Source organism: Thaumasiovibrio clandestinus (genome assembly GCF_047250365.1).
Lineage (GTDB): Bacteria > Pseudomonadota > Gammaproteobacteria > Enterobacterales > Vibrionaceae > Thaumasiovibrio.
This window is the reverse complement of record NZ_JBLBVL010000005.1, coordinates 173,014-230,684: the sequence shown is the minus strand read 5'-3', so window position 1 is coordinate 230,684 and position 57,671 is coordinate 173,014. Positions and strand designations below refer to the sequence as shown.

Here is a 57,671-nt window from a genome sequence, read left to right as displayed (position 1 = left end):
GTGGCGCTATCGGTAAAGTGAGCATCCAGTAAAACAGGGATCTGATGAATAAAACCCGCAGCGCCAACCATGGCATCACGCCGCTGATCCATTGGCGTTGCCCCCGCATGATTCGCCTGACCAAAGAACGACAAACGCACTCGCTTTAACGCGCTAATGGCGGTCACAATACCTAAAGAGAGGCCAAGCTTATCCAGCTTTGCCGCTTGTTCAATATGTAATTCAATAAACGCAGCAGTGTTATCACTGCTATATTGCTGCGTTAAAATGGCGTCTGGCTGCAGGCCATTATGCAAGCACGCGGTGACATAGTCGGTGCCTTCAGTGTTCTTAATCTGTTTAAGATCATCGAGACTAAATTGTCCTGTTACCGTCTTACTGCCAATAAAAGGACTTTTAAAATCACACCCCTCTTCTGCTTCTAAGGCAATCACTTCAATTGGAAACGCGGTTTTAATCTGACGACGATTAAGCGAATCAATCATTTTTAAGCTACAGGCGATACCTGCTAATCCGTCATATTTTCCGGCCTCTCGCACTGAGTCATAGTGAGAACCAAGCACGACCGTTTTCGCCTCACTCTGCTCCCCTTGCCTCCGTCCTCTAACATTGCCAACCTCGTCAACATATGCGGTTAAACCCAGCGCTGTCATTGTGTTAAGCACATACTGCCGCGCTTGCAACGCTTCATCTGTACAAGGAAACCGCGTTACCCCCTCAATGCTGGTTGAAAAGCGGGCCATTTCGTCAATAAACGTGGAAATAGAAAACGAATAATCATCCATGATTAGCTCTTTTACATAACAAGTGTGTAAGGAAAGTTAAATAGAATACACCAGTTATCTGCCTATTGTTAAGATGTTAATATTATCAAAAAGAAAATTATTTGATTGCAATTAATAAGTTATTACAATCTCATCAACAGTAAAAAGCTGCCAATCAAACACAAAAAAAGGGTTGGCATAGAAGCCAACCCTTCTCTGTATTGCTGCGGTCTGAGGCGTAAGTCTCTTCATACGTATGCGAGTATGACAAGCGATCAAGCCTACTTTTCCTGTAGGCTTCAAAACGAAACACCGTCTAAGTAATAGCGTTAGCCTCGTTTATGCTCAAGTTGAATGGGGGCTGGCTTGCTGATGATGCTCGCTGAGCTGCTGGTATAACTTATCTTTTAACGTTACTCGCTTCAGTTTTAAATCATGCATGCTCTCATCATCTATCGGGCTGCCCGATATCTCGAGTTGGCGAATACGGTAATCTAACTCGTGGTATTGCTGAAGCTCTGCTTTAAATTCGGGGTCATCATGGTTGAGCTGGACAATATCCAATTTAAGCTCAGGAAAGTCTAAGATAAAGGCGTGATTTTCATTTAGCATTGGCATTCCCTCTATAAATCGACTCCCTCAGTATAGGGGGAATCAATAAATAGAAGTGTGGTTTAATACACAAAGCCGCACCAAAAGTTTATTTGAAGAGGCAAAGGTGGCATCCGATGTTGTTCTAAGAATTATGAACGAATACGCTGACTAATTTTCTTTTCGCTGACAAGAAAAATAGAAAAACAGCTCAAAATCAAAGCAACAAACCACAAAGAGAGTGGGCTTCCACTCTCTCTTTTTCGACCTCTGCCTTTACTTTTAAAGCAACCCTTCATCCATAGCTTGCTCTAGCACCGCTTCACTGGCAGAGATCAATGCCACTTCCCATAGCGAAGTTAATAATGCTGCCTCTGTACCAATAGAGACACGCGTTAAACGATCTAGCTCGCGCAATGAATCAATGGTTAGCGGCTGCTGAAATAGCTGCTGAGCTCGTTCGAGTAACTCCATCCCCTTCCCCCTAACCTCACTAGATCTGCATATCGTACATTAAGCAGTCAAATCATGCAGAATATTAAAACAGCTTAGACCAATATCTTATACAAGCACCACTCCACTAGCCTTGTGCTGATGGCACGAGTAACACGCAATAATCCATACTTTACATTGTAGAGCGACAACTCAGCCTCATCGCATTAAACACCTTTAGCGCTATAGCTACGATTATTAAACATTTCCAAACACAATCGATAACAACCTGCTGGCCGGATCAGCACATGGGTACAATTTAATCAGTTTTTAATCATTAAAAGTAGATCCCTACTCCTACTTTATGCTAGTGTTTACACCTGTGAACAATACTTAACACTGAGCAAGGTGCTAATTTTAAGATAAAGTATTGACACTTAACAACAATAATGCAAAGCAACAGAGGAGAAGAGATTTTGTTAGATGTGATTACAGAAGTATTAGGGTGGACCTCAGTTGCGTTCTACATCTCAATTACTATTTTCAATAGCATGAAGGTAACTCGCTATGCCGCCTTTGGCTCTGCGGGTAACGATATTCTTTGGTCTATTCTTATGGGCTGGTGGCCAAAACTGATTTTGAACCTGTCAGTTGCGGCAATTAATAGCTTCCGCTACGTGAAAGACTTTACTCGTGCGCCTAAGGCAATCATAAATGTCATGGCTGCAATTATGGCGTCATCGATTCTATATATCGTCTACGTGGCAGTCAGCGGCTTTATCGCAGATCCAACACTCCCTGTTGCATTCCAATTTATGGATCTAGGACTGATTGTTGCCGCGCTTTCAATGAAATCGCTACGTAAATACCGTGTATTGATGCTGATTTCTGGTTTTGTGGGCATGGTAGCGTACTTTGGTACTATTCAGATGATGATTATCAAAGCGATGGTTATCGGCATCATGGCGTTCAAACTGTTATCTCGCAGCCAAGACGAAGTTGAGCCACAAACCGTTTAAGTTAAAATATCGACACGCGCTAATGCCGTGCTGATAACGAAATACCCCCCAGTGTCTAACTGGGGGGTATTTTTTTATCCCTGCTTTCATCCCGGCAATTTAACCCGCATTAAATTATTGTTCTACAATCGCTTTGCGGGTAAAGCCATGTTGTTGCGCAAGGCGCTGACGTGCCATCGACACATCACACCCTGTCAAAAGCATCACAATTGCAGTTTTACAGTGCCCATCTGCTTGCTGCAGTGCCTGTGCTGCTTCTGCATAACTGCATTCGGTCGCTGCCATAACAATACGCTTTTGGCGCTCAACCAATTTTGCATTGGTGGCTTCGACATCAACCATTAGATTGCCATACACTTTACCACTGCGGATCATCGCGCCCGTCGATAGCATATTCAGCACTAACTTTTGTGCCGTGCCAGCCTTCATCCGGGACGAGCCGGTTATGACTTCCGGTCCAACAATCGGGCTTATCGCAATATCTGCCGCGTCAGCCATTTCACTACCAGGGTTACAACTAAGACTCACCACCGTTGCTTTCACTGCGGAGGCATACGCCATTGCCCCCAGCACATACGGTGTTCTACCACTAGCGGCAATGCCTACCACCACATCCCGATCGCTTAACAACAACGACTGTAGGTCCAAACGCCCTTGTTGTGTATCGTCCTCTGCATTCTCAACCGCTTGCAATATTGCACGGTGTCCACCTGCGATTAACCCAACCACTTGTGCGGGATCTGTGCCAAAGGTGGGTGGGCACTCACTGGCATCCAGTATGCCTAGCCGACCAGAGGTTCCGGCCCCAACGTAAATCAATCGCCCACCTTGAGAAAACGCAGTAGCAATCGCCTCTACCGCCTGAGCAATGTTGTGCAATTCATTTTCAACAGCAAGGGCCACACCTTTATCTTCACGGTTAATCACGCGTAGCATATCGAGCGTCGATAACGTGTCGATATCCATACTGCTTTCATTACGGCTCTCGGTTATCGATTGAGATAAGTCTTGCATGCTGCTGTCCCTTTCTATGTTTATTGATGCCAGTAAATAATACGCGGTTAACCAAGCGAGATGAAAGGCCTTTCTTGAACCAGGTTACACAGAGGTGCATCTTATTTGTAATGCGCCGTTTAAATTGCACTCTTAGACGGCAATGATAAGATATCACTCTGTAGCACGACATAACCTGGGTACTAGTTCATGTCCAAAAAACCTGATCGGTGTACTGCCATGTGGCAGATCATCCACCAAGTAAAAAGTGAATTGCCACTGTATGAATCAGATACCTTTGTTTGCGGACCAGACAATAACTGTATTGGTTGTCCCAAAAAACTGTTGGAGATAGTCGATACTGAAGTAACTTATTGGGAGTCGGCCATGAAGCGCGGCATTGTCCCTCAGTTCGATGAAATATCGCGTTTTGCCAAACTGTGTAAGAATATACGCCGCGGCTTGGTACGTAATAATCTCATCGCCGCTTAGCCATTTCACGGATTAACGGCCCAAGAATGAAGAAGAAATACATGGTACTTTCTTATGCCTTACCGCGATTCAGGTAGCGGTTTGATACGGCTTTAATTACCTCAATCACACGCATGGTTTCTGGATTATGCTTTGCATGCAATGAGTGGTATAAGCATAACCTCTGCAGATAAGTATGATGCAACTCAACTGGAAACAACTCAACTAAATCACCCGCATTCAATTGTGGTTCAACGCTGCAGCGAGGCAAAATAGCCCACCCACTATCCTGTAGTAAACTAGTTAACACCGACATATCACTAATATATCTGCAAAGTGGCGATACTTTAAAAGCAGCAATTCCTTGTCCACCTTCATTCTCGATCAACAGTTGCATATGAGTTTCTAAATCGTTATAGCTAAGCTCTTTATATTCAGATAATGTGTGATTCTTCCCTGCAAATGCGCCTAACGTTAAATAACCTAAGCTCAAGTGCTTGATCTCCGCAGCTTCTACCGTTGTTACTTTTAGCTCTCCGGCCATAATTGCCAGCTCAGCACCGCGGTTTCTTATTTTGAGATAAGCCTTTTCTCGCTCTGAAGACAACCAATTTACAGATAGCAAAGGCATAGACATTGAAATACCAACGTCAATCTCTTTTATCATTTCTTTTGGTAATAGCGGATCATATAGAATTGTTAATTGCTTTAAATTAAAGTCGACCTCTGACAAAAGCCAAGCAAAATCGCCAGACTGCTTACTGATATGCAAGGCCCGAGGGTAAAGGCGAGTTGCATTTGGTGTTGGCTCGAGTTTCTTACCATTAATTTGAAACAATTTGTAACCTGCAAGATCCTCTAATGCCAAAATATGCTCGCGAATCGTGCTACGCCCTTTTTGTAATTTTCGCGCAGATTCGCTATACGATCTCGTTTCATAAACACTGCGAAAGCAATGTATCTGGTCAAGTGTAATCATGATAAACCATTTGTAGTGCCGTCTCGAACATTATCGACTTGGGGGTAGTGTTTGTCTACGTATAATAATGCGCAGGCCTAATAGTGAGAATACCTAACTTTTAGTGCGCAGACCTTACCGCATTTTTCTATGTAAAATGCTTTGTTGTTAACGAAATGTACTTTCGTTGTTGTAATGTTCAGGATAAATAATGAAAAGAAAATTACTTACCGCCTCCGCTATTGCTAGCATACTCGTCTCAGGGGTAGTCAGCGCTCAAAACTATGAACCAGAAGCAGTATCAAAAGTTCTTGAAGGCTACTCAAATGCAGAGTCGCGTTATTATATGGAGAACTTCAACGTTGGCATGCTGACACGAGGCGCGGCTGGTGGCTTGTGGTACAATATGCACGCTTCGCAAAAAGTTCCGACAGCAGTTCTTCTCCGTAGACAACCCGTAATTACACTTGAAGAAAAAAAGGTACCAGCGATCGGCGAGATCGTCGTTGAAACCGATCTTGGAGAAATGAGCCTGGATAATTATCTAGTGCATGAGAAGTCTTATGCACAAGGCATGGTTATTGTTCATCAAGGTAATGTTGTTTATGAAGAGTATCCAGGCATGCAACCTCTGGATTCACACTTTTGGGCGTCAAATGCCAAAATACTCGCGTCGATGGCTATCGACCTACTCATCGATGATGGTTTGATTGATGAAAATAAAACTATGGGCTTTTATGTTCCTGAGTTCAGAGGGACTGCTTGGGAAGAGATTAAAGTCGTTGATGTAATGGATATGACTGCAGGTCTCAACGCGTTTGACGACGCTGCCAACTTCTTTAACCCTGAATCTGTTACTGCTCGAATGTTCTCTGCCATGCTTGCAGGTTCAAAAGACGAAACCCTTTTAGATATTATTAACGATGCAGAGAAGCTTGAAGAGCCAGGCGAAGGCTTTAGATATTCATCTGCTGCAACAATATCTTTGGTTTATCTTGCTGAAGCCGTAACAGAAAAGCCTTGGCCTGCATTCTTTGATCAACAAGTTTATTCAAAGATGCATGTAGAAGGTCCATTGCAAGTACATCTGTCGCAAGAAGGCACTGCACTGCTCAGTGGCCCAGCAAGTTCAAACCTGCGCGACATGGCGCGTATCGGTATGTTATACACACCTAGCTGGGATTTAGTCTCTACAGAGCAGATCATTTCTGATGAAGCACTAGAGCGCTATCAAACAGTGACTCGATCTCCTGAGTGGTTCCAGACCGATTCTGCATATCGTTTTATCAATCGTCTGGATAGTGCTGAAGGTGTTGTAGGTGCTGGTCGCCAGTTTGATTTACTCTGGGATGATGGTGATTTCTTTAAATCAGGCATGAATAGCCAAGGCCTTTATATCTCACCAGATCGTGACCTTGTTATCGCTTACTTCGCTACTGAAGGTACACAGCGAATTCAGCAATATTTACGCCCTATCGTTACATCTGGTCTATTTGACAAAGAGTAATTCAGCACATCTTTGCTATCTGACGTCACCGACCTCAGCATTACTAAGATTAGAATAGCCTGCTGATGCTTCTGTAAAATAAAAGCCAGCCGTTGTTCTTCACTTTAGGGGGCTAACGCCCCCTTTCTTGACGTTTAATCCCGTCACTTTCGGCATTATCAAATTGCTGCCGAGTCACCAACCCCCAGTGGGGATCGAGGTAGACATCCTCAGTGTAGTGTCCACTCGTATAGCTTCCTATTACCTCACGCCAAAAACGCACAGCATGACTCGCCCCTTCCACTTGCTTTATCTGCCAATGGCCACGAAATTTATTAAACATCTCCACAATAAAGCGCTGGCCCAACCTGGCCTGCCTAAAAAATGGCACGATATAGAAATCGCACACTTCGTATTGGGCTGGCTTATTAATGGCTATAGCAGTATGTCCCGCTGGTGTGCCGTCAACATAAAGTAAATAGCCACAAACATTGCCACCTAGCTGAGTATCAAGGGGAAAAATACCATTCTGATTTGGTTTCTTGTTCATTATCTTGGAGAATTCACCTTCATAAGCTTGAGCAAGATTAAGATAAATATGCAGATTTTCGTTATTTACTTTAACAATATGCATCGCGCTAACACCTTTTACCGCTTGCAGGCGCAATGCATGCCATTACTCAATGCCAGTATTCTCACTGCATTATCGAGAAATGCGCACCATGGCACCCATCGCCTTAAGACTTATATTGAGCTAACTGTATATAAGCTTTGTGCGACGGGCTTTCTCATTTATGAGTAAAAGACAGAACTTCCCGAAAGAGGCGCTAGGAGGAGGAATCGATAGGTATGAAAAGGTATAATAATCCAGCAAATATCACAGACGCTAAAATGTCTGCCGGATAGTGCATTCCTAAATAGACACGGCTACCAGCAACGCCGGCTGCCCAACTCATCAACAACACAAGCGGAACAATCGCTTTAGCCCGCCAGAAAAAACCACTCCAAAACACCACACAAACAGCAGCGAAAATAGTGTGCCCAGATGGAAAAGAATAATTCATTTCACCTTGCCAGTGTTGCGTTCGCCAATGGCTCACTGTTTTAGCGGCAGCAGTTACTATCTGCTGTTTTTCGTTGGCATTTGCGGCATAAAATGCCGAGGTTGATGGCGTCAACTGTAATGAAACAAGTGAGACGACATAGGGTCGCGGTACGGCAGTAAACTGCTTCAAGCCCGTTTTTAGCATGAAACTCAGTAATAAAATGAGGGCGAACCGCCACCACAATGATACCGAACGCTGCAGAGATAAGCGCATCAACAGAGGAGATAAACAAAGCAAACTTACCATCATAAGAAAGAGTGGCTCACCGGCTGATGCGGACAATGCCCCCAGCGCTATCCCAACCACAGAAGATACTGGCGCTAGCAGATCGGGAGTTGGAGAGACAAAAAACAAGATCAATAAAACGATGGCAAGCAGCAGCAGGCTAACAAAATGCGCAGCTTTAGATGAGGAAAAGAACACTGTACGCTACTCAAATAGGCTAATCGGGAGAGTATAACCTACCTACAGCTTAAAAATAAATTAGTCTTGCACCCTACTGCATAGGGCCCATTTGAATAGAGTAACGTACATACCACTAGTACAACTTAGCTTAACGATGTACCGCAAAGTAAAACGTAACAATGCAACTAATTAGCCCTAGGTATACTAAGAGCTTATTCCACGTAACGCCGGATAAATCAGCTTGTTCATAATAAGCGAATGTAATCTCCTCATAATAGTTTAAGCAAGATGTTTGTTCGCTGGCTGAGAACTGCTGTAATTCATCACGTAACTCTTCGCGCTGTACATAAAGCAACTCTTTAACGCTTCCTCCTAATGCTTCAAACTCCTCTCTTTCTAAGCGGTGCTTTTCTGCAATATTATCGATAATCGCCTTATTCCTGTCTGTGCATATCATGGCTAACCACCTTATTATTATTTTAGTTTTATACGTCGTGACTCGCGTCTCGAGTATAACGAATTCCGCACGAGCATTAACGGTATCCGTATTAATCAGTTTACGTAAAAACCGCCGCTACCCAAATAGTTGTCCCAGCGTATGCGACTAACATCAAACTCTCTGTACAGTTTATGAGCACTGCATGATCTAAATATGACTCTCGACAATATTTCTCGGGTCAAATGCAAGCTGCTACACTGTCAAGATGAAGGAGGAGGAAATGGACAAAAAAAAACTAATGCAGCCTATCAACAGGCTTTTCCTTCTTATCTTACTCGTTAGTCCTTTCTTGTTATTCGCAGAAAGTGCATCACCTCCGATAGACTCGACGTATCACTCTCCAGAGATAGAAACCATTCAGCAATGGCAAGAATCCATTAGCAATAACATTGACCAGCTTGAACAGCGTCAACAAACACCAGACGTTGTTGCACTGCTAGAGCGTTACCTTGATGGAAAAACCCAACTACAGAGCATTATTACGACTAATCGGCGAATACAGCAGTTAACGAGCGATATAGAACAATTTACTCAACAAAGAGAAGCAATAGTCCAAGCTATCAATCGCTTTTCAACACAAGCTCTGCCCCCAATAAACAACCTCGACATTGATGAATTAAAGGCTGCCATTGAACAACAAAAAGCATTAATTGAACAACAAACGATTGAACGACAAACGCTGCGAAAAACACTACAAGAAATCGATTTGCTCGTTAATGACTATCCAGAGTTGCATGCCGCCACTACCGATAATGTAAAGAAACAGGAGCGACAGCTTGAGCGCAGTAACAACAAAGACACGTTAGATAATATGCTTACGCAACTGGCGATCAGCGATGCACGCGCACAACTTCAATTGCTTGAAATTCAATACCGCTCAGCGTCAAATCGCTTTGTACTCAGCGAACTCAAGCTTGAGCTCATTGGCTTAAGCTTAGACACTCGACAAGCATACTTAAATAACCTTAATCGCACCTTGCGCGAAAGAGAAAGACCACTACAAAGTGTCACAGAAAGAGAGGAAAGTAACGCAACAGGTATTTTAAACCTCGATCATCCCGAGTTACTACAGGAGCTATTATCGCGCCAACAGAGAATCCAAAATGAACTGGTTCAACTCGAAACAGACATTGCTCAAACCCAAGTAAAACAGAGTCAGACAAAAAAAATACAGCAAACCATCACTACCACCAGCAACGAACTCGACCAAATTGCCGAGTGGTTAAAGCTAAGCCCTGCATTTACAGACAGTTTTCGTCGTCGTATTGAACAGTTGCCTCCAGAAGCACCGATTCAGAATCTCGAAGAGAGTATTGCCAGAAATCAACTCAACAAGTATAGCTACCAACAAAGAAGTAAAGCCTTACTAGAACAATCTACCCTGCCGTCAAGTTCCGACATTCCTCTGGATCAGCAGGCTCCGTTCGCGGAGGCATTGGAAAGCAACAGCGTATATACTCAGCAAGTCATCGACCTTTATGATGATCTTATTTTTGAGCAGGCTACACTACTTCTACTCTATGAAGAGACAAACAACGCGTTAAACTCTTTAAAAAAACGGGCTGAAAAGCTGCTTTTTTTGGCGCCCAATGTAAACCCTGCCAGCTTAGAACAAGTCACGCAAACTTGGCTAAGAATTCAATGGTTTCTCTCACCCTCGCATTGGGTCTCGGGCGCAAAACTTGTCGCCGATCTGAGTCTCACCGTCATAATTGGTTTACCTTTAATCATAGCCCTGACTCTGTTTATATATGGTGTTGCAAAACGAAGTTGGAAGCGCTACCTCAAGGAGACAGCCAAGAAAATTGGTAAAGTGACCCAAGACAGCATTCGGTATAGTTTTATTAATGCTGTCATCTGTTTCTTTCTTGCCTTACCCATCCCTTTTATTATCAGCCTTGTTAGCTATGCCCTTGAATCAGCATGGCAATACCCATTTTGGCACCACATTGGGCAAGCTCTGTCGATCACCCCAATACTGTTGGTCTACTTAACCATTCGCGAGTTATCCAGACCTAACGGCTTGCTAATCGCACACTTTGGCTGGCAAGAGAGCACCGTTGCCCTTCCGTTAAAGCTGTTTACCCAGTTAATGTGGATGTATATTCCACTCACTATCATGCAAATGTTTGCCTTGCATTATAGTGATACCGATATCAACGCAACACTCGGCAGGCTTGCCTTCGTTTTTAGCAACATTGCCATTAGCGTGTTCTTATGGCGAATGGGCCAAGCCAAACTTCCTCTCACTTATGCGGATCTACCGGAAGGAAAAGTGCACTTTCAACACCATCTATTCTGGGGCGTCCTTACCCTAACTCCGCAGATTCTCTCTTTCTTCGCTTTAAAAGGGTACCTCGCCGCATCACAAGCCATTATGCAGCACCTCGCTATCTCAGCGGTGATCGGTGTGCTCACCTTATTAATTTACTTCCTGATTAAACGTCTAATGCTAATACAGAAACGTCGGCTTGCATTTGAGCGCGCTAAAGCACGTCGTATTGAGCAGTTAATGCAGCGACAAGCAGAAGCCAGTGAACAAGACGATGGCCATAGCCACAATGAATCTCATCCAGAAATAGAAGATGAAGAGATAGATTTAGATCAGATTAGCGATCAGTCATTGCGCCTGTTGCGTTCACTGTTACTTATCATTTATCTCATCGCGCTAGGCGTTTTTTGGTCTGATCTCTATCAAGCATCAACCCTATTGCAAGAAGTCATCGTCTGGGACGCGTCAAGCAATATTGATGGCTTAGAAAAGATCTCCGCCATTACACTTCGCAGCCTGGTATTGTCACTGCTTGCCTTTGTTCTCACCCTGTTACTATCGCGCGACCTTCCTGCGGCAATGGAGCTGTTAGTCCTGCAGCACCTCTCCCTTTCTCCAGGCAGCGGTTATGCTATCACCACCTTAACGCGCTACGTTGTCATCGTGGTCGGTATTCTTGTCGGCTCAGCATACCTTGGCTTTGATTGGTCGAAAATGCAGTGGCTCGTTGCGGCTCTTGGGGTCGGGCTAGGCTTTGGTTTACAAGAAATATTCGCCAATTTTATTTCCGGTCTCATTCTGCTATTTGAGCGGCCAATCCGCATTGGTGATACCGTTACTATTCGCAATCTCACTGGCACCATTGCCAAAATTAATACCCGTGCCACTACTATCGTCGACTGGGATAGAAAAGAGGTAATTGTGCCAAATAAAGCGTTTGTCACTGAGCAATTTGTTAACTGGTCATTATCCGATGCAATCACTCGAGTTAAAATCGCCATTGATGTCAATTACCTTGCCGATAGCGATCTCGTCACCGAGTTATTAGCCAAAGCGGCCAACGAGTGCGAACTGGTACTCGAAGCACCGTCGCCCGAAGTCTTTTTTCTTGGTTTAAGCGCTAACATACAGCAGTTTGAAGTGCGTGCTTACGCAGCAGAAACCGATCACAGACTCAGGCTCACCCATGATCTGCACAAGAAGATCAGGGAAAAATTTATTCAACACGGCATCCTTTTAGCCCCTCCCCAACTGCAAGTGCAGATAGAAAACCCGGTTAGCGATGTTAATCCAACTATCAAAGGGCGTTAATCATTTCTGACATTACCCTAACATCGCAACCTATTGAGCATGTTTACAATAGCGCCATCTCATTACAATAAAAGAGAAAGGATGAACATGAAAAAGACACTACTAACTATGCTGCTATCTGTATTAGTCATGGCTGGCTGTAAGCCTCAAACTGAAGAAGCGGTTCCAGCACAGTTACCAGAAGTGAGTGAAGAGCAAGCAGAGCTACCCGTTCAATTACCCGAAGAAGTAGAGGGTGTCGATGGCATTCAAGGCGCGGAAGGCGAGGCTCTTCAAAAAACAACCAAGCCAGTTCAAATTCCAGAAGGCGATCTTCACACTGCGCAAAATGCATTGGATTGGAATGGGACTTATACCGGCACATTACCTTGCGATGAGTGTGAAGGGATTACGACACAACTGACATTGAACTTCGATGGTGAATACACCCTAGTTGAACAGTTCATTGGTTCCGACAAAGAAGACAACACGGTATCAGGGCAAATTGCTTGGAATGCTGCAGGTAACACCATCACGCTTGACGACAAACATTATTTTGTCGCCGAAGGACGCCTGTTCCAGCTAGATGACAATGGTGAGCAAATTGCGAGTGATCAAGCCATGCACTACGAGCTAATCAAAGAATAAGCGCTTTGAGGGAGGAGCTGATATAGCATCAGCTCCTCCCTCATTCATTGCATGACTACTTTTTACACAAACGGCATAAATTTTAAAAAACACCGTTGACAGGTAGACTTAGGCTCGCTAATATTCGCCTCGCTTTCAGCGATTCCCCCTTAGTTCAGTTGGTAGAACGGCGGACTGTTAATCCGTATGTCGCTGGTTCAAGTCCAGCAGGGGGAGCCAAATTTTTCTATTGTCTTTAAGACGATAGAACACAATTCCCCCTTAGTTCAGTTGGTAGAACGGCGGACTGTTAATCCGTATGTCGCTGGTTCAAGTCCAGCAGGGGGAGCCAAATTGTCAAAAAAGCCTCGTCAATAGACGAGGCTTTTTTGTTTGTCGCCTCTACGGTTAATTTGCAGTTAGCCTAATACCCTTCTTTAGCCGTCCGTACAGCATAACATTTAAGCAATGAAGCCTTAACCAATTATCAACCATTGCTGACAACCCGCACAAGTAAACAAAGCCCTACAGGATTAAGGTTGTTATAGGCTGTCATTAATCAGATAATAGGGGGATCTCTCTATGCTCGACGGCATCGTCATGACTGAATATATTTTACTCTTGGTTGGCACTGTGTTGGTGAACAACTTTGTACTGGTCAAGTTTCTTGGCCTTTGCCCATTTATGGGTGTCTCTAAAAAACTAGAAACCGCCATTGGCATGGGCTTAGCAACCACCTTTGTTCTTACTTTGGCATCCGTTACTGCTTATCTGGTAGAAGCGTATATCTTGGCACCACTAGGTATTCAATACCTTCGTACCATGAGCTTCATTTTGGTTATTGCAGTCGTGGTCCAGTTTACAGAGATGGTCGTAAACAAAACAAGCCCAACGCTTTATCGATTATTAGGTATTTTCTTACCTCTTATCACCACTAACTGTGCGGTGCTAGGGGTCGCGTTGCTCAACATCAACGAGAACCATAACTTTGTCCAATCGGTCATCTATGGCTTTGGAGCTGCGCTTGGTTTCTCGCTCGTTCTCGTGCTGTTTGCATCGATGCGTGAACGCATTGCGGCTGCAGATGTTCCTCATGTTTTTAAAGGGGCTTCTGTTGCCATGATAACCGCTGGATTGATGTCTCTAGCATTCATGGGCTTTACCGGACTTGTAAAACTATAATGACGACTATCCTATTTGCAGTGTTAGCTCTGGCTGTTTTAGCCGCCATTTTTGGCGCCATACTTGGCTATGCTTCTATTCGTTTTAAGGTTGACGCTGATCCTATTGTTGACAAAATCGACGCTATTTTACCGCAGACCCAATGCGGCCAATGCGGCTACCCAGGTTGCCGCCCCTATGCTGAAGCCATTGCTAACGGTGATACCATCAACAAGTGTCCGCCGGGAGGACAAGCCGTTGTCGAAAAGCTTGCTGACTTAATGGGCGTAGAAATCCCAGATTCCGATCAAGATAGCAAGAATGAGATAAAGCGGATCGCCTTTATCCACGAAGAGCAGTGCATTGGTTGCACCAAATGTATTCAAGCTTGTCCCGTTGATGCCATTGTCGGCGGTACAAAAGCCATCCATACCGTTATTAAAGAAGAGTGTACCGGCTGCGATCTTTGTGTTGATCCCTGCCCGACAGACTGCATTGAGATGCTTCCTGTCGTAGACACACCAGATACTTGGAAATGGCAGCAACACGCAATTCCAGTCACAACCCTAACAACGAAAAACGCGGAGCAGTAACGCAGATGCTTGATACTATTCAACAAATAAAAAATGGCAAACTGTGGGACTTCCCTGGCGGGGTACACCCGCAAGACAATAAGCAACAATCAAATCAAACACCTATTGCCCAAGCTCCGTTAGCGGATGAGTATGTCATCCCATTAAAACAACATATCGGTGCCACTGGTGACATTTGTGTTTCTGTGGGCGAACAGGTAAAAAAAGGCCAAGCATTAACCGTTGCCGATGTTGCGATGTGTGTGCCTATCCACGCACCGACGTCTGGTCAGGTTATCGCGATAGAAACACGTACTATTGCCCACCCATCAGGGCTCGACGATCTCTGCATCATTATTAAACCCGATGGCGAAGACACGTGGACCGAGCGGCACCCCGTTGCCAACTTCCGTTGCGCTGAACCCAATGATTTATTAGAAAAAATACGCCTCAGCGGAATATCTGGGATGGGGGGGGCAGGATTCCCAACCAACCGTAAATTGCAGAGCGCGATGGGACATACTGAGCTATTGATTATCAATGCTGCTGAATGTGAACCCTATATCACTGCAGATGATCGATTGATGCAAGATCATGCTGATGAGGTCATTGATGGCGCCAAAATACTGGCACACATCTTAAAGCCCGCACTGACCATCATTGCAATTGAAGATAATAAACCTGAAGCTATTCGTGCCCTTCATGAAATAACCAATGAAAATGATCAGATCATTATCCGAGTTATCCCGACCAAATATCCCTCTGGTGGGGAAAAACAGCTGATCAAATTGCTCACTGGCAGAGAAGTACCAACCAAAGGGTTACCATCAGATATTGGCATTATGATGCAAAATGTCGGTACCACTTATGCTATCAAACGCGCCATTGTCGATGGTGAACCGTTAATCGAGCGCGTGGTAACGATGACTGGTGATGCCCTCTCTAAACGCGCGAACACGTGGGTGCGTATTGGCACCCCTGTTTCTACATTGCTCGCCGCATATGGGCACCAACCCAAACGTAAAGATCGCGTTATTCTTGGTGGGCCGATGATGGGATTCACACTTCCTCATACCGCTGTGCCCGTAACCAAAACGGTGAACTGCATTTTAGCGCCAACGACGAAGGAGATCCCGGTATCTAACCGTGAAATGGCCTGTATTCGTTGCAGCAGCTGTGCTGATGCGTGCCCTGCGTCTTTGTTACCACAACAGCTGCAATGGTATGCGCGCGATAAAAACTACGATAAATGTGCAGAATATAACCTCACTGATTGTATCGAATGTGGTGCTTGTGCCTATGTCTGTCCGAGCCAAATACCCTTAGTTAAATATTACCGTCAAGCTAAAGCGGAAATTCGCCAACGCGATATTGATGCACAAAAATCTGAACGTGCACGCCAACGCTTCGAAGCGAAACAAGCGCGTCTAGAGCGGGATAAGCAAGAACGAGAGAATCGCCACAAACTAGCAGCACAAAACCGAGTTGCATCGACAAAAAGCACTGACAGTGACGCAATCGCCGCTGCGATTGCTCGTGTTAAAGCACAGAAATCCGCACTAACACAAACGGATAACGCGCCAAAACCCGCCGTTGCCGCCGCCATCGCGCGCGCAAAAGCAAAACAGGCCGCAGCGCAAAGTAGTACTTCTACCCAACCAGATAACAGCGAAATGAATCAGCTGCGGGAAGAGCGCAAACGCCTCGCTCGCGAGAAAAAAGCTGCTAAAGCAGCGCAAGCGGAAAGCCCTGAACAAGAGAGCACCGAAAGCCCGCCCCCCACCAATAAAAAAGATGCTGTCGCTGCTGCCATTGCCCGCGCCAAAGCGCGCAAGGCTGCCCAACAAGCAGAATCCGCGCCGAGCGACGCTCACACTGAACCGACAGCGAATAAAGAAAATACCGCTGCCGCTACAGACGCAGATCCGAAAAAAGCCGCTGTCGCCGCTGCGATTGCCCGTGCCAAAGCGCGCAAGGCTGCCCAACAAGCAGAATCCGCGCCGAGCGACGCTCACGCTGAATCGGCAGCGAATAAAGAAGATACCGCTGCCGTTGCAGACGCTGATCCGAAAAAAGCCGCTGTCGCTGCTGCGATTGCCCGTGCTAAAGCGCGCAAAGCAGCCCAACAAGCCGACTCTGCACCGACCGACACTCACGCTGAACCGGCAGCAAATAAAGAAGAGACTGCTGCCGTTGCAGACACTGATCCGAAAAAAGCCGCTGTCGCCGCTGCGATTGCTCGTGCCAAAGCACGAAAAGCAGCCTTAAAAGCACAACAAGAGGAAGAATAACGTGGCGTTTTTATTTGCCAGCTCCCCCCACACGCACAGCAAAAAGCGCACGAATGAAATTATGCGCCTCGTGATCTTGTGTTGCCTTTTTGGGGTTATCGCGCAAGTTTACTATTTTGGCTATGGTTCATTAATCCAAATTGCTTTGGCCGCGACAACGGCCATCATCGCAGAAGCATGTGCTGTTGCATGTCGCCGACGTCCAATCATGCCCTATCTTAGCGACAACTCAGCGTTGCTCACTGGGGTCCTCCTTGGTATCGCCCTTCCCCCTCTAGCGCCATGGTGGATAGCGATTATCGGTAGCTTATTCGCCATTATTATTGCTAAACATGTTTATGGCGGATTAGGACAAAACCTGTTTAATCCGGCTATGGTGGCATACGTTGTTTTATTGATCTCTTTCCCTGTTCAAATGACAACATGGCAACCACCTCTGGAACTGATGGCGGAACCAATTACGGCCTATGATGCAATATCCGTTATTTTTAATGGCTACAGCATTGATGGATTTAGCGCTAATCAGCTGCGCATCGGTATTGATGGCAGCACCATGGCAACACCATTAGACACCATGAAAACGGCGTTAACAACGGGCTTCACGACCAGTGAGACTCTGACTCAGCCCATTTATGCTGCAATCGGCGGTATCGGCTGGTTTTGGATCAATGCAGGGTTTATGTTGGGAGGGTTAATCTTACTTAAACTGCGCGTGATCCAATGGCACATTCCTGCTGGTATGTTGGGCACAATGTTTATACTCTTTACGCTAAGCTTTGCATTTAATCCTGATGGTAGCGGCTCGCCATTGCTACACCTCTTCTCTGGTGCAACCATGCTAGGCGCTTTTTTTATCGCGACCGATCCTGTTAGCGCCGCCACAACCGTCAAAGGACGATTGATTTTTGGTGCCTTGGTTGGGCTTCTCGTGTTTTTAATCCGTAGTTGGGGTGGCTTTCCCGATGGCGTCGCATTTGCTGTGTTACTCGCAAACATGACCGTGCCATTAATTGACCACTATACCCGCCCTCGAACTTATGGCCATTAAGAGGTTACCATGATTAACGCGATTAAAAAAAATGCGAAAGTGCTAACCATTGCTGCTATCTTGTCTACTGGGCTGGTTGCAATAACACATCAGCTAACTGCTAGCACCATCGCCGACCAACAGCGCCGTCAATTACTTGCTACCCTAGAACAAGTTATTCCCGCAACGCTGTATGATAACGATTTAGCCCAAAGCTGCTTAACACTTGAGGCGCCAGAATCTTTAGGTACACCGCAACCAATGCCAGCGTATTTAGCGAGCCAAGCCGGTGCACCGAGTGCCATTGCGATTGAGGCCATTGCTCCTGACGGCTATAACGGCAATATCCATCTCGTTGTCGGTATCGACCTTGAAGGAAAAGTGCTCGGTGTGCGTATACTGGAACACCAAGAAACACCTGGATTAGGTGACAAAATTGATACTCGCGTTACCCGCTGGGTCGACAACTTTGTTGGACGCCGATTATCGAAGAACAATCAATCTGACTGGCAAGTGCGTAAGGATGGGGGGCAATTTGATCAATTCACTGGCGCGACCATCACACCACGGGCAGTCGTCAACGCTGTCAGAAACGCCGGTCTCTATTTCTTGCGTGAGCAAACCAACATTATTGACGCAGCAGCACAGTGTGAGGAATCAGCATGAGCCAACACAAAGATCTAATGAAAAATGGCCTATGGCACAATAACCCTGCGCTGGTGCAACTGTTAGGGTTGTGCCCGCTTTTGGCTGTTTCATCAACGGTAACGAATGCACTCGGTTTAGGCCTCGCAACCACGTTGGTCTTACTGGGGTCAAACGTCACTGTGTCACTGGTTCGTGATGCTATTCCTAACGAAGTACGCATCCCCGTCTTCGTAATGATCATTGCCTCGCTGGTCACTTGTGTACAACTGTTAATGAATGCCTATACCTATGGCTTGTATCAATCACTGGGGATCTTTATTCCGTTGATCGTAACGAACTGCATTATTATCGGACGTGCAGAAGCCTTTGCATCCAAAAACAGCCCAAAACTCGCGGCGCTGGATGGCCTATGGATGGGGCTGGGTATGACAGCCTCGCTTGTCGCGCTCGGCGCCATGCGTGAAGTGCTCGGAAATGGAACGCTGTTTGACGGTGCTGACCGCTTATTGGGAGGCTGGGCAAGTGTGTTACGTATTGAGATCTTTTCGACAGAAAGTAACTTTTTATTGGCCATGCTACCACCCGGCGCCTTTATTGGCGTAGGCTTGCTCATTGCGTTGAAAAACATGGTAGATAGCCGCCAGAAGCAAGCACAACCGCAAACAGAAGAGACAGGAATAGAGCGCGTCAGAGTAACGGGTAACATCAAATAGAAAAAGGCGGCAAAGGTATTGCCGCCCGTTAAACTTTGTGCGCTTATTCGTCTCAAAAGAAAGAGCGCACGTGTTATTAGACAAGGAAGCAGCAGCCTTTATGAATAAAAGTAAACGCATTGAAATTCTAACGCGCCTGCGCAACAACAACCCCAAACCAGAGACCGAGCTCAACTGGAATAATCCATTTGAGCTTCTTATTGCGGTACTCTTATCTGCTCAAGCAACCGATGTGAGCGTCAATAAAGCTACCGATAAACTCTACCCTGTCGCCAACACGCCTCAAACCATGCTCGCACTTGGCGTTGATGGGGTGAAAGACTACATCAAAACAATTGGTCTCTTTAACTCAAAAGCAGAAAATGTCATTAAAACCTGCCAGCAGTTAATAGATAAACACGATGGACAGGTACCTGAAAGCAGAGAAGCCCTTGAAGCCCTACCTGGTGTCGGCAGGAAAACAGCCAATGTGGTTCTCAACACTGCTTTTGGCTGGCCAACCATTGCGGTTGATACCCATATATTCCGTGTAGCCAATCGTACTAAGTTTGCGATGGGTAAGAACGTTGATGACGTCGAAACAAAACTACTCAAAGTTGTACCGAGTGAATTCAAACTCGATGTTCATCACTGGTTTATTCTCCATGGACGCTATACCTGCATCGCAAGAAAACCGCGCTGTGGCAGTTGTATTATCGAAGATCTTTGCGAGTACTCTCCACCAAAAGAAAGTGTAAAGAAAAAGAAGAAATAAATACACTTAAATCCTTGATGGATCTTTAATGAGCCATTTTTTTTACTTTACAAAATCACCAAGTGTAACTATGTTAGATTAATCTGTAACCAACTTGTGATTTTGTAATGAATGAATTAAGTGAAAATGTTGCAGTAAAAATTTATAAAGATGCCGATGGGTACAGCTTTCCCCTCATTGTAAGATCTGGTGTATTTCCCGCTTGCTTGTACCTTAATGCTTATCTTAACGGAAACCATAACTCCCCACTTTCGGCAAGAAAGAATAAAGCAAGCGCTCAAACTCCAGCTTTTCATACACTAAAAAAATACGCCTATGAGCTGAAATTTTTATACTGTTATTTTATCGAGCAAGGTATCGATCTTGTTGAGCGTGTCAGCTCTGGTGAATTTCTTTCAAGGCAAGAGGTCGATGATTTTGTTAGATCGTGCAAGCTTTATGCTAATGAAGGCGCTATTGATGAAAGTAATATCGTAGCAATTTCTGACAAGCGCATAAGAGATGCCATCCATGCGACTTCACATAGCCAACCACAAGTTTCCGCACACACATTACGTCAGCGCTTAATTCGACTGAGGGCTTATATCGAATACTTGTTCGTTTGCCACCACTATGATCAAGAGCCAACTAATACTCAAGCCAGAGTGGACGACCAATTCAATAAGTTTAAGTTATACATCAACACGTTTATTGGCGGCACACGTAAAAATAACACCATCGTTAAAGATGCATTTGAGTCGGTAATACCTTCAGATAAGTTCTTTTATTTGCTTGAAATCATCAAAGAGAGTTCACCTGCGAACCCATTTAAATCCAGCAAATTAAGAAACCAACTCATCATGCAAATCCTAATTAACACAGGAGTTCGTGTTGGTGCGGTTTTAAAGCTAAAAGTCAGTGACTTGATTGACGATTGGGATAACCCTCGCTTCCTATTGACCAGAACTCCCAATGATCCGACTGATCCAAGGTTAGAACGCCCATCAAATAAAACCAAAGCGCTATCGGTTTCTATTTCCTCAGAGTTAATGAAGCTTATCAAGCTCTACATACAAACTGTGCGAGCAGAAAATACAACCACCCGTGAACATGACTTTGTGTTCATCTCAGAAAAAGGGACAACATCAGGGCAACCGCTCACGTATAAATCCATTCACAAAATCGTAGATAAATTTGGTGAGGCATTAGGTATCAAGCTCCACCCTCACAAGCTTCGTCATAAATGGAATGAAGTTTTTGAAGATAAGGCGAGAGAGCATGGGTTAACGCCTGAAAAAATTGAAGATTTACGCAAATATGCAATGGGCTGGGTTGAAGACTCGAAAATGGCATCCGTCTATAACGAATATCAACTGGCGGTCACTGTGGCTGATATTTCCGCTAGAACCCAATCTAAAGCTGTTCCGAGGTTAGGAGGTGGTCATGAGTCATAGCCATATCGCAACATTAAAAAAGGAGTACGATGGGCAGCGCATATTCAATGCAAGAGAAGATGGTTACTCTTTTGATGTACTTTCAGATACGTGGGAGCTTGGTTATAAATCCTATTTATATCTAAATTGGATGAATGAACTAAATACTAATACTTATCTGGACTTAAGATTAGCAATAGCACATGCCGCAAAGCATTACACTTCACAAACTCTATACGGCAACGTTAGCACCCTCAAATCCATTTTAAAATATCTCGACATTTACGATTTCCAGGCGTGGTGGCTCACACTAGATACCACTTATAAGAAAAATGTCAGAGATGGCTTATACGCACTATGCCACCCAAGAAATGGTTATACCTGTCATACTCTCCAACCGTTATATGACACAGTTAAAGATGAAAATTTAAAGCGCCAAGGTGTAATGAAAGGCATTCTTGATCCAAAAACTGGTGCTTACAGTGAAGTTGAGCACGACAATATTCTTGAAAGCTTAAGAATTGAAACACAGCAAGTATTAGAGGTTGAAATACTATCGCAAAAAAAGTTTACCGCACTACGGAATGTCATAGCCAGTCAGTTACTTCTCGCCCTGATAAGACGACCAACCCAACTTGTGCAACTTAAATGGTGTGATGTTTTACCTGTAGGGGAAACCTTTTTATCTCATAAAGAACCGAACCTTAACTGGAAACCCGTTACTCAACACTTGTTCTCAGATGTGGAGCAATTGCACGTTCGCACCTTTAAAGGCAAGGATGGACAATTTCGAGGTGATGCGGAATCACGCTCACACCGCCTAGAGTCAGACTTTTCTCGACTGCTTTTGCGTTACTATCAGGTTTATGAACACTACCTTTTACATTCGCTGTCTATACAACACATTACATTAGATGAAGATGAAACCAAAGAACTCATGAGACGCCTACCTGTATTGCCTGACCAAAGCTTATTTAGCTCTAGTTTTGAATCTAAAGCAGAACTGTTTATCTCCAATAGCGATACCTCAAAAGCCTATCATATGACCTCGGACGCCCTTGGAAACAATATACGTTATTTATTCGGAAACAAACTCAAGCCAAACAGCGATAGATGTCCAAACGATTCTTTGCAACTTGGTAACAATCGCTGGCGACACACCATTCTCACCCAAGGTGCAAAATATGGGTTAAGCCCTGCCCACCTTGCTGCTATAACAGGTGTCACCATTCATGCGATTGCTCCCTATCTTGATTTGAAAACCTCAGAGCGAATAAAAATTGATGAGGCGTATGCTGGGAACCATATCATCAAGCGATTTGATAGCCTGTCGGTAAAAGAGTTACAAGCGCACGATGATTTCAAAGTAAAAAGCAGGTTTGATGAAGAAATTGGCCATAAACTCAATCCTGCTAACTGCTCCAGTTGTCAGTCAAAAGGCGGTGCGCCTATGGCCTGTTATCCCTGCGACAACTTTAGACCTCTAGAAACGGCAAACCATCAACAATATCTTGATAAAGCGGAAAGAAAACTGGTGATAAATAGTCAATCAGCACACCCTGCGACAGTGAAACGCCTCAAGAAAATCATTCTTTACATCAAGGCGACCATAGCCATTTGTGAAGAGAGAAATACGACTAAGCTTGGAGATGAAAAATGAACACGCTCAACCGTTACATAACTAATCAACACGCTTATATCGCTGAAAAGAAAAAACAGCCGTTACTTGGTTTTACCGTGCCATCAGGTCAGCAAGCAACGTGGGAGGACATTGCTGTTACCTTTACCAGCAACAAAGGCATCCATATTAACTTCCTTTTTAATAACGATAATCAACCCCACGCCAAAATTAACTCAACTTTTTCCGATAAAGACAGGCTCGATGAACATACGCACCATCTACTCTTTGCCTTTGCTCTTGATGTGCTGAAAGAAAATATTTCTAACAATAATAAGAGAGATAAAGTCACTGCGGCAAGAAAATTTCTTATTGCTCTTAATGAAAATATCGCTTCTTCCAGTCTGGATGAGATTCAAAACACCATCGATGAAATGAAGTATATCCAGAATCTTTCTGCATTTTTTGAGTGGCTAAATGCCCATAAGATGCTTCCAGCGAGTATGACTCCGAACTTAACCAAGGCGGTAAACTCAATAAGAGCCAAAAGCGGTGATGACGCTATCGAGGCTGAAAATAGTAAACTGCCTGATGAAAAGGCGTTATTGGCACTCGGGGCGATCTTTTATGATGCAATCCCGCCTTATCAAGACATCAAGAATAAAGAGAACACTAATTCTTGGGCTGCTCTCATCCATCCAACAACGAGTCAACTCGATAGTTATGTTTGCACCATGTCAGCACTTGCGATGTCGTCCCCCAATCGAGCGGCAGCAGAGCAAGTGTTACTAACCAAGCAACGAGTGAAAGCCCATAATGAAATGGTCGATAACGACATTAATACTGTCTACTACCTTAATTGGCGTGGGTCCAAAGGATATAAAGACTATCAGAATCATATCAATGCTGAAATGACCGAAAGCCTAGACCGAGCATTACACTATACCGCTCTTGTAACTGAGCCAGCGAGAGTATTAGCAAGGTTTTATCAAAACCCAAACCTAAGTTTAAAAAAGGTGTTAGGTGAGTTTAAGCCAAGTGCCAAAAACCTAGATGCACTCAAACCCAACGACAGTAAACCGACCAACCTGATCCAGCTTGGTTTTTTATTGGGCTTTTATGATGACAGCGACGGCTATGCCCGTGTTACGTGCGATACCAAGGGTGCGATTGATGCGACAAAACGTAAAGATTCCCCTGTATTTATCAAACACATCACCAAGCTGTTACCACTCGATAAACTAGAAATTAAAAGCCAATGTCCTTATCCATCCCTACTTGTTGGCGCTACTGTCAAAATAAAAAGCCAATTGAGTAAATATTTCAATGGTCAAACAGAAATGACGGTTGCAGAATTTCAAAACCATTACATTACAATTAATCAAAAAGCTATGTCAGGATACAATAACGCTAAGACCAAGCGTGTCGATTATGAGCAGGCTTTATTTACCTATACAGAAAAACAATTAAACACTCAGCAAGCCTCTCACTTCCTGTTAGTTCCCATCGAATCTTTAGGTCTTCTTTTTGGTAGAAACATCAAAAAACGTAAAAACAGTTACGCTACCATCTTTGAGCGGCATAGTTTCTCAACAGGTTTCGCAATCACCCCTCACCAATTCAGGCATTGGCAAAATAACTACCTAGCCAATAAGGGGTTGCCCCACTTACTCATAACGATATTGTCTGGCCGTAAAAACCCAGAGCAAACACTCACCTATATTCATACTGCTGATGCCCAAAATGCCTCAGTGATCAGTGATATTTTATATGAAAAAGAAACCGAGGAAGAAGTACAAGATAAGGTTGGCAAACGCCTACAGAGTAAAGCTCAATACGATGATGCCACCGATAACTTAAGCCCAACTTTTGTCAGTGAGGTCGGCTTTTGCACCCAAGATTTAACGTTAACCCCTTGCACTTACATGACGGAATTTGAAACACAATGCACACTCTGTTCATCCTCATGCCATATTGCGCATGATAAAGATGCGATTGAGCTGCTAAATAAGGATTTAACAATCCAGAAACACAACCTAAAGCAAGTTCAGGAGGCCATTAACTTTGCAACCAGTGAAGGAATGCAGCAATGGTATGAAACCCACTACCAAAATACTTGTATGCTCAAGAGTCTTATTGAAGTGCTATCAGACGACTCCATCAATGAAGGGGCTATTGTTCGTTTTTTGACTCGTTCAAATGTCATGCGAATTACAGATTTAGAAACCAAGACAGTAACAGAACGTAAGCTATCGCTACCAGATGCGAAAGAATCTCTTCAAGCGGCTCTTGCTGCAACAACCCAAACAAATAACGACTCCGCTAAAGATAACTTTTTAGGCTTTTTGGGATCAGTATAGGGAAATACACATGGCAACTAAATCATTAGACACTGATCAACAAATCTCCATTCAAGCGTTAATTAGAAGTTGGGAAGGAAAGCTGACTTGGGATTTATTAGTCACGAAAATTGATTCTAGCCTTGCGATCACTACGACGCGGCAAACACTTGATAAATATCTCAATATAAAAAATGAATACAAAGATAGAAAACGCTCACTCAAAGGGCAAACTGTTTCCGCTGACAATACTGAGCGACTTACCTATCTACAAAAAGATATTGATTTAGCAGAAAAAATCATTCAGCTAGAAGCGGAATTAAAAGTGGCCAAAGATGAAATCGGTTATCTACAAGCGTTTATTCAAAAAATCGCCAATATCGGTCAAAGCGATCCAAATGTAATGACTATTTTTCAAAGGGCGATGCGGAGTATCGAGGAAAGTAAATAAAGAACTAAACGCAACTCTTTGTATTTTTAATCTAATTGAGGGCTTAAAATGGCAAGTGGTCAGCAGAAAGCGCAGCACAATCTTGAAGCGTTTAAGGTTTGGGTAGCAACACAAAGCGATGATGATTTTAAACAAATTATCTACCGAGGCCAGCTCAATCGCATCGAAGTCGCGAAAGGGATCGGCTGTGGTAAATCTGCCCTTAACCAAAACCCTGCTCTCAAAGACGCACTCAAAACCTTAGAAGATGAGCTGCGCGGTAAAGGTGTCCTGCCACCATTGACCGACGCTGCCAAGAAGAATGAGGGCAAACCTCAAGCTTACGACAACACAGCAAACCGAAAGGCTCTCGATTCAAAGCGGGTGTCGTTATTAGAAGCTGAGAATATTGAATTGAAAGCCAAGGTTGATGCGCTTGAAAAGCGACTTGAGCGCTTTGGTGAGCTGTCTGAAACCTTATCCGAAATGGGGTTGATGCCACGATGAATACCGCTTTGCATGAAGACCAAATGCGTGTGACCAGTATCCCTTATCGCTCGACCAAGATGGTGATATTCAGCGGTGTACCGCTGGCGAAAGACTCTTACAAAACCAATAGTGGGAAGTATTACGTCACCATCAAAGCCGACCCCGATAGCATCCCTGTGCTTCCAACGCTGGGTCAGCATTGGTCAGTCAAAGGCGCTCGCCAGATAGAAAATATGGAGATGGGTGATTATGTAATGCAGCAGCACACTTATGAATCACCCAAGCATATTGAATGCACTTTACCCGAAACAGGTGAGCAACTGATACGCTTTATCGCTAGAGAAAATGACTTCAAGGGTATTGGCGAAAGCAAAGCTAGGGCGCTCTGGCAGCTCTTGGGTAAGGACTGCCATGCCACACTAAGAAATGACACCCCAGAGTCCAGAAAGCGTCTGACATCGATTTTGAGTAAAGATTCAGTGGAAGCGCTCTTTAAGGGGTACGCCAAATATAAAAATCTGGCACATTGCAACTGGATGAGCGAGTACAGCATCCCCGCCAGTGTGCAGCAACGGCTGCTCAAGCATCACGGTGAAGCCTCCATAGAGGTAATTAAGGATAATCCTTATGCTTTGATGGGTTTTGGTCTTTCGTTCAGTGCCATTGAAGATATTATCAAGGTAACGGATTTTAAGAGCGATGTTGCGAAGGATGATCCAAGAAGGCTCAGTGCTGCTCTGGAAATGGCGATTCGCAAGGAGATTGAAAAAGGTCACACCTATACCACTCATGCCAATGTGCGCCCTTACCTCAACAAACTATTGAAAGACAAAACACTGGTCACTCAGGCGTTCCAATCAGGTCATGATAAAGCTCAGTACATTTTAAATCCTGATACGGGGGCTTATCACCCAACCGCACAACTGCTGATGGAAAATGTCGTTGCTAAAAGGCTTAATGCACTGGTTCAGCGAAATAACTTATTCGATGAAATGGCTAATGCTGCATATTGCGCTGCGGTTGCGGATTTGCCTTATGATTTAACGCCTAAACAGAGTGAGGCGGTAACAACTTGCCTCGATAACTCGGTATGCTGCATTACGGGCGGTGCAGGAACAGGCAAGACAACGGTACTCAGAACGGCTCTCAGGGCTTACCATCAACTTGGATTTGAAATACACGCCGTTGCGCTCAGCGGTCGTGCTGCAATGAGACTTCATGAGTCCATCGGTTTTGTTACCTCAACCATTACCAAATTGCTGCGTGAAGACCCCATAGAACCTAGTGTCGAGAAAACAAATCACCTACTGGTGATTGATGAGGCAAGCATGATTGACTTGCCAACCATGTATCGTCTTGTGAATCACATTCACCCCTCTTTACGATTGATATTCACTGGCGACCCCGACCAACTTCCACCCATCGGCTGCGGCAAGGTGTTGGCAGACATCGTTGAAGCAAAAACGGTGGCTAATACGAAGTTAGATATCGTAAAGAGGCAGGAAGGTTCAACGGGTATCCCCGAATACTCAAAGCTCATCAATCAAGGAGTGGTGCCTGATCGATTAAATACGGGTGCAATACACTTTCACGAAACCAGTAAAACAGACATTGCAAAAGTCTGCTGTGAGCTTTACCAACAGTGTCCTGAAAACAGTCGCGTCATGGCTCCAACCAAGGCACTCGTATCAGAAATCAATAAACTCACCCAACAAGCCGTTAACCCAGATAGCACTAGCCTTGAGTTCGAAATCAATGGTGATAAGTTCTTTTTGCTACTTCGCATGAATGATGAAGTGTTATTCACGCAGAACCATTATGACAAAGGCATTCAGAACGGCTCACTTGGCACACTAACCAACGTCAAACCTTCTGGTGATAGTTACGGTGAAGTGACACTAGATACAGGTGAAAAGGTCGAGATTACACAATCTGTTCTCGATTGCATGGAGTTGGGTTACGCAATCACCCTACATAAAGCTCAAGGGTCACAGTTTCCACGTATCATCATCGCTCTGCAAAAAGGCAGAATAGTCGATAGAGCATGGCTCTATACGGCAATTACAAGAGCAGAAAGCGAAATTCATATCGTTGGAAGTAGTGATGACATGAGGCAGATCACCGAGGCACCTAGTCACTCTCATAAGCGGAATAGCTACCTGAAAGAACTGTTGAGTTGGCAATCTCAAACTCGTTAATGCCCCGAAGTTTGTTTCAGTACATTAGTTCCAACGGCGGTCTAGCTGATTTTGCTATACTGATACTAATCTAAATCTCCTGTTAGGTTGTATACGATGAGCAAGAAAAGATTTACTGAAGATGAGCTACTAGATAGCCTTACTGCATATAAGGCACACGCTGACGATCTTAGTGAAGTTAACATTGAAGAGTGGACTGAAATGCTAAATCAGGCTGAATCAATATCGCTAAGCGATGCCGAATACGAAAAATTCGTTACTGCTTTAAACTCAGAGTCAGATCTTGCAGCTATAGAGGGTATGAAAAACCTATTACAACAAAAAGCTCCTTGGGAGTGAATCAGCTTACTTTTGCCCCATTTTTTTGTTTAGAGCATTACTACCTATCCGTTCGTCTATTCATATTTGCCCTATTTTGCCTAATTTAGGTATGGTGTATGACACCTATCACATAAATTTAGGCGGAGTTTAAGATGAATAAAGAAACCAAAAAGAATTTTGACAAAGTATTTCAGGCAGCGCTTGCACTGTTTGGAAGCGAAAATGCCGCTCATCGCTGGCTTCAGACCCCAGTTCGAGGACTTGGTAACAAACGACCAATTGATATGCTTTCGACAACAGAAGACACTGAGGTTGTACTCGATCTGATCGGTCGTTTAGAGCATGGCGTATTTTAGTGCACTTTGTTGTAAAAGCTCTGTAACTCTAGTCCCCAATTGTGTAACAAGCTGCTGCACAAATGAACCAACGCACTTTTGCCCTTATCTACTTCGCACGAACATTCGGCTAAGAGTTACACTGCTGAGTTCAGGTTACCCGCCATTCTGGCTTCCAGAAACGACAAGAGCCACTGCTAGTGGCTCTATTACGCGCTATCTGTGGTCGATACTCTATGAGCGGAAGAGAACAGGGCTATTGAATATGCGGAGGTCTTTGGTTATCGCGGCGCGGCCTGCGACTCTTCAGAGTAGACATCAATGTACTGAAAAAGTCCCGCTGTCATTGATAGCGTCTAGTTTACCGCTAAATTCAACAACAAAGCAACATGGTCTTGAACTCGTTAACGGATTCGCGTAATTCGATAGGTCTTTATGCTCCCTTCAGCAATAGCCTTCAGGTAAGCAGCTTTAATTGCTTTCAAATTTTGCATTTCGAGCTTTTGTAATTTGCTTCGTTGACTTCACAGCTATGCCTTTACCTTTTAACCACTGCTCACAGCATACCACACTACAAGCATTGGTGATTTAGCCAGTCACTTTGAGTCGAGTTAACTCATCTATGCCCCAAACCTTCTTAGACCCAAAGGGTGTACTATCTCGCTAAGGCGGCACTAGACTAAATAAATCTAATAAGTACTTTTGGTATTTGTACGGTAATGTGCCGTGACTCTAACTCGAAACGCTCAGTTATTCACACAAGGAATGATATCTATTGAGTTTCATAACAGAAGGTAGCAACATAAATCAGATAATCAGGCCTATAAAGCTGGTCAACAACAATAACAAGGAGTAATTGTGCAAGAAAGTAGAGTCCAAATTCGTCCCGCTAGAGCCAATGAACTACAAGTCTTGTATTTATTGATCACATCAAATGACGAGTGGACTAAGTTCAATGGACCATATTTTCCATACACTCATCCAACGATAGAAGTTTTCGAAACAGGCGTGTTTCAAAGACTTCTAGAGGGGGCTAGCCTACAAGTTGTAACATTTGATAATGTACCCGTAGGGACGGTAAACAGTTACTGGGAGTGTGAAAGAACTCGTTGGCTTGAGGCGGGTGTTGTTATCTATGATTCAGAATATTGGGGCAACGGAATAGCTTCCGAAGCGATCTCTCTTTGGGTTGATTATTTATTTGAGAATCATTTTATTGAGCGTGTGGGTATGACAACATGGTCTGGTAACCCAAGAATGATGGCACTCGCCTCAAAAATTGGTTTTAAACAAGAAGCTGTGTTACGCAAGGTTCGATATTATCAAGGGAAATACTACGATTCTGTAAAGTATGGCGTGCTTAAGTCTGAGTGGAAAAATCGCAACTAAATAGCTACTTGCCAACGTATGCTGAACTCACATTTGGGCTTTGTTGCGTAATTCGATGGAACTAAATCAGGAAGTGATACCGCCAAACTCACCAATGTTTCGGATCGTACAGCAATACGGGTGGCGAAGAAGTTAGCAATTGAACGTTCATTGGGCTTCATACCCCTAATCCACTACAGGTACGCTATAAATAACATAGAAATTATACTTACCTATCAATTCATGAAATATCTCATTGATAGTGAAAGGGGTTATGGCTTATAAGTACAGTGATGGATAGTTTTAATCTTACGGATTGGAGATAAGCTTATGAATACTCAATACTCAATACTCAATAATAGAATTTTTAAACAAGCATTGCTTTTTTTACTAACTCCCATACTGCTTACTGGTTGTCCGCTTGAGGGAGATGATGGTAAGTCTGGTACTGTTGGTCTCGATGGTCTTGATGGAATTAATTGTTGGGATTCTAATTCCAACAGAATCAATGATCCAGAAGAAGACATTAATGCTGATGGTGTCTGGGATGTTAAAGATTGCACTTTTCAAACACAGGTGACTCAAAATCCCGATGCTGATTTCAATCACCAGCATATTTGCGAAGCTCTTGCGAATTTAGGTGAATACCCCACTGGTTGTCCTTCCGCTAGTCATACTAACCCAATTGGTACACTGACAGAAATTGGATCTACGTTTGACGTTGGAGATGGACAAAATGCGGTTAGTTGCAACTTGGAGCCGAATAATGGCCTGTTGAGTGTTGAGCCAAGATATGGCGAATTCTACTGGATCTTAGAGGGTGGTTTCATTGCTAACACCAGAACTATACCTTTAGAGGATGAGCTAGGTGACACTGGGAAAAGTTGTTTTAATCTTTGTCAAGCGGACTCAGAATGCATTGCTTCTTTTGCAAATTCAAGCTTGCAAGGTGGTCAAATAAGTTACACATGCTCACTCTTTCATCATTCAGATACTGTTGAACCTTGGGCAAGATTGTGTAGTAACGAGTTTGCAGATTGTGTTCGTGCAACTGGTGTCTTGCAAAGCGCCCAACGTTGGAGCACTATTTGCCCTTAGACAACACATAGCAAGTCGCTCAAAAGGATAAAAAATAGTTGGCTAAGTTTCGCTCCATTTCAAATTTTAGCCAACTGTTCCCGTACGGTTAAGTTAGCGTTACTTTCCCATACTTCATCTAATCAGTTACATCCTAATTTAGTAATGTAACTGACAAGGTTTTGTCCAAAAACGAGTTACGAAAGCTCTTTGGTGAGCTCTTTGGTGAGTGATACCGATGGTCAAGAAAAATCATAAACGCCTAGCGACTAGCGAGCCGTGCGAGCGTCAGGAGTGGCTTTATTATTTTACTTTACCATCATTCCCCTAGATACCCTTTTAGCAGGGTGATGGTTCACGCAGTGAGGCCATCGCCTTGCCAAGACTTTGGGTAAAGTCAGCTACAATTTATTTGATTTATTTGTTACTGTTTTTGTAAAGGATATTGCGTATGATTTTATCTAGTTAAACCTTATAAAATTATCGCCTTTACAAAATCAAGGGTGTTTGTAATGCTTTTTTGATCATTGATATCACCAAACACCCTTATACTTACTAGATAATCACTCACTCACCCACCGAGTAAAGATGATTTTTAGTTCATATAACGGGCGTACAAAGAGAAGCAATATCCTGAAACTTAATATTAAAAATCAATAGGAGCACTAACATGGCTAATGGCCGTATTTTGCACACAATGATCCGGGTTGGCGATCTCGATCGCGCCATTCAGTTTTATACCCAAATCATGGGCATGGATCTGCTGCGTAAAAGTGAGAACAGTGAATATAAATACACCTTAGCTTTTGTTGGCTATGGTGATGAATCAAAAGGGGCCGTTATCGAGTTGACCTACAATTGGGGCACTGACACCTATGACATGGGAAATGCGTTTGGTCATATTGCTATCGGTGTTGATGATATTTATGCCACTTGTGATGCCATATCAGCGGCTGGCGGCGATGTAACAAGAGCGCCTGGCCCTGTCTTAGGTGGCTCGACCCATATCGCCTTTGTTACCGATCCCGATGGCTATAAAATTGAGCTGATCCAGAACGAGCAAGCCAGTAAAGGCTTGGGGGAATAGCCCCCTCGAATAAAAATTGGTTCATGGCATAGATGTACGTATATCGCCACCGCTTTTATGCGGTGGTTTTTTTTGCCCATCTTGTTTTTGTTAAAAATCACTCGAGTGAATTACTTTACTATAACTATTCAGCAGTGACGTACATTTTGTGCTGCAATAAACATTTACATAAGAAATATTGAACACAGCCAGCCCACACTATCAAATTTTATAATCGTCAAATTGTGATCATCCTCTTTCAAAAATGGAAAGTATGTTTACTGCAATGCCCTTTAAGTTACTAAGTATTTCTATTAATTTCAGCAACAAAACGATCCACTCCTTAACCATAAGCACTAAAAGGCCATTAGTATCAACAAGATGGAATTTACGGGCATCAAAAAAAGCAAAAATACTTTGCTTACACATATGTAAGCAAATGTTTCTCGATGTAAGCAAGCATTTCGTCGTAGTTATCAGTTTTATTAATAACGAAATCGGTTATTTCCATCGCATTTCGAGTGAGGTAACGTTAGCGCGTTAATTTTACTTATGGCTAAAATCATGACTGATAAAAAAATCAAAAACCGCTGGTTAATCGCACTCGCGGCCGTTGGTATTCATATTTCAATTGGCTCAGTGTATGCGTGGAGTGTATTTTCTAACCCACTCCACGATGCATTTGGCTGGGATATGCAACAAATCTCTTTCACCTTTGGTATCGCGATCTTTTTCCTTGGTGCCTCTGCGGCAGTGATGGGACACGTCGTTGAAAGTAAAGGCCCTCGTTTTACAGGATTCATCGCAGCCACCTTTTTTGGTGCAGGTGTTGCCGGAGCGGGTATCGCAACCGCTATGGAAAGCCTATACCTACTCTATTTTAGCTACGGTGTTCTTGGTGGTATTGGCCTAGGCATGGGTTATGTTACCCCTGTATCTACATTAATTAAGTGGTTCCCTGACCGTCGCGGATTAGCGACTGGCTTAGCTATCATGGGCTTTGGGTTTGCTTCTATGATCGCAAGTCCGCTAATTCAGGCCTTGATCAGCAATGTCGGTATCTCTACGACTTTCTACATCATGGGTGGTATCTACTTCACTTTGATGGTTAGTGCAGCATCTTATCTTGAGCGTCCACCTGAAGGCTGGAAACCAGCATCGATGATAGAGGAAAGCAGCACTAAAACTACAACCAAAGTGTCGAGTGACCTAAGTCAGCAAAATGCCAATGATGCAGTAAAAACACCGCAATTCTGGGGCCTATGGCTGATGATATTTATAAATATCACGTGTGGTATCGCTATCATTTCAGCGGCATCGCCAATGGCACAAGAAATTGCTGGTTTAAGCCCAATGAAGGCTGCAACCATGGTTGGCATTATGGGGTTACTCAACGGTCTTGGTCGTCTATTCTGGTCATCAGCATCAGACTACTTAACTCGCCCTAACACCTTCTTGGCCTTTTTTGTTATCCAAATTGCAGCATTCTCACTGCTCCCATCGCTAACGCATGCAGTGGCATTCCAACTCGTCGTGTTCCTTATCATGACATGTTATGGCGGTGGTTTCTCTACATTACCAGCATACATTGGCGACCTGTTTGGTACGAAGCAATTAGGTGCTATTCACGGTTACGTGCTAACCGCATGGGCACTTGCAGGCCTAACTGGTTCTTCACTGGCGGCGTTTGTTCGTGAGTTAACGGGTAGCTACACCATGACGATGTATATCTTTGTTGGCATGCTATCGATTGCGCTCGTTATCTCAACGGCAATGAAGATCTATGTTATGAAAGCACACCGCGCTATCAGCCATGCTCCGAATACGCCAATGGGACACAAAGCGGCTTCAGCTTAAGATAGGTATTGCCGTCAAATAAGAACGCTCCCGTAATAGGAGCGTTTTTTTATATCTGAAGCAATAACATGATATCCGGCTCTATAACATGGCTCTGCCTAAAGAGATCACCACACGTCTGTTCTTGCTTTGCCCAATCGGAGTTGCATTGTCATCAATAGGACGGCGCTGGCCATAAGATTCCACTTGAATGCGATCTGCCGGTAAGCCCAGTGATAAGAAAAATGCCTCTAAGCGTTGTGCTCGCCTTTCTGACATTTCCTGTGCTGCTACGGTTCCTTGCGCGGAGTCAGAATATGTTGCCATCAGCACCAGATCGATATCATCACTATAACGCACAAACTCAGCAATCTGCGTTAGCCGCTGTTGTGATGGTTTACTTAACTCTTCACTGCCTTGATCGAAATTTAACACTGTAAAAGAGATGTCTTCAAAGCTATAAGGTAATAGGCGATGAATACAGGCGCTAAATCCTTTATACGGCACCTGAAATGCAACGGCAGATAATCCTACCTCTATGCGTTTGTCGCGCTGCTGCCAGTCATGGTAGCTAAAAGTAGGATAACGACCTGCCTCTAGTTCAGCGAGCAACGCCCATGCCGTTTGTCCACCAACATAGCCATCAAACTGCTTAAAAAAGCGCAGCTGTGTTATTTGCTCGGCATACTCACCAGGCATCCAACGTGGCGGCATAGAGACCAAAGAGACATCTCGCGTCTCTCCCATCGGTCGATGCATCATCAATTCAAAATCAAGGTTAATCATTTTGCTAGCACGCGCACTGAACTGAGCGTCACCATAACCAGGAATTGAGTGTGACATACGGCATTCTAATGGCGTATCTACAACAACCTGCCATTGTGACTGAGTCGGCGTTGCGACATACTGTCTAGCCGCATACGCTGTTGGTCCCATAAGTGCGTGGGAGATGGCTATTGCCAATACTAGACGCTTCATAATGTCTCTTTATTACTATGTTGACTTTATATCGGCCCCCGATGGGCTTTCTTTAGCGATATCCGTGCGTCTAGGCTGTGAATCTGCCATAATACCGCGCTTTTAATATACGTTGATTGGAAAGGTATGACGGATATCCCTGCTCACAATTTACTGAAAAATCGCTTTCGCGGCTACCTGCCTGTTGTTATTGATGTTGAAACCGCTGGTTTCAACGCTAAAACAGATGCTCTACTGGAAATCTGTGCGATTACCTTAACTATGGATGACGACGGTTTAATTAAACCAGCGACCACCATGCATTTCCACGTCACCCCATTTGAAGGGGCAAACCTTGAACAAGAAGCGTTAGATTTTATCGGCATTCGTGACCCTTTCAGCCCGCTGCGAGGTGCTATTAGCGAAGAGAAAGCGCTCAAAGAGATATTCAAGCAGGTCCGTAAAGAGCAGAAAAAACATGATTGTCAGCGTGCGATTATGGTGGCACATAATGCGACCTTTGATCACAAATTTGTTTTTGCTGCCAGTCAACGGTCAAGTCTAAAACGCAACCCTTTCCATCCTTTCGCGACATTTGACACTGCCGCACTCAGTGGGCTCGCGTTTGGGCAAACGGTATTAGCAAAAGCATGCCGAACCGCTGGAATGGATTTTGACAATGCAGAAGCCCACTCCGCACTCTATGACACTGAACGTACTGCGACGCTATTTTGTCAAATCGTCAATAAATGGAAAGCGCTCGGTGGCTGGCCAATTGTAGATGATGCTGAATCACAAAACGACCCCAAATAATTTGGAAGGTATCGTATGGCGTCGTGTTAAGCCCCTTGAATGTGGGGCTTAGTATAAACAAGTATATGGACAAAAGACCAAGTCACCCCTCTCCCCGGCTCCTCTCACCTTACTGCTAGCAAACGAATTCATTGCATCCTCTTTTCATTCTGGGTAAAAATTCGGCATATGTGCATAATACGATAATTATTACTCGACATTGCTAAAAATATCCGCACACTGTTCAAACGACGTTAGAGGAAACAACCAGTAATGTTATGGTTGTAAACGTACGATAAAAATAACACAGCATCTATTAAGAAAGATTAAAAAGGAGTTTTGTACCGTGAATCCTGTTGTAATATCGGTGTGCGTCATGTTGCTGCTCGCGCTTTTGCGAGTCAATGTCGTTATCGCGCTAACATTTAGTGCCATTTTAGGCGGCCTCGTGGGAGGGCTATCACTACCCGAAACGATCAGTGCATTTGAGAGTGGCTTAGGCGGCGGAGCAACAACTGCACTAAGTTACGCCATGTTGGGTACCTTTGCCGTTGCTATCTCTCGCTCAGGTATTACTGATGTATTGGCACAGTTTGTGATAAAAAAAGTGAGCGGAAAAGAAAATGCGACAGCAGCATCTGGTATTAAATATGCCTTGCTCATTGCCTTGGTTCTGATCACCATCTCATCTCAAAATGCCATCCCTGTGCACATTGCTTTTATCCCTATTGTTATTCCACCTCTATTGCATGTGTTTGCCAAACTTAAACTAGATCGCCGTTTGATTGCGTGTGTTCTTACGTTTGGTTTGGTGACCCCATACATGATCCTACCGGTCGGTTTTGGCGGTATTTTCCTTAACAATATCTTGCTAAAAAACCTAAATGATAACGGCTTGGTTGTTACCGCATCTCAAGTACCGATGGCAATGGCACTGCCTGCACTTGGTATGGTTGTCGGCCTACTCGCTGCGATCTTTTTTAGTTACCGCAAACCACGCGAGTATTCAGAAGAGAAGATCATGGCCATTGAACCTGAGCACAAAGCCATCAACATAAAACATGTTGCCGTGGCTGTTGTTGCGATCATTTTGGCCCTTGGCGGACAGCTCGTTTCGGGATCGATGATCATTGGTGGGCTGATGGGCTTCATCGTCTTTATTCTCGGTGGGGTTATCAAGTGGGGCGATACACAAGATGTCTTCACCCGCGGTTTACATATGATGGCAATGATTGGTTTCATTATGATCACAGCGGCTGGTTTTGCTACGGTAATGAAAGCAACTGGCGGTGTGGAGTCTTTGGTGGAAACCTTATCAACCACAATCGGTGATAACAAAGGGCTCGCAGCCTTCCTTATGTTGATTGTTGGCCTACTGGTGACGATGGGGATTGGTTCGTCTTTCTCGACCATTCCTGTTATTGCCGCAATTTATGTTCCCCTCGCTCTGGCCTTTGGCTTCTCGCCAATGGCCACCATTGCGTTAGTCGGCACAGCAGCAGCATTGGGTGATGCAGGCTCCCCGGCCTCTGATTCAACTCTTGGTCCAACATCTGGTCTGAATGCTGATGGTCAACATGAGCATATCTGGGAAACCGTTGTTCCAACATTTATCCACTACAACCTGCCTCTAATTGCATTTGGCTGGATTGCTGCAATGATCCTCTAGTCATTGCTGATATTCGCGATAAAAAAGACCCCCAATTGTTGGTTATCCAACGATTGGGGGTCGCTTCAATATTGTGGCTTATTTTATCACTAGCAAGCGCTACTCACCTGCTTTTGCATCACGGTGTGCTGCCGCCTCTTTGATCAATGGTTGAAGCTCTCCCTTTTGGAACATCTCTAAAATGATGTCACAACCACCTATCAACTCACCTTGAATCCAAAGTTGTGGGAACGTCGGCCACTGCGCATACGCTGGCAACTCAGCGCGAATATCCTGATTTTGCAAGATATCAACGTAAGCAAACTTTTCCCCACACGCCATTAAAGCCTGTGCTGCTTGCGATGAAAAACCACAACTTGGTAGCTTTGGTGAACCTTTCATATAAAGAAGGATTTCATTTTCAGCAATTTGCTGCTTAATTTTATCGATGGTTTCCATAGCTTCCTCTAAGACATCATTATTTTAAACTAAAGCATTATTCTACTTGCACATGGGAAGAAAAAAAACGCCTAATTAAATTATGGTCTTTTTAGCAAAATTTTAACAGCCAATGGTTTAAATAAAGTAAAAACTTGCTAAACTAGGCAGGTCAGCTAAAAAGCACAAATGGAATATGCCATTTGTCAGGAAAATATTATGGGGACAACCCCAAAAAACATGGAGAGCAACAACATGGGATTCGAACTACCAGCACTGCCATATGAGAAGTCAGCACTTGAGCCACATATCTCTGCAGAAACCCTCGAATATCACTATGGAAAGCATCACAATACCTACGTAGTTAAGCTTAACGGCCTCATTCCCGGAACGGAATTCGAAGGTAAGAGCCTAGAAGAGATTGTGAAAGCATCGTCTGGTGGCATCTTTAACAATGCAGCACAAATTTGGAACCACACCTTTTACTGGCACAGTTTGTCGCCAAATGGTGGCGGTGAGCCAACGGGTGCATTAGCAGAAGCCATCATTGCATCCTTTGGTTCTTTTGAAGAGTTCAAAGCGAAGTTCACAGACTCTGCCATTAATAACTTTGGTTCTTCATGGACATGGTTAGTTAAGAAGGCAGATGGCACTTTGGCGATAATTAACACCTCAAATGCAGCAACACCGCTCACTGATGAAGGCGTAACAGCGCTCATCACTGTTGATCTGTGGGAGCATGCATATTACATCGACTACCGTAATTTACGCCCTGACTACATGAACGCATTCTGGGCGCTTGCTAATTGGGACTTCGCTGCAAATAACTTTGCTGCATAACCCTGCTTAGTGATCACGTACACATAAAAAACGCCAGCATCACTGCTGGCGTTTTTATTGCATTTCACGAACAACAGCTATTAGTAGCTATACTCTTCAATCTGAATGCCTTCAATTAGATATCCAGCCTGAGCAAGATCATGATCAACCGCCGTGGTGGTTAACGTACCATTCACGTAAACCACATCCCACAGTTGCTGGATTGGTACACCTTGCTCAAACTTTACGTAGACAATTTGGTTTGGCGGCGGTGGCGGAACATGGATACAAGCGCCAAAAAATGGCACCAATAAAAACTCAGTCACCATTTTGTTATCACCTTCTAAAGGAATAACAAAACCAGGAATTCTGACGTGACTACCGTTTAGCTCTTCACGCACCGAACCCACCAGCGATTGTTGTGCGGCCAATGAACTACTTTCATCATGCGTAGCAATGGCCCCACTCGCCATTCTTTCTCCGTAAGTTGCACGTTCATTTTCTGGAATAAGATCTAACCATTCCAGTGTTAAAACATCATCAGCCACTGTCGAAAACGGCAATAAGAAAAATACAATTAATAACAAGCGTTTCATAAATACTCCTAATCAAACGCGAATTGTCATGCCATCGACCAACGAATGGCGATAAGCTCTAAACGCTGGAAACAGCCCAACCACTATTCCTGCACATTGCACCATCCCTAACAAATACCATTCATAAGTTGTTGGCAAAACTAAGGACAAATGAATACCAAAGTGTTGCTGTACTATCGGTTGAAGTACAAACAACATGGAATACAGGCAACCTAAGCCAGCAATAATGCCAGCAAACGTCAGTACCGTTGCTTCACTCACCAGTAAAAAGAAGATGTGCCCAGGACGTGCGCCCATCGCTCGCAAAATAGCCATTTCACGGCGACGCTCATTCAAACTGGTTAGCAAGCTACTTAGCATACCCAACAAGCCAGCAACGACAACAAAACCAGAAACAACCACTAAAGCTTGTTCCGCGATGGCCATCATTCCCCACAATTCATGTAAGGCGATGCCCGGCATAATAGCACTGAGCGGCTCACTTCTATACGTATTAATTTGACGTTGCAATGCAAACGTTTGAATTCGCGATTTCAAACCGATATACGCGGCGGTGATCTGCTCTGGATGATAATCACGCTGTAGCAAGTCTGTGGTGCCTGGAGCATAACCCATATTAGCACCGCTCTCCCAACCAACATGAATGGCTTCAATCGCTTCAAGAGAAACGTGCACACTGCGATCGACTGGCGTTCCCGTCGGGTTCAGTATACCAACAATGTTAAATGGTGCGTTGTCATGACGACTAAACGCCATATCACTTAAGCCATGGGCAATCACCACTTCATCACCGACTTGGTAATTTAGCTGCCTTGCCACTTCAGCGCCAACAACAACATCAAAAAGAGTCTCAAATGGCTGACCAGCGTTGAACGTTAATGGTTGGCTATTTCCATATTTATAATGCTCGAAATAGCTTTCGTTAGTACCCAAAACGCGGAAACCACGATGGCTGTCGCCCAAGGAGATAGGAATGATCCAATCAACACTTGGGTGTTGGCTCAGCTCTTCATAACTTTGCCAGCTAATATTATTGGTGGCGTTGCCAATGCGAAAAACGGAATACAATAGCAGGTTAACCTGACCCGAACGCGAGCCTACGATTAAATCCGTGCCGGAAATAGTATTAGCAAAACTGTCTTTGGTTTGAGTACGAACGCGCTCAACACTCAATAACAAGGTTACCGACACCGCAACGGTCAATAAAGTTAAAATAGCGGTGACTTTTCGATTGGTCAGGCTTTGCCAAGCAAGGCGAATAATGGCCATTAGCACGCCTCCTTTTTAGCTTGATTCAACTGCATCAAATCCACGCTGCGATCAAACAGGGTTTCCAACGTAGGATCGTGGCTTACAAACAGTAAACTGGTTTCGGCGTTATCACACTCTTTCATTAACAGTTCAATGAACGCTTCTCGATTATCATGATCGAGTGCAGACGTGGGTTCATCGGCAATCAGTAACGGTGGGCGACCGATCAACGCTCGTGCTGCTGCAACGCGCTGTTGCTGCCCAATGCTCAACTTAGAGACTGGGCGATGTAGGGCCTCATCTGGAAGGTGTAAGGCCTTCAATAATCGTTTCGCTTCTTGCTCTAAGCTGACCGTAATATTATTGCGACGCGCTTTGGAAAAGCGACACGGCAGCAAGACATTATCAATAACGGAAAGATAAGGCAGTAAGTTAAACATTTGAAAAATGTAACCCACATTATCTGCACGAAAATGATCCCTTGCTGCTGGTTTTAACTCAGTAATCGCCGTATCAAGCAAAATCACTTCACCCGATTGCGGCTCAGAAATGCCGGTTAACAAACTCAACAAACTTGACTTACCACTGCCACTGGGGCCTTTTAGAAAAGCCTTTTCTCCTTGAGCAAGGGAAAAGTGCGGAATATCGAGCAGATCTTGGTCTTGATCGGCCCAACGAAAAGTTAAATTATTTAATGTAATGACATTCATAATGTATTAAGGCTGGATTGCTCCAGCCTCTTTTTAATTAAAAAGAAAAACGCGATTCTGCTGCTGTCAACGTCGCCGCTGATTGCCCTGTTGCCGAAATCGCTTGTACTTGGACGCTTGTCGTGTTGTTAAACACATTAAACCAATCAAACTCTATCTGTTTTATTTGGTGAGCATTTTCGCACTCAAACATGTAGTGAATATTGAATTCACCATGGCCAGAAGCAGTATCATGGCTATGGTCATGGTCATGGTCATGGTCATGGTCATGGTCATGGTCATGGTCATGGTCATGGTCATGGTCTGTTAGTGTTTCTGATACTTGTGCAGAGATCAAGCTGCATTCTGTTTCAAAATTAAACAGCCGTTCCCCAGCTTGTAATGTTTCAAGTGCCGATGCCAGTGCTTGGCGTTGTGCCGCATTCTTTGGGGCGTGTTCAAATCCAACCACATCCGAACCTGGCGCTGTTATCTCCATAAAGATATGCTCAGCATCGACCGCAAGGTTCAATGTCACTTCACCGTGCACATGAGCACCATGCTCACGATACTCTGATGCGACAACAGCCATTGACAACAAAGGTAACAAGGTAAATCCAACCAATTTTTTCATAATTAACGTCCTAAAAACTAATAAAAACAAACAACATAAATTATTTACGAAGCGCTAATCATGAGGTGGTCCTCGGGCAAAACAAAATTGAAACGCCGTACGTTTTGGCTCATGGGAGCAAAAGATCGGTGAAGACCAAACAACGGCCGCCGAGTAAATCGGTATGGCTACCGGTGGAGGGCTCATCGCCATCGGTGGTAAATGCTGATGACATTCACTTTGGTGATGATGGCTTGTATGCTCAAATGCGTGTGCAGCAGAAATACTGGCTTCCATCAAGAAGACAGCTAAAAGCAGACTACAGTAATATATTCGCCGAGTTGTCATCCGTACAGTCATTTGAGGAGCAGAATGTTACAAGATAACATTCATGGTTAATAAAATCATCAGGAAGCATAACTACAGTGCAATCAACCGCACAAAAATGAAAATCGAGCATTTATCACTTTTGATGAATTCAAGAGAAGGATTATACCTTAAATCAAGCGACACAGTAAAAAAGCGCCCTCTCGGGTGAGGGCGCTAAATTTAATACAAACACTGAGTGTTATTCTCAACCTTCATCAGGTTGCCGATAGCCAGGCAAAACTTCAACGTAACTGAGTCAGACCAATCTCATTCTTTTCAACCCAACGATACCAAACTTGAGTCGCGGTTTGACACAGTTCACTGCCAACAATATCACGACGAACCATCCCTTTGCGGAGCCAAACCTCCAACATGGTATCGACACCGTCGTGACTCAAAGCGAAACGATGCGCGAGATGACTACGCTCGCAGCGCCCATTCTGTTCAAGGTATTGGCGCAGCTCTCTTAAGATCATACTTCGATCGCAACCAACTGTCGTCGCCCATACTGCTTCAAGTAAGCGTATAGCAAGCTATTGATCACTGCAAACAAGCCAATCCAAAACGTACTCTGACCAGGGTGTTGCGTAAACGTCGCGATTTGATAAAACCATGTGCTCACACTATAGGCGAGTAGCAGTGTCCAGCCACCAACAAACAGGGCAAATGGCCGCCCAAACTCTTTTACATATGTTCCCATCGCAGCGGCACAAGGCGTGTAGAGTAGGATAAACAGTAAGTAAGCAATCGCACCCGCCGAGCTAAAGTACTGCGCCAAACGATTGAAGACAGAGGTGTCGACTTCTTGCTCGTCTGCCACTAGGTCTAAATCTGACAAGTCTCCGACATCGAGCCCTAACGGATCTGAAAAGCTCAAGGCTTGTAGGTTCTCAACAATGCTAGTCACTGCCTCTGTTAAACTTGCTGTTAGATCGAACGCCTCATCATCACTTTCGTCAGCGGCCGTATAAAGACTATTTAGTGTTCCGACCACGGCTTCCTTGGCAAAAATACCGGTAATAATACCCACCGTCGCTGGCCAATTGTCGGCTTCAACACCTAAAGGGCTAAGTGCTGGAGTAACCGTTTGGGCGACATGAGAAAGCACCGAATTATCACTGTCTTCATTGCCGAAGCTACCATCAACACCCAACGAGTTGAAAAAGCTAAGCGCTGCAACAACTAGAACAATGGTTTTACCTGCACCAAGAACAAAGCGCTTTAACTTCTGCCATGTTTTCAAACCAACATTACGTAAGGTTGGGATCTCGTAGTCAGGCAACTCCATAACAAAGCTATCGCTACTCCCTGGATAAAGCGTATGGCGTAAGATAAGTCCGGTGAAAATGGCGGCAACAATACCAACAAGGTAGAGGGCAAACACTAAGTTCTGACCACTTTGCGGGAAAAAGGCCGCAGCAAACAATGCATAAACCGGTAGACGTGCACCGCAAGACATAAAGGGAGACATCGCCGCCGCCATTTTACGTTCTCGCTCTTGCTCTAGTGTTCGCGTTGCCATCACCGCAGGCACCGTACAACCAAAACCAAGTACCATAGGAACAAAGGCTTTGCCGGGTAATCCTACCTTTTGCATTAACTTATCAAGCACAAACGCCGCACGTGCGATGTATCCTGAACTCTCCATTACTGATAATGCCAAATACAAGCAGCCAATAACGGGAATAAATGTTGCGACAGTTTGAATACCGGCCCCAAAGCCATCAGCGAGAACAGTAACAACCCAATCAGGCAAACGTCCATCAAGGAGATGATGAATACCATCGACAAGAATAGCGCCAACAGCAATATCAAAGAAATCAATAAATGCACTGCCGATGTTAATTGCAAACATAAACATCAGGTACATCATCAACAAAAAGATGGGGATACCGAGAATACGGTGCAGCATCAACTGATCAAGCCGCGCCGTATTGCGGCGGCTCAATTTTCCACTCTCTTTTCTCACTTGCAGCACAAGTTCGTGCAAGTAACTGTAACGGGTATCTGCGATTTCAATATCAATATCAATCGCTGATAAATGCTGAGATTTTATCTGGGTGATAGCAACATTTTGCTCCACACGCAGCGCATTCAGAACCAATTGGTCATTTTCAATCGCTCGAATAGAGAACGCGCGTGCAGCGGTGGCCGGCCAATCGACCAACTGTTGTATCTCAGCCATGGCCGCTTCAATTTCTTGGCGATAATTTAACTGCAGCGGTTCAACATGAGTGCCTTTGAGCAATAACCTGTGTAGTTCCAGTTTAAACTGCTCAACTGCGTCAAGATCGGTGGCTGTTACCGTGAGCACTGGGCAGCCGAGTGATTTAGCTAGACGTTTTTCGTCAATCTCTGCACGTTCACGCTTTAGGCTATCCATTTTATTCAGCACGACGATCATTGGACAACCTAATTCGCGCAGCTGAATTGTGGTATATAGGCTTCGCTCTAAGGTCGTGACATCCACTACATTGATGATCATATCTGCATTTGCATCAATAACCGCTCGGGAGGCAATCATTTCATCCAAGCTGTTCGCATCGCTGCTATCAAGATGATAAATGCCGGGGAGATCGGTAAGGAAAAACGTGTCACCTTTACACTCATATTGCCCAACCTTCTTTTCGACAGTGACACCAGCCCAGTTACCAACATGCTGTTTAGCACCTGTTAAACTGTTAAATAACGTCGTCTTTCCGCAATTAGGGTTACCAACCGTCATTACTTGATAAGTCATGCCTGCACCTCGACATCTTGTGCCAATGCTTTACGAATCGCCAAATCAACACCTCGAACCCTAACTTGTAATGGGTCACCCAATGGGGCGCGACGGACAACCATCACTTCTGTCCCCGGCAACATGCCCATGACTGTTAATCTCTTGCGTGTTGTCGCTGGTAAACGACTCATATTCACCACATGTGCCACCTGATTATCTTTCAGTTCAGTCAGTCTCATCCCATAGCCTTAATGCGAATCATTCTTATTACAAGCATTAAAACACAAAATGAATCTAGTAAGTATTGTTTTCAATCAAAAATGTATACATATGAAGCATTCAGCACGCAAAAAATTCACAGTGCCGTCAAGTCTAGGTGAGCGTTTAATGAAATAGTCGGTGCCTTTGATGGCGCAGATAGAGAAAATAGACAGCAGAGAGGGTTACTGGACAGCAGGACACAAATAAAAAGGATGGTTAAAGTAACCATCCTTTTTCGGCATTGTATGACGACCAATTGTATTGCTGCCCTGAACTACATTGTTCGAGTAACTAGTGGGTCAGCAATTGGTCACAAACACGCTAAGCCGATTTTTCAGCCAAAATAATACGTAGCGTACGGCGTAATGGCTCTGCCGCTCCCCAAAGTAGCTGATCACCGACAGTGAATGCATTCAAATAATCATCCCCCATCGCCAGCTTGCGCAAACGACCAACAGGAACCGATAACGTGCCGGTCACCTTCGCTGGCGTCAACTCTCGCATTGTAATATCACGCTCATTCGGGATGACTTTCACCCAATCATTGTGTTGTGCAATCATCTCTTCGATTTCGTCGAGCGGCACCGCTTTTTTAAGTTTCAATGTTAGTGCCTGTGAGTGACAACGCATTGCACCGATGCGCACACACGTACCATCAACAGGAATTGGATTGCCTTCCAGGCCGAGGATCTTATTAGTTTCAACCCCACCTTTCCACTCTTCTTTGCTCTGCCCGTTATCGCGCTTAACATCGATCCACGGGATCAGAGAGCCAGCCAACGGAACGCCAAATTCACTCGCAGGGAAATCTGTTGCTCTAATGGTTTCTGCAACTTTGCGGTCAATATCAAGAATCGATGTGGCAGGGTTTGCCAGCTCAGAGGTCACAGCGTCGTTAATCACACCCATCTGGCTGATAAGCTCACGCATGTTCTTCGCGCCTGCGCCAGAAGCCGCCTGGTAAGTCTGTGCTGTCATCCATTCAACAAGACCGGCTTTATATAAGCCACCCACGGCCATCAACATCAAGCTAACAGTACAGTTGCCTCCAACAAAGGTGTTGGTGCCAGTATGTATACCTTGCTGAATTTGATCAAAGTTAACTGGATCTAAGGTAATAATGCTATCAGGTTTTAAACGCAGAGTGGACGCTGCATCAATCCAATAACCTTTCCAACCAGTCTGGCGTAAGGCAGTATAGACTTTCTCTGTATACCCTCCCCCCTGACAAGTAATAATCGCATCTAGCTGCTTCAAGCTTTCAATATCGTATGCATCTTGGAGCAGCCCTGCATCTTTACCATAATTTGGTGCGGGGATCCCCACTTGCGATGTGGAGTAGAATACTGGCTCAATCAGGTTAAAATCGCCCTCTTCAACCATACGTTGCATTAATACTGAACCAACCATCCCACGCCAGCCAACCAAGCCAACTTTCATCATAGCTACACATCTCCCTGTTAAATTTCAGCTAAACCACATCATCGCTTTTTAAGTTTACAAAAACAAGAAAAAGCCGTTCAGATTTCCAACACTCGACAAGCATCTTCTGTTACAGCGTTCTCGTATTCCATGCTGTCTTATCTTGTAAAATACAAAAGTGTGACCGCTGTAACATTTCCAGTGACACTGCGAGCTGAACAAAAGCTGACTAGACTTCATTTAAACAAACAGGCATGTGAATCTAAATCAACCAAAAAGGCACATAATTTACACATTCAGCACAACTATCAATATTTACGCATTCGCGTAACCATCTAATTGAAAAGGAATTATACATCACCACAACAAACTCTCCATACAAACATAAACACCACCATAACAACCCACAGATAGATGATAACACCAAGAAACAAAATTTCAGTAGCACATTTTGACCCCGATCAATTTATTCAGCGTGAAAATGACGACAATAGCATTCACGCAAATTATATTGCGTGAACACCCCCAATTTAAACCAGAGGTTTTACTATGAGTAATGCTGCAGAAAGCAAGAAAGTCACTATTGGTGCTTACATTGCCCTGGCTTTCGCTTTTGTCTTCTTCTCAGGCGCCCTTCAAACTAATGAATGGTATGGTATTTTTGATTTCAACACCCTCAACGGTGCTTTCGGTACGATGGCAAATAGCGCTACCGCTGGCGTAGATGGCGCAATTGAAGTATCACGCACCACCATGCGCGGTACTGGCGGTAATGGTGCTCGCGACGGTTTCTTGTTCGCTCTAACACTTGTCCCGACAGTTATGTTTGCACTGGGTATGATTAACGTCTTAGAACACTTCGGCGCCCTAGAAGCTGCTCGCAAACTACTGACTCCACTACTTCGTCCTCTGATGGGCATTCCTGGTGACACAGGTTTGGCACTGATTGCCTCTTTACAGAATACTGACGCAGGCGCTTCAATGACTCGTCAGTTGCAAGAAGAAGGCAAACTGACTCAACGTGAAACAGACATCTTCGCAATGTTCCAGTTCTCTGCTGGTGCGACCATCGTTAACTTTTTCTCTTCAGGCGCAGTGCTATTTACCTTGGCATATGCTGACGGCACACCTGCAGTAACATCATCTATTGGTCTAGCTGTTGCTATGATGTTTATTATGAAAATCGTTGGTGCGAACATCTTCCGTGTTTGGCTACAGTTCGCTGATAAAAAATCGACTCAAACTCAAGAGGAAGCGGCATAATGGCACAATCTAAAATGGTCACTGACATCTTCGTTGAAGGTGCGCGTAAAGGCTGGAACATCTCGACCTCTAGCACCATTCCAAATGTAATGATGGCATTCATCATCATCAAGATTCTTGGCCTTACTGGCGCTCTTGATGCGATGGGCGTACTGTTCGCTCCGATTATGGGTCTTGTTGGACTTCCCGGCGAAGCTGCTGCGGTACTGATTGGTGCGTGGATGTCTATGGGTGGCGCTGTGGGTGTTGTTATCACTCTATTTGACAGCGGTATCCTAAACGGTAGCCATATTGCTATTCTTGCACCAGCTATCTACTTGATGGGTTCGCAAGTACAGTATCTTGGTCGTATTCTTGGTGTTATCGGTACTGAAGGCCGTCACTATGCACCAATGATTATCATCTCTGTGTTTAACGCATTCATTGCAATGTTCTTTATGAACATCTTGGTGTAGCACAACCCCTTAACGATAGGGCGGCATTTCTGCCGCCCTTTTTTAATGCAAGCCTGTATTTTCAAAAGAGGATCAACGATGAACTTCTCTCTACAAGATTACTTAGAAGAACTACGCCCACTTATCGATGTGGATTGTGGCACTCTGACCAAAGAAGGTTTGGAAGTGATCGCTAGTCGCATGGCTGAAAAATATGAAGCTATGGGTGGCTGGGAAATCAAAACGATTGACTGCGGCATTGCAGGTCCAGGTCTAGAAATCCGTAACAAACCAGAGACAGCTGACATTGATGTTCTTATGGTTGGTCACATGGATACGGTTTTCCCTGTTGGTACCGTGGCCGCACGTCCAATGACTGTAGACGCAGAAAAAGCCTACGGTCCAGGCGTTGCTGACATGAAGTCTGGCTTGTTAAATATCGTTTACGCGCTGCGTAATCTTGACAAAAGCGTTCTAGATCAACTGTCAATCTGTATCTGCATGAACCCAGATGAAGAGATTGGCTCATTACACTCGCAAGATTGGCTTATTGATGTAGCGAAGACCGCTAAACACGTTCTAGTCGCTGAGGCTGCTCGTGCTGATGGCTCTCTTGTTAAAGCCCGTAAAGGTATGGCTCGCTACAAGATGACATTCAACGGTAAAGCTGCACATGCTGGTAATGATCCAGAAAATGGTCGTAGCTCTATCTCTGAAATGGCGCACTGGATTCTCGCTGTTAACGAAATGACTAACTTCGAATCAGGCACAACACTGAATGCTGGTGTTGTTAAAGGCGGTGCTGGCGCAAACATTGTGCCTGAACATGCTGAGCTGGTTATTGACGTCCGCTTCTGGGACAATGACGAGTATGCTGATGTCCACCAAAAATTGACTAACATGGTTCCGTTTATCGACGGTGTTAGCACTGAAGTGGTACGCGAAGCGCACAAACCTTCAATGGTTCCTTCAGAGAAAACTGAAGAGCTTATGGCACTTGTTGAACAAGCAGGTAAAGATGTCGACCTAGACATTACTTGGCAAGCTGTTGGCGGCGGTTCAGACGCTAACTTAACCGCGGTTCTAGGCGTACCGACATTAGACGGCCTTGGCCCTGCAGGCGCACTAATGCACGGCCCTGACGAGTATATGATTCTAGAGACCATCGAACCTCGTATTCGCCTACTTATGCGTGTACTTGAGAAGATTGCCGCTAAGTAAGCCCCTCATCGATACAAACTAAAAAGCCTCCCATTCACCATGGGAGGCTTTTTTACGTCATGTGTTTCGCCCTGATTAACCCGAATTAACCGTGGCACGGTTGCCACTGCGTTGACGTGACGTTAGCCAATGATACTTCAACATCATACTCGGCTCACGCCATCCTACGCGCTCAACCGACCACGTCATTATATGTTTCAGTTTCAAACGCTGAGCGTCAGACAGACACGTTTTTTTGCACTGTAAGCAGCACGACTTCTTTTCGCCTGAACGACAAGCACCAATCTTCTTACCAATATAGCCAATGAGTACTTGGCAATCATCACACAATACTGCACCACGATGTATGCGTTGACAGTATTGCTGTACCATTTTTTTTACCACGAGTGGTTCTTGGTACTGCGGGTTAATAAAATGCATAATAGTTTTCATAACCGCGCATTATGCGCCTTTAACATTGAATTCCATTGATCTCGATCAAACTCATTCAGTTGAGCCATCTAACTTCTCAACCGACAATTGGAAAGTATCGGCCAATAAGCGTTTAAAGCGTTCATCATCAATTGGTTTTGGCAGGTGGGCCTGCATTCCTGCAGCAAAACAACGCGCAATCTCAGCTTGGCTTGTTTCCCCCGTCATCGCTATGATCGGAGTATGTTGATTTATTCCCTCTTCAGAGCGAAGTTGATGAGTCACCATTAGTCCGCTCATTTCTGGCAGGTTAACATCCATAAAAATCAGATCAAAGGCGTTGGTGGCACACAAAGACAGCGCCTGCATACCATCCATTGCTGACTCAACAGTGAACCCTAAGCGCCGAAGCTTCGCCATTGCAATGGTACGGTTCACCCTATTATCATCGACCACCAATACATGATGCTGGTAATCCATATCGATAACCACCGATGCAGAGGCTTCTGGTGATGGTAGTGCAAAGGGTAAAATCACGGTGAATGTACTTCCCTCACCTGGCTCACTGACAACCTCGAGAGCGCCGCCCATTAAATCAATTAAAGACTGAGTGATTGCTAGCCCTAACCCACTGCCACCGTACTGTCTATTTACCGAATGATCCGCCTGTTCGTATTCATTAAAAATCGCCTGCAATTTATCAGCATCAATACCAATACCGGTATCAGAGACGGTTAGCTTAATCGTCGCCAGCGATGTTGTGTGGCTGTGTAGGCTCACGGTCAAAAAGACGTGACCATGGCTAGTAAACTTCAATGCATTTCCAACGAGATTAATCAGTATTTGTTGAAGCCGCGTAGGATCACCAATCACTACCTCTGGAAGGTTACCATCAACCCAATAACGGAAATTCAGTGACTCCGACTTATCACGGGCTAACGGCGTTAAGAGTTGATAAACAAATTCTCCTAACTCAACAAGATTAAAAGACGTTGCCTCTAGCTCCAGCTTCTGAGCACTCAAACGACTGTAGTCTAATATGTCATTAATCAAACGCATTAAGCTCTGCGCTGACTGACCAATAATGTCAATATACTGCTTAGTCTCCTGCAATGAGTGACTATCACGAATCAAATCTGCCGCGCCGATAATGCCATTCATCGGCGTTCTAATTTCGTGACTCATCACAGATAAAAACTGCTGCTTAGCTTCAGCAGTGGCAAGAGCCTGCTGACGCATAGCGTGGAGCGTTTCACTATGTCGATTGAAGCGTTCAATCAACACCCCTAACTCATCATGATATAGCACGGGTAATGGAGACGACTCACCTACCCCCTTTTCTTGCCGCAAACTTTGCCCAGCAAGGTTTAGCGGCCGCAAGATGTAGTATGAATAGAAGAAATAGGCGACAAGCAGCGCAACAAACAGGCTAACCACTAAGGCACTCAGTAGGCTTATTTCTAAATTCGTCACTTGTGACGTCAAAACACTACCGGGCACACTACTTAATAACATCCACCCGGTTCCGGGCATTGTTACAGCATTAACAAATACCTCTTGCTCTAACAGTGGATCATCCAATAATTTACCGTGAAAGAGACTATTCGCAACACGATAACGGTCTTGACCTGACTGATGCAGCGCGTCTGCAACCAGCAAGGCGTAATTAAAATCTATTGCATTGGCGCGTTTCAATATCGCAATGGCTAACGCCACAACATCCGTTTTCTGCTGTACGCTCAAGCGTTTCTCTTGAGCAATAAAACTCATATTTAATGCTTGTTCAACATAACGATAATCACGCTCAGCCAACTGCTCTGCAGTGATCGGCTCACGTCCATTTGACGTGTATGCTATTACCATCTGCTCTTGAGGGTAAAAAATAAACCGCCCTGAACGATCAAACATGGCCAAATAGCCACCGAGTTCATCACCTTTTTGCTTTAAGTAAGGTGCTAAACCACTAAGACGAACATCAATCGTCACCACCCCTGCCATTTTTCCATCATGAAAGTAGGGCATAGAGCAGGTCACCATTGACTCATGCGTGTAAGGGTCGGTGTACGACTGAGACCAATAAGATTGGCCTTCTTTTAGCCAATATGCTGGCACATACCACTCTTCATTAAAGTAAGCTCGAGCTGGATTTTGGTTATAGGCTTCAACTTGAATGAACTGCTGTTGATGATCCTTACTGAAAAATAAGCTGTCTAGGTAACGTTGATTTTCCCCCTGATAGGGTTCTGGCCACACGCCGCCGCCCGCTATCACATCCGCACTATTAGGATTAGTAAACAACGATTGCATCAAAGCAGTTAGCTCAGCATAATTTTGTGTCTCTGCTGCCGTTGCAAGCACCATGGTTAAACTTTCGATATCAATCGCTATTGATGATACCGAGTGCATGGCTGCGGTCGTTTCTGCAACTAAATGTTCTTTAACCTTCGATGCAACGATCTGTGCACCTCGTGTTTCAACCACGTAGAACACCACGCAACACAACACTAAAAATAACAGCAGCAAAAAAATACACCCTTTGACACGCAAGGAGTAAACCGTTTGCTTCATTTTCCGCTCACTCCTACTTCTAAGTGCAAACGAACTTCTTCTAGTAATCGATTAAGCCGATTCGCCAGCTCCTGTATTGGCTGTTGTATTGGCATATCAGCCTTTAACTGGCGTTCCACCTCCGCTGCCATTTCTGCCACGCTGTTTGCCCCAAGGCTACCTGTAACGCCCTTGATGGTATGCACTAAAAGGCGTAACTGTTCTTCTTGACCCTCGCTGCTTAATTGGCTCAATCGCTGAGCATCTTCGCCATGCTCACTGATGAATAGTTGCAAAAGCATATTCACCGCATCGGTATCATCATCGAGCGCATCCAGCATGATATTAATATCAAAGGAGTGGCCTTCTTCAGGCAAGATTTGATAGAGCTCACGGTTGTCAACCTCTGTCTGACGATGGGTTATGTCAGCCTTTCCCGATACCATACCTTCCTGTACGACTGAGGCTGAGTTCGCTAACGATAAATCGACACTGTCCGGTGACGCTTTTCGGCTGCTTGGCGCAGCATCGGAGTAATTAAACATAACTGACGCTGACTCACCCGTGTCTGATTCCGCGCTAGGCTCTGCAGGCTGAGTAACAACACTGCTGGTTTGTTCGTCTTGATTAAGCACCACCTCGGCGTCATCAACTTGACTTACGTCACGCTTAACATTGCGTAAAGAATTAGAAGAAATGAAAAGGTAGATAAAACCAGACAGCGCTAACGATAAGCCAACTAGCCAGGTTGCCATGACTGTCTGATTGCTTTTGCGCAGTTCAATAAACACCTCATCTAATACAGCTGGCAATTGATTATTAAAGTGATGATCTATGACTTTTTGCGCGGAACTATCGTATTGGCCATGCCTTGCAACCATCGGAGATAGCATTTTAATAATAGATTTGAATTCAGCACGTTGTGTTAAAGACAACCTCTGTATATTTTGCTCAATTGTCGCAATGAACTGACGATAACGTTGGTTATCAACCGATATCCGCTTATCCGTGCTAGCAAATACTTCACGGAAAAAGAAACCTGATAGATGGTCTAGAACTGCACGTACTTCTTCTGTTTCAGATTGCTGATAAGCAGCACTTAGCTCGTTAGCAAGATCGCTTACCGCATAGCCACCAGCCAACACAATATCGACAAGGTCGACAAACTGGCTGCCGCCTAGCTTTAACGACACGCCCAGTTCATGGTCTTGGCCAATGTCATCAGGTAGCGTCAGTAAATGACGACGAAAGCTCGATGATTGATTAATTATGGACTCAACCGTTCTCTCGCCCTGAGCTGGCATTAAGATGACTGATCGCATGAGCTCTGCACGGTAGATATTTAAAGTATTTAATTGATTATATTGATTCTCAAGCCGAGATGCTGAGTACCACTGCCATAAAGCGACAGGAATGACGAGAAGCGTGCAAGCCAATAAAACGTTTATCAAGCGTATGGCAGATAATCGATGCCTTGTAAGCACCATAAGATCCCCCGCAGTGCAATTGTTGTTTATGTCAATGAAACAAGTTACTTCAAGATATATAACTTATCATAAACCAATTAATCACACAGCACCGCCCAAAACAAGCGACAGTAACGATTTCATTGGCGATACATGACATATCGCCAACAAAAATGCACTTAAATTAAAATCACTCGCTCGCCAACCGACGTAACAATTGATCTTTTAAATTTGGCGGGATGCCTTTCAGGGTCAAGGTATCAGTATCTGCATCATAGAATACCCTTTCGCCAAACAACAAATCATCAAAAGAGATCGACACGCCACCACCAGAGCCGACAAATTTCTTCAGTTTACGCATTGTTGTTCTATCTGCTGGAAAGGACTCTTCCAACTCATAACCTTGTGCAGCAGCAAATTGATAGAAATCTGCCCCACTATCGCTATCAGGTAGCTCACCAGATAACTCTTTTACCTCTACCTCTTCACCGTTTTGCAAACGGCTATTACAGTATTCATATACCTGTTGACGCGTTTGCTGCTTCTCTTCTTTGTCTAATCGTGCATCAGTACAGAAGTCTTCGACCGCTTGCATCAGTAGTTGGTTCTGCTGCTTAGTATCCATCCCCGACTCTGCTTTTAAGAAATCGAGGAAAAAGTCACCGACTTTGCGTCCCACGCGGCCTTTAATGAACGTCAAATAGCGATTGGACTCAGGATCAGTCTCATAAGAAGACAGGTCAATTCGCGCGGCAATGTCCATTTTTGCGACATCGAGATAAGCGACATTATTGATGTCTAAACTGTCAGTAACCTGCATACTCTGTTTTGAATTCAGCATACCAATAAACAAATAGTCGGTCGCCAATGACTGATAAAATGCAATCACCAGTGTTCCCGCTTCAGCAAAAGGATACTGGCTTATTTCCGCTTTCAGGTGAGTCGCTAAGTGGTTAGAGAAGCTAACAAAATCAATCTTATCCTGCCGATATTCTCCCAACCACTGCTTCACGTTACTATCGTCAGCAAAGTATGCAAAGCCTTTACCCGCTTTACTGTTGAAAACCCGATGCAGTTCAGCCACTAAGGCTTCACTCGCGACGTTGTTTGCCAATGCATCATCACGCAGGTGCAGCGTCAACTCCTGCTGATCGTTTTTTTCGATTTGATGCAAAATTAGATGTGAAAGGGTCATACTCATAATGAAATGTTTTCAGTTAAGGGGGAGTGTGCGCTATGATAAGCAGCTTTTAGTTAACTTTAAACCGAAAATCTTATGCCAGTTACGTCAAAATACAGCGACAAACAAGTTGAAGCCATCCTTAACGACATGATAAATGTACTGGAACAGCATCGAGCTCCAGCTGATTTATCACTAATGATTGTGGGTGATCTTGCAACTAATATCATCAACAACAATGTGCCAAACGGCCAACGTAAAGCGATCGCAGAAAAATTTGCCCACGCGTTACAAAGCTCTGTGAAAGACAAGCAATAATCGTTAATCAATAGGATTCAAACGACAACGCTATGGTAAATGATTCAGCCCAGTATCGTGACAAAGTCTCCCAGCTAATTAGCTGGGGGCATTGGTTTTGTTTTTTCAATATCTTTGTCGCTATGGCATTAGGCAGCCGGTATATCCTGCATTCACAAATGCCGGATAGCGTGCTGGGGTATGCCTATATGGGGCTGAGCTGGGTCGGCCATTTTGGATTTATCTCCTTTCTGGTCTACCTGCTGATCCTATTTCCAACCACGTTCGTTATTCCATCACAGCGCCTAATGCGGCTGTTTGCCGTTTTGGTTGCCACATTGGGATTAACAACCCTATTGCTTGATACCCATGCCTATAAAACGCTTAATCTTCATTTAAGCCCTGTGGTATGGAACCTATTGATCAGTGGCGAACGAACCGAAGCCAACGCCAACTGGCAATACCTGTTTGTTAGTATGCCGATCATCTTTCTCTTGCAGATGGTGTTATCGGAGCTACTTTGGAAAAAATTACGTAAACTCAGCCGACGTCACCTTGGGCTGCCTATCGGCATCGTTTTTTCGTTCTGTTTCATTTCGAGTCACCTAATTTATGCGTGGGGTGATGCCCAGCTGGATCTCAATATCACCCGCCAAAAAGACAACTTTCCACTGGCCTATCCAATGACCGCGAAAAGTCTCATGGAAAAGTATGGCTTACTGGATCGCAGTGATTATGTTCGTCGCCGACAAGCATTAGAGATAAGCACGAGTAATGAGATGCAATACCCATTGCAACCATTAACTATCTTGCCCCCCAAAGATGCTCAGAATGTGGTTTTACTGTTAGTCGACAACTTACGCGCGGATACTGCCAACCCAATTGTTATGCCCGAGATGTCTGCCTTTGCACAGCAGTCACTGGCGTTTCAGCAGCACTTTAGTAACAGCAATCGCAGCCAAGAGAGTTTATTTGGTCTTTACTATGGCCTGCCTGCAAGCTATCAAAAAAGCGCTTACAATGCAGAGACAGCGCCGATTATGCTCGAAACGCTACAGGATCAGGGCTATCAAATCAGCCTCTTTGGTAACGAAAATGCGAAAAGCAGCCTCTTCCAGCAAGAACTCTTTGCCGCACTTAATATCGATACCATTGTTCAAAGTCCCAATGACAATAGTACGATCGAGCATTGGCAACAATGGTGGCTGGCACAACAAGATAATGAGCAAACTGCACCACAATTTAGTGTTATCACCTTATCTGCGCTCTCGCAATTTGAAGCACAACGTGGTGATGGTTATATAAAAGCGCCATCAAGCTATAAACAAGAAGCTATACTAAAAAGCCACTACCAACTTGTTGCCAGCGAAGTAGATAAAAACATCGCGCAGATAGTGCAAACACTACAGCCGCACCTATCAAATACTGTTGTGATTATCACCGCAGACCAAGGGTTAGAGTTTAACGACACCAACTCGAACCGTTGGGGGGTCGGTTCAAACTACAGCCGTTACCAATTGCAAGTACCGATGATCATTTATCGACCAGGCCAAAAAGGTGATGTGGTTCAACGTCATACCCATCACCTAGATTTTGCGCCAACGCTGATGAGTAACCTACTCGGCGTAGAAACCGACCCTACGCTATACAGTAGTGGGCACAATCTGTTTGCACCGAGAATTAAGCGCAATTGGATCATGGCAGGAG

The 57,671-nt window shown here is 44.4% G+C and carries 55 protein-coding genes, 2 tRNA genes and 1 pseudogene (2 of these 58 only partly in view); 36 read left to right on the top strand and 22 right to left on the bottom strand.

Annotated elements, in window-relative coordinates; translation table 11 throughout:
* The 3 genes from ACKLNH_RS09965 to ACKLNH_RS09955 form a co-directional block, all read right to left on the bottom strand.
* A protein-coding gene (locus ACKLNH_RS09965; RefSeq protein ID WP_413112098.1) for a Zn-dependent hydrolase crosses the window boundary here: on the bottom strand, window positions 1-785 show its 5' portion. Its footprint begins 448 nt before the window's first position; 785 of the gene's 1,233 nt are visible here — the first part of the coding sequence; its start codon is at window positions 783-785; its stop codon lies beyond the left edge, outside the window.
* A 324-nt stretch (window positions 786-1,109) separates the two neighbouring features.
* A complete protein-coding gene (locus tag ACKLNH_RS09960; RefSeq protein WP_413112097.1) occupies window positions 1,110-1,376 on the bottom strand; it encodes an HP1242/YdcH family protein in 267 nt (88 codons plus the stop codon).
* A 261-nt stretch (window positions 1,377-1,637) separates the two neighbouring features.
* The gene (locus tag ACKLNH_RS09955; protein ID WP_413112096.1) at window positions 1,638-1,829 is read right to left on the bottom strand and encodes a hypothetical protein; all 192 of its coding nucleotides are present in this window, start codon (window positions 1,827-1,829) and stop codon (window positions 1,638-1,640) included.
* 434 nt (window positions 1,830-2,263) lie between these two features.
* Here ACKLNH_RS09955 and ACKLNH_RS09950 point away from each other — a divergent pair, with 434 nt between their 5' ends.
* On the top strand, window positions 2,264-2,806 hold the full coding sequence (locus ACKLNH_RS09950; protein WP_413112144.1) for a hypothetical protein: 543 nt from the start codon (window positions 2,264-2,266) through the stop codon (window positions 2,804-2,806).
* 114 nt (window positions 2,807-2,920) lie between these two features.
* Here the strand turns inward: ACKLNH_RS09950 and murQ are convergent, their stop codons facing one another.
* A complete protein-coding gene (gene murQ / locus ACKLNH_RS09945; protein ID WP_413112095.1) occupies window positions 2,921-3,820 on the bottom strand; it encodes an N-acetylmuramic acid 6-phosphate etherase in 900 nt (299 codons plus the stop codon).
* Between the two features lie 189 nt (window positions 3,821-4,009).
* Between murQ and ACKLNH_RS09940 the strand changes: the two genes are divergently transcribed.
* Window positions 4,010-4,291 (top strand): hypothetical protein, encoded by a 282-nt coding sequence (locus ACKLNH_RS09940; protein ID WP_413112094.1) that lies wholly within the window; start codon window positions 4,010-4,012, stop codon window positions 4,289-4,291.
* A 52-nt stretch (window positions 4,292-4,343) separates the two neighbouring features.
* On the opposite strand, the gene ACKLNH_RS09935 is transcribed toward ACKLNH_RS09940, so the two are convergent.
* Window positions 4,344-5,249: a LysR family transcriptional regulator gene (locus tag ACKLNH_RS09935; RefSeq protein ID WP_413112093.1), complete on the bottom strand. Its 906-nt coding sequence runs from the start codon at window positions 5,247-5,249 to the stop codon at window positions 4,344-4,346.
* A gap of 190 nt (window positions 5,250-5,439) precedes the next feature.
* Between ACKLNH_RS09935 and ACKLNH_RS09930 the strand changes: the two genes are divergently transcribed.
* Complete coding sequence (locus ACKLNH_RS09930; RefSeq protein WP_413112092.1) at window positions 5,440-6,735, top strand: serine hydrolase domain-containing protein; 1,296 nt, start codon at window positions 5,440-5,442, stop codon at window positions 6,733-6,735.
* 112 nt (window positions 6,736-6,847) lie between these two features.
* Here ACKLNH_RS09930 and ACKLNH_RS09925 read toward each other — a convergent pair whose 3' ends face one another.
* The 3 genes from ACKLNH_RS09925 to ACKLNH_RS09915 all read right to left on the bottom strand — a co-directional run bounded on the left by ACKLNH_RS09925 (window position 6,848) and on the right by ACKLNH_RS09915 (window position 8,682).
* On the bottom strand, window positions 6,848-7,348 hold the full coding sequence (locus ACKLNH_RS09925; RefSeq protein WP_413112091.1) for a GNAT family N-acetyltransferase: 501 nt from the start codon (window positions 7,346-7,348) through the stop codon (window positions 6,848-6,850).
* 193 nt (window positions 7,349-7,541) lie between these two features.
* Window positions 7,542-8,243: a phosphatase PAP2 family protein gene (locus ACKLNH_RS09920; protein ID WP_413112090.1), complete on the bottom strand. Its 702-nt coding sequence runs from the start codon at window positions 8,241-8,243 to the stop codon at window positions 7,542-7,544.
* Between the two features lie 130 nt (window positions 8,244-8,373).
* On the bottom strand, window positions 8,374-8,682 hold the full coding sequence (locus tag ACKLNH_RS09915; protein ID WP_413112089.1) for a hypothetical protein: 309 nt from the start codon (window positions 8,680-8,682) through the stop codon (window positions 8,374-8,376).
* A 262-nt stretch (window positions 8,683-8,944) separates the two neighbouring features.
* Here ACKLNH_RS09915 and ACKLNH_RS09910 point away from each other — a divergent pair, with 262 nt between their 5' ends.
* From ACKLNH_RS09910 to ACKLNH_RS09795, 24 genes and pseudogenes are all read left to right on the top strand, one after another.
* Window positions 8,945-12,307 carry a mechanosensitive ion channel domain-containing protein gene (locus ACKLNH_RS09910; protein WP_413112088.1) on the top strand — a complete coding sequence of 1,121 codons (3,363 nt, stop codon included), beginning with the start codon at window positions 8,945-8,947 and terminating at the stop codon, window positions 12,305-12,307.
* 87 nt (window positions 12,308-12,394) lie between these two features.
* Window positions 12,395-12,934, top strand: coding sequence for a copper resistance protein NlpE (locus ACKLNH_RS09905; RefSeq protein WP_413112087.1), 540 nt, complete (start codon window positions 12,395-12,397; stop codon window positions 12,932-12,934).
* A 143-nt stretch (window positions 12,935-13,077) separates the two neighbouring features.
* A tRNA-Asn gene (locus ACKLNH_RS09900) sits at window positions 13,078-13,153 on the top strand.
* Between the two features lie 36 nt (window positions 13,154-13,189).
* Window positions 13,190-13,265 (top strand) — tRNA-Asn (locus tag ACKLNH_RS09895).
* A gap of 248 nt (window positions 13,266-13,513) precedes the next feature.
* Window positions 13,514-14,095 (top strand): electron transport complex subunit RsxA, encoded by a 582-nt coding sequence (gene rsxA, locus ACKLNH_RS09890; RefSeq protein ID WP_413112086.1) that lies wholly within the window; start codon window positions 13,514-13,516, stop codon window positions 14,093-14,095.
* The gene (gene rsxB / locus ACKLNH_RS09885) at window positions 14,095-14,667 is read left to right on the top strand and encodes an electron transport complex subunit RsxB (RefSeq protein WP_413112085.1); all 573 of its coding nucleotides are present in this window, start codon (window positions 14,095-14,097) and stop codon (window positions 14,665-14,667) included. Before rsxA ends, rsxB begins: the two co-directional genes overlap by 1 nt.
* 5 nt (window positions 14,668-14,672) lie before the next feature.
* Window positions 14,673-16,937: an electron transport complex subunit RsxC gene (gene rsxC, locus ACKLNH_RS09880; RefSeq protein WP_413112084.1), complete on the top strand. Its 2,265-nt coding sequence runs from the start codon at window positions 14,673-14,675 to the stop codon at window positions 16,935-16,937.
* Window position 16,938: 1 nt separating this feature from the next.
* Entirely contained in the window at window positions 16,939-17,985 is a 1,047-nt protein-coding gene (gene rsxD, locus ACKLNH_RS09875) for an electron transport complex subunit RsxD (protein ID WP_413112083.1), read from the top strand.
* Window positions 17,986-17,994: 9 nt separating this feature from the next.
* Complete coding sequence (gene rsxG / locus ACKLNH_RS09870; RefSeq protein ID WP_413112082.1) at window positions 17,995-18,630, top strand: electron transport complex subunit RsxG; 636 nt, start codon at window positions 17,995-17,997, stop codon at window positions 18,628-18,630.
* On the top strand, window positions 18,627-19,325 hold the full coding sequence (locus ACKLNH_RS09865; RefSeq protein ID WP_413112081.1) for an electron transport complex subunit E: 699 nt from the start codon (window positions 18,627-18,629) through the stop codon (window positions 19,323-19,325). Before rsxG ends, ACKLNH_RS09865 begins: the two co-directional genes overlap by 4 nt.
* 100 nt (window positions 19,326-19,425) lie before the next feature.
* Window positions 19,426-20,079 carry an endonuclease III gene (gene nth / locus ACKLNH_RS09860; protein ID WP_413112080.1) on the top strand — a complete coding sequence of 218 codons (654 nt, stop codon included), beginning with the start codon at window positions 19,426-19,428 and terminating at the stop codon, window positions 20,077-20,079.
* A gap of 107 nt (window positions 20,080-20,186) precedes the next feature.
* Entirely contained in the window at window positions 20,187-21,512 is a 1,326-nt protein-coding gene (locus ACKLNH_RS09855; RefSeq protein WP_413112079.1) for a tyrosine-type recombinase/integrase, read from the top strand.
* Window positions 21,502-23,151 carry a hypothetical protein gene (locus tag ACKLNH_RS09850; RefSeq protein ID WP_413112078.1) on the top strand — a complete coding sequence of 550 codons (1,650 nt, stop codon included), beginning with the start codon at window positions 21,502-21,504 and terminating at the stop codon, window positions 23,149-23,151. Before ACKLNH_RS09855 ends, ACKLNH_RS09850 begins: the two co-directional genes overlap by 11 nt.
* Window positions 23,148-25,469 carry a hypothetical protein gene (locus ACKLNH_RS09845; protein ID WP_413112077.1) on the top strand — a complete coding sequence of 774 codons (2,322 nt, stop codon included), beginning with the start codon at window positions 23,148-23,150 and terminating at the stop codon, window positions 25,467-25,469. The genes ACKLNH_RS09850 and ACKLNH_RS09845 overlap by 4 nt, the downstream gene beginning before the upstream one ends.
* Before the next feature lie 10 nt (window positions 25,470-25,479).
* Window positions 25,480-25,899: a hypothetical protein gene (locus tag ACKLNH_RS09840; RefSeq protein WP_413112076.1), complete on the top strand. Its 420-nt coding sequence runs from the start codon at window positions 25,480-25,482 to the stop codon at window positions 25,897-25,899.
* A gap of 48 nt (window positions 25,900-25,947) precedes the next feature.
* The gene (locus ACKLNH_RS09835; RefSeq protein WP_413112075.1) at window positions 25,948-26,385 is read left to right on the top strand and encodes a VPA1267 family protein; all 438 of its coding nucleotides are present in this window, start codon (window positions 25,948-25,950) and stop codon (window positions 26,383-26,385) included.
* Window positions 26,382-28,565 carry an AAA family ATPase gene (locus ACKLNH_RS09830; protein WP_413112074.1) on the top strand — a complete coding sequence of 728 codons (2,184 nt, stop codon included), beginning with the start codon at window positions 26,382-26,384 and terminating at the stop codon, window positions 28,563-28,565. The genes ACKLNH_RS09835 and ACKLNH_RS09830 overlap by 4 nt, the downstream gene beginning before the upstream one ends.
* 96 nt (window positions 28,566-28,661) lie before the next feature.
* The gene (locus ACKLNH_RS09825; protein ID WP_413112073.1) at window positions 28,662-28,904 is read left to right on the top strand and encodes a hypothetical protein; all 243 of its coding nucleotides are present in this window, start codon (window positions 28,662-28,664) and stop codon (window positions 28,902-28,904) included.
* Between the two features lie 134 nt (window positions 28,905-29,038).
* A complete protein-coding gene (locus ACKLNH_RS09820; protein ID WP_413112072.1) occupies window positions 29,039-29,242 on the top strand; it encodes an antitoxin Xre/MbcA/ParS toxin-binding domain-containing protein in 204 nt (67 codons plus the stop codon).
* An 837-nt stretch (window positions 29,243-30,079) separates the two neighbouring features.
* Window positions 30,080-30,610, top strand: coding sequence for a GNAT family N-acetyltransferase (locus tag ACKLNH_RS09815; RefSeq protein ID WP_275863182.1), 531 nt, complete (start codon window positions 30,080-30,082; stop codon window positions 30,608-30,610).
* 72 nt (window positions 30,611-30,682) lie between these two features.
* Window positions 30,683-30,766 (top strand): annotated as a pseudogene (locus tag ACKLNH_RS09810) (recombinase family protein); the annotation flags it as partial.
* Window positions 30,767-30,919: 153 nt separating this feature from the next.
* Window positions 30,920-31,687 carry a hypothetical protein gene (locus ACKLNH_RS09805; protein ID WP_413112071.1) on the top strand — a complete coding sequence of 256 codons (768 nt, stop codon included), beginning with the start codon at window positions 30,920-30,922 and terminating at the stop codon, window positions 31,685-31,687.
* A gap of 649 nt (window positions 31,688-32,336) precedes the next feature.
* A complete protein-coding gene (gene gloA / locus ACKLNH_RS09800) occupies window positions 32,337-32,753 on the top strand; it encodes a lactoylglutathione lyase (protein WP_413112070.1) in 417 nt (138 codons plus the stop codon).
* Between the two features lie 543 nt (window positions 32,754-33,296).
* Window positions 33,297-34,589, top strand: a complete 1,293-nt coding sequence (locus tag ACKLNH_RS09795; protein ID WP_413112069.1) for an L-lactate MFS transporter — start codon at window positions 33,297-33,299, stop codon at window positions 34,587-34,589.
* A gap of 81 nt (window positions 34,590-34,670) precedes the next feature.
* Here the strand turns inward: ACKLNH_RS09795 and motY are convergent, their stop codons facing one another.
* Window positions 34,671-35,504 carry a flagellar protein MotY gene (gene motY / locus ACKLNH_RS09790; RefSeq protein WP_413112143.1) on the bottom strand — a complete coding sequence of 278 codons (834 nt, stop codon included), beginning with the start codon at window positions 35,502-35,504 and terminating at the stop codon, window positions 34,671-34,673.
* Window positions 35,505-35,672: 168 nt separating this feature from the next.
* Between motY and rnt the strand changes: the two genes are divergently transcribed.
* Window positions 35,673-36,338, top strand: a complete 666-nt coding sequence (gene rnt, locus ACKLNH_RS09785; protein ID WP_413112068.1) for a ribonuclease T — start codon at window positions 35,673-35,675, stop codon at window positions 36,336-36,338.
* Between the two features lie 325 nt (window positions 36,339-36,663).
* Complete coding sequence (locus ACKLNH_RS09780) at window positions 36,664-37,986, top strand: Na+/H+ antiporter family protein (protein ID WP_413112067.1); 1,323 nt, start codon at window positions 36,664-36,666, stop codon at window positions 37,984-37,986.
* Window positions 37,987-38,085: 99 nt separating this feature from the next.
* On the opposite strand, the gene grxD is transcribed toward ACKLNH_RS09780, so the two are convergent.
* Complete coding sequence (grxD, locus tag ACKLNH_RS09775) at window positions 38,086-38,424, bottom strand: Grx4 family monothiol glutaredoxin (protein ID WP_413112066.1); 339 nt, start codon at window positions 38,422-38,424, stop codon at window positions 38,086-38,088.
* Window positions 38,425-38,658: 234 nt separating this feature from the next.
* On the opposite strand from grxD, the gene sodB reads away from it, so the two are divergent.
* Complete coding sequence (gene sodB, locus ACKLNH_RS09770) at window positions 38,659-39,243, top strand: superoxide dismutase [Fe] (protein ID WP_413112142.1); 585 nt, start codon at window positions 38,659-38,661, stop codon at window positions 39,241-39,243.
* Window positions 39,244-39,323: 80 nt separating this feature from the next.
* Here sodB and ACKLNH_RS09765 read toward each other — a convergent pair whose 3' ends face one another.
* From ACKLNH_RS09765 to zrgA, 4 genes are read right to left on the bottom strand one after another with little or no spacing between them, the layout of a single operon-like run.
* Window positions 39,324-39,818, bottom strand: a complete 495-nt coding sequence (locus ACKLNH_RS09765) for a DUF3299 domain-containing protein (protein ID WP_413112065.1) — start codon at window positions 39,816-39,818, stop codon at window positions 39,324-39,326.
* Between the two features lie 12 nt (window positions 39,819-39,830).
* Entirely contained in the window at window positions 39,831-41,087 is a 1,257-nt protein-coding gene (locus tag ACKLNH_RS09760) for an ABC transporter permease (RefSeq protein WP_413112064.1), read from the bottom strand.
* The gene (locus ACKLNH_RS09755; protein WP_413112063.1) at window positions 41,087-41,779 is read right to left on the bottom strand and encodes an ATP-binding cassette domain-containing protein; all 693 of its coding nucleotides are present in this window, start codon (window positions 41,777-41,779) and stop codon (window positions 41,087-41,089) included. The genes ACKLNH_RS09760 and ACKLNH_RS09755 overlap by 1 nt, the downstream gene beginning before the upstream one ends.
* Window positions 41,780-41,816: 37 nt before the next feature.
* Window positions 41,817-42,392 (bottom strand): zinc uptake protein ZrgA, encoded by a 576-nt coding sequence (gene zrgA / locus ACKLNH_RS09750; protein WP_413112062.1) that lies wholly within the window; start codon window positions 42,390-42,392, stop codon window positions 41,817-41,819.
* A 128-nt stretch (window positions 42,393-42,520) separates the two neighbouring features.
* On the opposite strand from zrgA, the gene ACKLNH_RS09745 reads away from it, so the two are divergent.
* Entirely contained in the window at window positions 42,521-42,757 is a 237-nt protein-coding gene (locus ACKLNH_RS09745; RefSeq protein ID WP_413112061.1) for a hypothetical protein, read from the top strand.
* Between the two features lie 225 nt (window positions 42,758-42,982).
* Here the strand turns inward: ACKLNH_RS09745 and ACKLNH_RS09740 are convergent, their stop codons facing one another.
* The 4 genes from ACKLNH_RS09740 to asd all read right to left on the bottom strand — a co-directional run bounded on the left by ACKLNH_RS09740 (window position 42,983) and on the right by asd (window position 47,163).
* Window positions 42,983-43,216, bottom strand: coding sequence for a FeoC-like transcriptional regulator (locus ACKLNH_RS09740; protein ID WP_413112060.1), 234 nt, complete (start codon window positions 43,214-43,216; stop codon window positions 42,983-42,985).
* Window positions 43,213-45,480 carry a Fe(2+) transporter permease subunit FeoB gene (gene feoB / locus ACKLNH_RS09735; protein WP_413112059.1) on the bottom strand — a complete coding sequence of 756 codons (2,268 nt, stop codon included), beginning with the start codon at window positions 45,478-45,480 and terminating at the stop codon, window positions 43,213-43,215. The genes ACKLNH_RS09740 and feoB overlap by 4 nt, the downstream gene beginning before the upstream one ends.
* Window positions 45,477-45,701 carry a FeoA family protein gene (locus tag ACKLNH_RS09730; RefSeq protein ID WP_413112058.1) on the bottom strand — a complete coding sequence of 75 codons (225 nt, stop codon included), beginning with the start codon at window positions 45,699-45,701 and terminating at the stop codon, window positions 45,477-45,479. Before ACKLNH_RS09730 ends, feoB begins: the two co-directional genes overlap by 4 nt.
* A gap of 343 nt (window positions 45,702-46,044) precedes the next feature.
* Complete coding sequence (asd, locus tag ACKLNH_RS09725) at window positions 46,045-47,163, bottom strand: aspartate-semialdehyde dehydrogenase (protein WP_413112141.1); 1,119 nt, start codon at window positions 47,161-47,163, stop codon at window positions 46,045-46,047.
* A gap of 531 nt (window positions 47,164-47,694) precedes the next feature.
* Here asd and ACKLNH_RS09720 point away from each other — a divergent pair.
* The 3 genes from ACKLNH_RS09720 (at window position 47,695) to ACKLNH_RS09710 (ending at window position 50,063) form a co-directional block, all read left to right on the top strand.
* Entirely contained in the window at window positions 47,695-48,408 is a 714-nt protein-coding gene (locus tag ACKLNH_RS09720) for a nucleoside recognition domain-containing protein (RefSeq protein ID WP_413112057.1), read from the top strand.
* Window positions 48,408-48,863 (top strand): YjiG family protein, encoded by a 456-nt coding sequence (locus tag ACKLNH_RS09715; RefSeq protein WP_413112056.1) that lies wholly within the window; start codon window positions 48,408-48,410, stop codon window positions 48,861-48,863. Before ACKLNH_RS09720 ends, ACKLNH_RS09715 begins: the two co-directional genes overlap by 1 nt.
* A 78-nt stretch (window positions 48,864-48,941) precedes the next feature.
* On the top strand, window positions 48,942-50,063 hold the full coding sequence (locus ACKLNH_RS09710) for a M20 family metallopeptidase (protein ID WP_413112055.1): 1,122 nt from the start codon (window positions 48,942-48,944) through the stop codon (window positions 50,061-50,063).
* 75 nt (window positions 50,064-50,138) lie between these two features.
* Here ACKLNH_RS09710 and ACKLNH_RS09705 read toward each other — a convergent pair whose 3' ends face one another.
* The 4 genes from ACKLNH_RS09705 to yejK form a co-directional block, all read right to left on the bottom strand.
* Window positions 50,139-50,495: a nitrous oxide-stimulated promoter family protein gene (locus tag ACKLNH_RS09705; RefSeq protein ID WP_413112054.1), complete on the bottom strand. Its 357-nt coding sequence runs from the start codon at window positions 50,493-50,495 to the stop codon at window positions 50,139-50,141.
* Window positions 50,496-50,546: 51 nt separating this feature from the next.
* Window positions 50,547-53,042 (bottom strand): ATP-binding protein, encoded by a 2,496-nt coding sequence (locus ACKLNH_RS09700; RefSeq protein WP_413112053.1) that lies wholly within the window; start codon window positions 53,040-53,042, stop codon window positions 50,547-50,549.
* Window positions 53,039-54,508: an Hpt domain-containing protein gene (locus ACKLNH_RS09695; protein ID WP_413112052.1), complete on the bottom strand. Its 1,470-nt coding sequence runs from the start codon at window positions 54,506-54,508 to the stop codon at window positions 53,039-53,041. Before ACKLNH_RS09695 ends, ACKLNH_RS09700 begins: the two co-directional genes overlap by 4 nt.
* 169 nt (window positions 54,509-54,677) lie before the next feature.
* On the bottom strand, window positions 54,678-55,688 hold the full coding sequence (gene yejK, locus ACKLNH_RS09690) for a nucleoid-associated protein YejK (RefSeq protein WP_413112051.1): 1,011 nt from the start codon (window positions 55,686-55,688) through the stop codon (window positions 54,678-54,680).
* Between the two features lie 75 nt (window positions 55,689-55,763).
* Here yejK and ACKLNH_RS09685 point away from each other — a divergent pair, with 75 nt between their 5' ends.
* Window positions 55,764-55,985 carry a YejL family protein gene (locus tag ACKLNH_RS09685; protein WP_413112050.1) on the top strand — a complete coding sequence of 74 codons (222 nt, stop codon included), beginning with the start codon at window positions 55,764-55,766 and terminating at the stop codon, window positions 55,983-55,985.
* 32 nt (window positions 55,986-56,017) lie between these two features.
* On the top strand, window positions 56,018-57,671 hold the 5' portion of the coding sequence (locus tag ACKLNH_RS09680; RefSeq protein WP_413112049.1) for a DUF3413 domain-containing protein. The gene runs 179 nt beyond the window's last position; 1,654 of the gene's 1,833 nt are visible here — the first part of the coding sequence; it begins with the start codon at window positions 56,018-56,020; its stop codon lies off the right edge, out of view.

Coding starts and splice junctions, on each gene's coding strand:
- sodB (WP_413112142.1), top strand. CDS start 38,659: ATGGGATTCGAACTACCAGCACTGCCATATGAGAAGTCAGCACTTGAG.
- ACKLNH_RS09840 (WP_413112076.1), top strand. CDS start 25,480: ATGGCAACTAAATCATTAGACACTGATCAACAAATCTCCATTCAAGCG.
- ACKLNH_RS09805 (WP_413112071.1), top strand. CDS start 30,920: ATGAATACTCAATACTCAATACTCAATAATAGAATTTTTAAACAAGCA.
- ACKLNH_RS09755 (WP_413112063.1), bottom strand. CDS start 41,779: ATGAATGTCATTACATTAAATAATTTAACTTTTCGTTGGGCCGATCAA.
- rsxA (WP_413112086.1), top strand. CDS start 13,514: ATGACTGAATATATTTTACTCTTGGTTGGCACTGTGTTGGTGAACAAC.
- grxD (WP_413112066.1), bottom strand. CDS start 38,424: ATGGAAACCATCGATAAAATTAAGCAGCAAATTGCTGAAAATGAAATC.
- ACKLNH_RS09760 (WP_413112064.1), bottom strand. CDS start 41,087: ATGGCCATTATTCGCCTTGCTTGGCAAAGCCTGACCAATCGAAAAGTC.
- ACKLNH_RS09685 (WP_413112050.1), top strand. CDS start 55,764: ATGCCAGTTACGTCAAAATACAGCGACAAACAAGTTGAAGCCATCCTT.
- motY (WP_413112143.1), bottom strand. CDS start 35,504: ATGGGACCAACAGCGTATGCGGCTAGACAGTATGTCGCAACGCCGACT.
- rnt (WP_413112068.1), top strand. CDS start 35,673: ATGACGGATATCCCTGCTCACAATTTACTGAAAAATCGCTTTCGCGGC.
- ACKLNH_RS09935 (WP_413112093.1), bottom strand. CDS start 5,249: ATGATTACACTTGACCAGATACATTGCTTTCGCAGTGTTTATGAAACG.
- ACKLNH_RS09730 (WP_413112058.1), bottom strand. CDS start 45,701: ATGAGACTGACTGAACTGAAAGATAATCAGGTGGCACATGTGGTGAAT.
- ACKLNH_RS09925 (WP_413112091.1), bottom strand. CDS start 7,348: ATGCATATTGTTAAAGTAAATAACGAAAATCTGCATATTTATCTTAAT.
- rsxB (WP_413112085.1), top strand. CDS start 14,095: ATGACGACTATCCTATTTGCAGTGTTAGCTCTGGCTGTTTTAGCCGCC.
- ACKLNH_RS09820 (WP_413112072.1), top strand. CDS start 29,039: ATGAATAAAGAAACCAAAAAGAATTTTGACAAAGTATTTCAGGCAGCG.
- gloA (WP_413112070.1), top strand. CDS start 32,337: ATGGCTAATGGCCGTATTTTGCACACAATGATCCGGGTTGGCGATCTC.
- ACKLNH_RS09825 (WP_413112073.1), top strand. CDS start 28,662: ATGAGCAAGAAAAGATTTACTGAAGATGAGCTACTAGATAGCCTTACT.
- ACKLNH_RS09830 (WP_413112074.1), top strand. CDS start 26,382: ATGAATACCGCTTTGCATGAAGACCAAATGCGTGTGACCAGTATCCCT.
- ACKLNH_RS09850 (WP_413112078.1), top strand. CDS start 21,502: ATGAGTCATAGCCATATCGCAACATTAAAAAAGGAGTACGATGGGCAG.
- ACKLNH_RS09835 (WP_413112075.1), top strand. CDS start 25,948: ATGGCAAGTGGTCAGCAGAAAGCGCAGCACAATCTTGAAGCGTTTAAG.
- ACKLNH_RS09740 (WP_413112060.1), bottom strand. CDS start 43,216: ATGATCTTAAGAGAGCTGCGCCAATACCTTGAACAGAATGGGCGCTGC.
- ACKLNH_RS09910 (WP_413112088.1), top strand. CDS start 8,945: ATGGACAAAAAAAAACTAATGCAGCCTATCAACAGGCTTTTCCTTCTT.
- murQ (WP_413112095.1), bottom strand. CDS start 3,820: ATGCAAGACTTATCTCAATCGATAACCGAGAGCCGTAATGAAAGCAGT.
- ACKLNH_RS09855 (WP_413112079.1), top strand. CDS start 20,187: ATGAATGAATTAAGTGAAAATGTTGCAGTAAAAATTTATAAAGATGCC.
- rsxC (WP_413112084.1), top strand. CDS start 14,673: ATGCTTGATACTATTCAACAAATAAAAAATGGCAAACTGTGGGACTTC.
- ACKLNH_RS09930 (WP_413112092.1), top strand. CDS start 5,440: ATGAAAAGAAAATTACTTACCGCCTCCGCTATTGCTAGCATACTCGTC.
- ACKLNH_RS09720 (WP_413112057.1), top strand. CDS start 47,695: ATGAGTAATGCTGCAGAAAGCAAGAAAGTCACTATTGGTGCTTACATT.
- ACKLNH_RS09710 (WP_413112055.1), top strand. CDS start 48,942: ATGAACTTCTCTCTACAAGATTACTTAGAAGAACTACGCCCACTTATC.
- ACKLNH_RS09845 (WP_413112077.1), top strand. CDS start 23,148: ATGAACACGCTCAACCGTTACATAACTAATCAACACGCTTATATCGCT.
- ACKLNH_RS09695 (WP_413112052.1), bottom strand. CDS start 54,508: ATGGTGCTTACAAGGCATCGATTATCTGCCATACGCTTGATAAACGTT.
- nth (WP_413112080.1), top strand. CDS start 19,426: ATGAATAAAAGTAAACGCATTGAAATTCTAACGCGCCTGCGCAACAAC.
- asd (WP_413112141.1), bottom strand. CDS start 47,163: ATGAAAGTTGGCTTGGTTGGCTGGCGTGGGATGGTTGGTTCAGTATTA.
- ACKLNH_RS09915 (WP_413112089.1), bottom strand. CDS start 8,682: ATGATATGCACAGACAGGAATAAGGCGATTATCGATAATATTGCAGAA.
- ACKLNH_RS09865 (WP_413112081.1), top strand. CDS start 18,627: ATGAGCCAACACAAAGATCTAATGAAAAATGGCCTATGGCACAATAAC.
- ACKLNH_RS09700 (WP_413112053.1), bottom strand. CDS start 53,042: ATGAAGCAAACGGTTTACTCCTTGCGTGTCAAAGGGTGTATTTTTTTG.
- ACKLNH_RS09905 (WP_413112087.1), top strand. CDS start 12,395: ATGAAAAAGACACTACTAACTATGCTGCTATCTGTATTAGTCATGGCT.
- feoB (WP_413112059.1), bottom strand. CDS start 45,480: ATGACTTATCAAGTAATGACGGTTGGTAACCCTAATTGCGGAAAGACG.
- ACKLNH_RS09955 (WP_413112096.1), bottom strand. CDS start 1,829: ATGGAGTTACTCGAACGAGCTCAGCAGCTATTTCAGCAGCCGCTAACC.
- ACKLNH_RS09795 (WP_413112069.1), top strand. CDS start 33,297: ATGACTGATAAAAAAATCAAAAACCGCTGGTTAATCGCACTCGCGGCC.
- ACKLNH_RS09960 (WP_413112097.1), bottom strand. CDS start 1,376: ATGCTAAATGAAAATCACGCCTTTATCTTAGACTTTCCTGAGCTTAAA.
- yejK (WP_413112051.1), bottom strand. CDS start 55,688: ATGAGTATGACCCTTTCACATCTAATTTTGCATCAAATCGAAAAAAAC.
- ACKLNH_RS09765 (WP_413112065.1), bottom strand. CDS start 39,818: ATGAAACGCTTGTTATTAATTGTATTTTTCTTATTGCCGTTTTCGACA.
- ACKLNH_RS09940 (WP_413112094.1), top strand. CDS start 4,010: ATGTCCAAAAAACCTGATCGGTGTACTGCCATGTGGCAGATCATCCAC.
- ACKLNH_RS09715 (WP_413112056.1), top strand. CDS start 48,408: ATGGCACAATCTAAAATGGTCACTGACATCTTCGTTGAAGGTGCGCGT.
- rsxG (WP_413112082.1), top strand. CDS start 17,995: ATGATTAACGCGATTAAAAAAAATGCGAAAGTGCTAACCATTGCTGCT.
- ACKLNH_RS09705 (WP_413112054.1), bottom strand. CDS start 50,495: ATGAAAACTATTATGCATTTTATTAACCCGCAGTACCAAGAACCACTC.
- zrgA (WP_413112062.1), bottom strand. CDS start 42,392: ATGAAAAAATTGGTTGGATTTACCTTGTTACCTTTGTTGTCAATGGCT.